Source organism: Fulvivirga ulvae, from assembly GCF_021389975.1.
In the GTDB taxonomy this organism is placed as follows: domain Bacteria; phylum Bacteroidota; class Bacteroidia; order Cytophagales; family Cyclobacteriaceae; genus Fulvivirga; species Fulvivirga ulvae.
In genome coordinates this window covers 452,501-510,171 of sequence record NZ_CP089981.1, presented here as the reverse complement: position 1 = coordinate 510,171, position 57,671 = coordinate 452,501, and the positions used below count along the sequence as shown (strand labels likewise).

General features: G+C 40.5%; 55 protein-coding genes and 1 tRNA gene (2 of these 56 running past the window's edge). 24 read left to right on the top strand and 32 right to left on the bottom strand.

Features of this window, described 5'->3' with window-relative positions:
• The 4 genes from LVD17_RS02230 to LVD17_RS02215 all read right to left on the bottom strand — a co-directional run.
• On the bottom strand, window positions 1-1,262 hold the 5' portion of the coding sequence (locus LVD17_RS02230; RefSeq protein WP_233764489.1) for a TonB-dependent receptor plug domain-containing protein. It extends 814 nt beyond the left edge of the window; only the first 1,262 of its 2,076 coding nucleotides appear in the window; the start codon lies at window positions 1,260-1,262; its stop codon lies off the left edge, out of view.
• Window positions 1,263-1,570: 308 nt separating this feature from the next.
• Window positions 1,571-2,371 (bottom strand): DUF4197 domain-containing protein, encoded by an 801-nt coding sequence (locus LVD17_RS02225; protein ID WP_233764488.1) that lies wholly within the window; start codon window positions 2,369-2,371, stop codon window positions 1,571-1,573.
• Window positions 2,372-2,489: 118 nt separating this feature from the next.
• Window positions 2,490-3,548, bottom strand: a complete 1,059-nt coding sequence (locus LVD17_RS02220; protein WP_233764486.1) for an endo alpha-1,4 polygalactosaminidase — start codon at window positions 3,546-3,548, stop codon at window positions 2,490-2,492.
• A 115-nt stretch (window positions 3,549-3,663) separates the two neighbouring features.
• The gene (locus LVD17_RS02215) at window positions 3,664-6,357 is read right to left on the bottom strand and encodes a fibronectin type III domain-containing protein (RefSeq protein WP_233764485.1); all 2,694 of its coding nucleotides are present in this window, start codon (window positions 6,355-6,357) and stop codon (window positions 3,664-3,666) included.
• A 257-nt stretch (window positions 6,358-6,614) separates the two neighbouring features.
• On the opposite strand from LVD17_RS02215, the gene LVD17_RS02210 reads away from it, so the two are divergent.
• From LVD17_RS02210 to LVD17_RS02200, 3 genes are all read left to right on the top strand, one after another.
• Window positions 6,615-7,496 (top strand): hypothetical protein, encoded by an 882-nt coding sequence (locus LVD17_RS02210; RefSeq protein WP_233764484.1) that lies wholly within the window; start codon window positions 6,615-6,617, stop codon window positions 7,494-7,496.
• Between the two features lie 309 nt (window positions 7,497-7,805).
• On the top strand, window positions 7,806-9,788 hold the full coding sequence (locus LVD17_RS02205) for a sensor histidine kinase (protein ID WP_233764483.1): 1,983 nt from the start codon (window positions 7,806-7,808) through the stop codon (window positions 9,786-9,788).
• A 7-nt stretch (window positions 9,789-9,795) separates the two neighbouring features.
• On the top strand, window positions 9,796-10,251 hold the full coding sequence (locus tag LVD17_RS02200; RefSeq protein WP_233764482.1) for a response regulator: 456 nt from the start codon (window positions 9,796-9,798) through the stop codon (window positions 10,249-10,251).
• 11 nt (window positions 10,252-10,262) lie between these two features.
• Here LVD17_RS02200 and LVD17_RS02195 read toward each other — a convergent pair whose 3' ends face one another.
• Together LVD17_RS02195 and LVD17_RS02190 are read right to left on the bottom strand one after the other, a co-directional pair.
• Window positions 10,263-10,850, bottom strand: coding sequence for a DinB family protein (locus tag LVD17_RS02195; protein WP_233764481.1), 588 nt, complete (start codon window positions 10,848-10,850; stop codon window positions 10,263-10,265).
• A gap of 108 nt (window positions 10,851-10,958) precedes the next feature.
• Complete coding sequence (locus tag LVD17_RS02190) at window positions 10,959-11,792, bottom strand: hypothetical protein (protein WP_233764480.1); 834 nt, start codon at window positions 11,790-11,792, stop codon at window positions 10,959-10,961.
• A gap of 211 nt (window positions 11,793-12,003) precedes the next feature.
• Here LVD17_RS02190 and map point away from each other — a divergent pair, with 211 nt between their 5' ends.
• On the top strand, window positions 12,004-12,768 hold the full coding sequence (map, locus tag LVD17_RS02185) for a type I methionyl aminopeptidase (protein ID WP_233764479.1): 765 nt from the start codon (window positions 12,004-12,006) through the stop codon (window positions 12,766-12,768).
• Window positions 12,769-12,827: 59 nt separating this feature from the next.
• Here map and LVD17_RS02180 read toward each other — a convergent pair whose 3' ends face one another.
• From LVD17_RS02180 to LVD17_RS02160, 5 genes are all read right to left on the bottom strand, one after another.
• Window positions 12,828-13,358, bottom strand: a complete 531-nt coding sequence (locus LVD17_RS02180) for an NADPH-dependent FMN reductase (RefSeq protein ID WP_233764478.1) — start codon at window positions 13,356-13,358, stop codon at window positions 12,828-12,830.
• 2 nt (window positions 13,359-13,360) lie between these two features.
• A complete protein-coding gene (locus LVD17_RS02175; protein ID WP_233764476.1) occupies window positions 13,361-14,098 on the bottom strand; it encodes a head GIN domain-containing protein in 738 nt (245 codons plus the stop codon).
• Entirely contained in the window at window positions 14,095-15,201 is a 1,107-nt protein-coding gene (locus LVD17_RS02170) for an acyloxyacyl hydrolase (protein WP_233764474.1), read from the bottom strand. The genes LVD17_RS02175 and LVD17_RS02170 overlap by 4 nt, the downstream gene beginning before the upstream one ends.
• 96 nt (window positions 15,202-15,297) lie before the next feature.
• The gene (kdsB, locus tag LVD17_RS02165; protein WP_233764472.1) at window positions 15,298-16,032 is read right to left on the bottom strand and encodes a 3-deoxy-manno-octulosonate cytidylyltransferase; all 735 of its coding nucleotides are present in this window, start codon (window positions 16,030-16,032) and stop codon (window positions 15,298-15,300) included.
• Window positions 16,029-17,411 carry an NfeD family protein gene (locus LVD17_RS02160; RefSeq protein WP_233764470.1) on the bottom strand — a complete coding sequence of 461 codons (1,383 nt, stop codon included), beginning with the start codon at window positions 17,409-17,411 and terminating at the stop codon, window positions 16,029-16,031. Before LVD17_RS02160 ends, kdsB begins: the two co-directional genes overlap by 4 nt.
• 22 nt (window positions 17,412-17,433) lie before the next feature.
• Here LVD17_RS02160 and LVD17_RS02155 point away from each other — a divergent pair, with 22 nt between their 5' ends.
• From LVD17_RS02155 to LVD17_RS02145, 3 genes are read left to right on the top strand one after another with little or no spacing between them, the layout of a single operon-like run.
• Window positions 17,434-18,237 carry a DUF4905 domain-containing protein gene (locus tag LVD17_RS02155; protein ID WP_233764468.1) on the top strand — a complete coding sequence of 268 codons (804 nt, stop codon included), beginning with the start codon at window positions 17,434-17,436 and terminating at the stop codon, window positions 18,235-18,237.
• 54 nt (window positions 18,238-18,291) lie between these two features.
• The gene (locus LVD17_RS02150; RefSeq protein WP_233764467.1) at window positions 18,292-19,449 is read left to right on the top strand and encodes a LysM peptidoglycan-binding domain-containing protein; all 1,158 of its coding nucleotides are present in this window, start codon (window positions 18,292-18,294) and stop codon (window positions 19,447-19,449) included.
• 3 nt (window positions 19,450-19,452) lie between these two features.
• On the top strand, window positions 19,453-20,226 hold the full coding sequence (locus LVD17_RS02145) for a TIGR02757 family protein (protein WP_233764466.1): 774 nt from the start codon (window positions 19,453-19,455) through the stop codon (window positions 20,224-20,226).
• Between the two features lie 43 nt (window positions 20,227-20,269).
• On the opposite strand, the gene pyrE is transcribed toward LVD17_RS02145, so the two are convergent.
• A complete protein-coding gene (pyrE, locus tag LVD17_RS02140) occupies window positions 20,270-20,908 on the bottom strand; it encodes an orotate phosphoribosyltransferase (RefSeq protein ID WP_233764465.1) in 639 nt (212 codons plus the stop codon).
• A 105-nt stretch (window positions 20,909-21,013) separates the two neighbouring features.
• Between pyrE and LVD17_RS02135 the strand changes: the two genes are divergently transcribed.
• A complete protein-coding gene (locus LVD17_RS02135; protein ID WP_233764464.1) occupies window positions 21,014-21,763 on the top strand; it encodes an NUDIX hydrolase in 750 nt (249 codons plus the stop codon).
• Here LVD17_RS02135 and coaD read toward each other — a convergent pair.
• The 4 genes from coaD to LVD17_RS02115 all read right to left on the bottom strand — a co-directional run bounded on the left by coaD (window position 21,760) and on the right by LVD17_RS02115 (window position 24,496).
• Entirely contained in the window at window positions 21,760-22,215 is a 456-nt protein-coding gene (gene coaD, locus LVD17_RS02130; RefSeq protein ID WP_233764463.1) for a pantetheine-phosphate adenylyltransferase, read from the bottom strand. The two genes, LVD17_RS02135 and coaD, sit on opposite strands and share 4 nt — an antisense overlap.
• A gap of 15 nt (window positions 22,216-22,230) precedes the next feature.
• Window positions 22,231-23,118, bottom strand: coding sequence for a DUF3822 family protein (locus LVD17_RS02125; protein ID WP_233764462.1), 888 nt, complete (start codon window positions 23,116-23,118; stop codon window positions 22,231-22,233).
• 4 nt (window positions 23,119-23,122) lie between these two features.
• Window positions 23,123-23,932 (bottom strand): hypothetical protein, encoded by an 810-nt coding sequence (locus LVD17_RS02120; RefSeq protein WP_233764461.1) that lies wholly within the window; start codon window positions 23,930-23,932, stop codon window positions 23,123-23,125.
• 78 nt (window positions 23,933-24,010) lie between these two features.
• A complete protein-coding gene (locus tag LVD17_RS02115; RefSeq protein WP_233764460.1) occupies window positions 24,011-24,496 on the bottom strand; it encodes an NUDIX domain-containing protein in 486 nt (161 codons plus the stop codon).
• A gap of 83 nt (window positions 24,497-24,579) precedes the next feature.
• On the opposite strand from LVD17_RS02115, the gene LVD17_RS02110 reads away from it, so the two are divergent.
• From LVD17_RS02110 to LVD17_RS02100, 3 genes are all read left to right on the top strand, one after another.
• Window positions 24,580-25,026: a PaaI family thioesterase gene (locus LVD17_RS02110; protein ID WP_233764459.1), complete on the top strand. Its 447-nt coding sequence runs from the start codon at window positions 24,580-24,582 to the stop codon at window positions 25,024-25,026.
• Window positions 25,026-26,432 (top strand): ATP-dependent DNA helicase, encoded by a 1,407-nt coding sequence (locus LVD17_RS02105; protein WP_233764458.1) that lies wholly within the window; start codon window positions 25,026-25,028, stop codon window positions 26,430-26,432. Before LVD17_RS02110 ends, LVD17_RS02105 begins: the two co-directional genes overlap by 1 nt.
• A 73-nt stretch (window positions 26,433-26,505) precedes the next feature.
• Window positions 26,506-26,931, top strand: coding sequence for a DUF1573 domain-containing protein (locus LVD17_RS02100; RefSeq protein ID WP_233764457.1), 426 nt, complete (start codon window positions 26,506-26,508; stop codon window positions 26,929-26,931).
• Window positions 26,932-27,010: 79 nt separating this feature from the next.
• Here the strand turns inward: LVD17_RS02100 and LVD17_RS02095 are convergent, their stop codons facing one another.
• From LVD17_RS02095 to LVD17_RS02085, 3 genes are all read right to left on the bottom strand, one after another.
• Window positions 27,011-27,568 carry a DUF4136 domain-containing protein gene (locus LVD17_RS02095; protein WP_233764456.1) on the bottom strand — a complete coding sequence of 186 codons (558 nt, stop codon included), beginning with the start codon at window positions 27,566-27,568 and terminating at the stop codon, window positions 27,011-27,013.
• Between the two features lie 179 nt (window positions 27,569-27,747).
• Window positions 27,748-28,122: a DUF423 domain-containing protein gene (locus LVD17_RS02090; RefSeq protein WP_233764455.1), complete on the bottom strand. Its 375-nt coding sequence runs from the start codon at window positions 28,120-28,122 to the stop codon at window positions 27,748-27,750.
• The gene (locus tag LVD17_RS02085) at window positions 28,123-28,797 is read right to left on the bottom strand and encodes a YggS family pyridoxal phosphate-dependent enzyme (protein ID WP_233764453.1); all 675 of its coding nucleotides are present in this window, start codon (window positions 28,795-28,797) and stop codon (window positions 28,123-28,125) included.
• 65 nt (window positions 28,798-28,862) lie between these two features.
• Between LVD17_RS02085 and LVD17_RS02080 the strand changes: the two genes are divergently transcribed.
• A complete protein-coding gene (locus LVD17_RS02080) occupies window positions 28,863-30,410 on the top strand; it encodes a GH3 family acyl-acid amido synthetase (protein ID WP_233764451.1) in 1,548 nt (515 codons plus the stop codon).
• Window positions 30,410-31,018 carry a LysE family translocator gene (locus LVD17_RS02075; protein WP_233764450.1) on the top strand — a complete coding sequence of 203 codons (609 nt, stop codon included), beginning with the start codon at window positions 30,410-30,412 and terminating at the stop codon, window positions 31,016-31,018. The genes LVD17_RS02080 and LVD17_RS02075 overlap by 1 nt, the downstream gene beginning before the upstream one ends.
• A 62-nt stretch (window positions 31,019-31,080) precedes the next feature.
• Here the strand turns inward: LVD17_RS02075 and LVD17_RS02070 are convergent, their stop codons facing one another.
• Genes LVD17_RS02070 through LVD17_RS02060 form a run of 3 tightly spaced genes read right to left on the bottom strand, consistent with a single transcriptional unit; the run spans window position 31,081 to window position 33,908 of the window.
• Window positions 31,081-32,133, bottom strand: a complete 1,053-nt coding sequence (locus tag LVD17_RS02070) for a vWA domain-containing protein (protein WP_233764449.1) — start codon at window positions 32,131-32,133, stop codon at window positions 31,081-31,083.
• A complete protein-coding gene (locus LVD17_RS02065; RefSeq protein ID WP_233764448.1) occupies window positions 32,126-33,037 on the bottom strand; it encodes a hypothetical protein in 912 nt (303 codons plus the stop codon). Before LVD17_RS02065 ends, LVD17_RS02070 begins: the two co-directional genes overlap by 8 nt.
• Window positions 33,030-33,908 carry a DUF58 domain-containing protein gene (locus LVD17_RS02060; protein ID WP_233764447.1) on the bottom strand — a complete coding sequence of 293 codons (879 nt, stop codon included), beginning with the start codon at window positions 33,906-33,908 and terminating at the stop codon, window positions 33,030-33,032. The genes LVD17_RS02065 and LVD17_RS02060 overlap by 8 nt, the downstream gene beginning before the upstream one ends.
• A 226-nt stretch (window positions 33,909-34,134) precedes the next feature.
• Between LVD17_RS02060 and LVD17_RS02055 the strand changes: the two genes are divergently transcribed.
• Together LVD17_RS02055 and LVD17_RS02050 are read left to right on the top strand one after the other, a co-directional pair.
• The gene (locus LVD17_RS02055; RefSeq protein WP_233764446.1) at window positions 34,135-34,557 is read left to right on the top strand and encodes a DUF4296 domain-containing protein; all 423 of its coding nucleotides are present in this window, start codon (window positions 34,135-34,137) and stop codon (window positions 34,555-34,557) included.
• Window positions 34,557-36,944, top strand: a complete 2,388-nt coding sequence (locus LVD17_RS02050; RefSeq protein WP_233764445.1) for an endonuclease MutS2 — start codon at window positions 34,557-34,559, stop codon at window positions 36,942-36,944. The genes LVD17_RS02055 and LVD17_RS02050 overlap by 1 nt, the downstream gene beginning before the upstream one ends.
• Before the next feature lie 79 nt (window positions 36,945-37,023).
• On the opposite strand, the gene LVD17_RS02045 is transcribed toward LVD17_RS02050, so the two are convergent.
• The 6 genes from LVD17_RS02045 to LVD17_RS02020 form a co-directional block, all read right to left on the bottom strand.
• Window positions 37,024-37,479, bottom strand: a complete 456-nt coding sequence (locus LVD17_RS02045) for a hypothetical protein (protein ID WP_233764444.1) — start codon at window positions 37,477-37,479, stop codon at window positions 37,024-37,026.
• 147 nt (window positions 37,480-37,626) lie between these two features.
• The gene (locus LVD17_RS02040; protein ID WP_233764443.1) at window positions 37,627-38,253 is read right to left on the bottom strand and encodes an ABC transporter ATP-binding protein; all 627 of its coding nucleotides are present in this window, start codon (window positions 38,251-38,253) and stop codon (window positions 37,627-37,629) included.
• A 17-nt stretch (window positions 38,254-38,270) separates the two neighbouring features.
• The gene (lpxA, locus tag LVD17_RS02035) at window positions 38,271-39,050 is read right to left on the bottom strand and encodes an acyl-ACP--UDP-N-acetylglucosamine O-acyltransferase (RefSeq protein WP_233764442.1); all 780 of its coding nucleotides are present in this window, start codon (window positions 39,048-39,050) and stop codon (window positions 38,271-38,273) included.
• The gene (locus tag LVD17_RS02030) at window positions 39,047-40,441 is read right to left on the bottom strand and encodes a bifunctional UDP-3-O-[3-hydroxymyristoyl] N-acetylglucosamine deacetylase/3-hydroxyacyl-ACP dehydratase (protein WP_233764440.1); all 1,395 of its coding nucleotides are present in this window, start codon (window positions 40,439-40,441) and stop codon (window positions 39,047-39,049) included. Before LVD17_RS02030 ends, lpxA begins: the two co-directional genes overlap by 4 nt.
• The gene (gene lpxD / locus LVD17_RS02025) at window positions 40,441-41,499 is read right to left on the bottom strand and encodes a UDP-3-O-(3-hydroxymyristoyl)glucosamine N-acyltransferase (RefSeq protein ID WP_233764439.1); all 1,059 of its coding nucleotides are present in this window, start codon (window positions 41,497-41,499) and stop codon (window positions 40,441-40,443) included. Before lpxD ends, LVD17_RS02030 begins: the two co-directional genes overlap by 1 nt.
• A gap of 33 nt (window positions 41,500-41,532) precedes the next feature.
• Window positions 41,533-42,762, bottom strand: coding sequence for an HD domain-containing protein (locus LVD17_RS02020; protein WP_233764438.1), 1,230 nt, complete (start codon window positions 42,760-42,762; stop codon window positions 41,533-41,535).
• A 181-nt stretch (window positions 42,763-42,943) separates the two neighbouring features.
• Here LVD17_RS02020 and porX point away from each other — a divergent pair, with 181 nt between their 5' ends.
• The 5 genes from porX to LVD17_RS01995 all read left to right on the top strand — a co-directional run bounded on the left by porX (window position 42,944) and on the right by LVD17_RS01995 (window position 50,361).
• Window positions 42,944-44,509 carry a T9SS response regulator signal transducer PorX gene (porX, locus tag LVD17_RS02015; protein ID WP_233764437.1) on the top strand — a complete coding sequence of 522 codons (1,566 nt, stop codon included), beginning with the start codon at window positions 42,944-42,946 and terminating at the stop codon, window positions 44,507-44,509.
• Window positions 44,499-44,945, top strand: a complete 447-nt coding sequence (gene tsaE, locus LVD17_RS02010) for a tRNA (adenosine(37)-N6)-threonylcarbamoyltransferase complex ATPase subunit type 1 TsaE (protein ID WP_233764436.1) — start codon at window positions 44,499-44,501, stop codon at window positions 44,943-44,945. Before porX ends, tsaE begins: the two co-directional genes overlap by 11 nt.
• A complete protein-coding gene (locus LVD17_RS02005) occupies window positions 44,938-46,164 on the top strand; it encodes an alanine dehydrogenase (RefSeq protein ID WP_233764435.1) in 1,227 nt (408 codons plus the stop codon). Before tsaE ends, LVD17_RS02005 begins: the two co-directional genes overlap by 8 nt.
• 234 nt (window positions 46,165-46,398) lie before the next feature.
• The gene (locus tag LVD17_RS02000; RefSeq protein ID WP_233764434.1) at window positions 46,399-48,117 is read left to right on the top strand and encodes an eCIS core domain-containing protein; all 1,719 of its coding nucleotides are present in this window, start codon (window positions 46,399-46,401) and stop codon (window positions 48,115-48,117) included.
• A 357-nt stretch (window positions 48,118-48,474) separates the two neighbouring features.
• Complete coding sequence (locus LVD17_RS01995) at window positions 48,475-50,361, top strand: eCIS core domain-containing protein (protein WP_233764432.1); 1,887 nt, start codon at window positions 48,475-48,477, stop codon at window positions 50,359-50,361.
• Between the two features lie 280 nt (window positions 50,362-50,641).
• Here the strand turns inward: LVD17_RS01995 and clpX are convergent, their stop codons facing one another.
• The 4 genes from clpX to LVD17_RS01975 form a co-directional block, all read right to left on the bottom strand.
• Entirely contained in the window at window positions 50,642-51,877 is a 1,236-nt protein-coding gene (gene clpX, locus LVD17_RS01990; protein ID WP_233764430.1) for an ATP-dependent Clp protease ATP-binding subunit ClpX, read from the bottom strand.
• Between the two features lie 4 nt (window positions 51,878-51,881).
• On the bottom strand, window positions 51,882-52,553 hold the full coding sequence (locus LVD17_RS01985; protein WP_305039603.1) for a ClpP family protease: 672 nt from the start codon (window positions 52,551-52,553) through the stop codon (window positions 51,882-51,884).
• 132 nt (window positions 52,554-52,685) lie between these two features.
• Window positions 52,686-54,020: a trigger factor gene (tig, locus tag LVD17_RS01980; protein WP_233764429.1), complete on the bottom strand. Its 1,335-nt coding sequence runs from the start codon at window positions 54,018-54,020 to the stop codon at window positions 52,686-52,688.
• An 86-nt stretch (window positions 54,021-54,106) separates the two neighbouring features.
• Window positions 54,107-54,188 (bottom strand) — tRNA-Leu (locus LVD17_RS01975).
• A gap of 95 nt (window positions 54,189-54,283) precedes the next feature.
• On the opposite strand from LVD17_RS01975, the gene LVD17_RS01970 reads away from it, so the two are divergent.
• From LVD17_RS01970 to LVD17_RS01955, 4 genes are all read left to right on the top strand, one after another.
• Complete coding sequence (locus LVD17_RS01970) at window positions 54,284-56,497, top strand: RelA/SpoT family protein (protein WP_233767913.1); 2,214 nt, start codon at window positions 54,284-54,286, stop codon at window positions 56,495-56,497.
• Window positions 56,498-56,569: 72 nt separating this feature from the next.
• Window positions 56,570-57,043 (top strand): Fur family transcriptional regulator, encoded by a 474-nt coding sequence (locus LVD17_RS01965; RefSeq protein ID WP_233764427.1) that lies wholly within the window; start codon window positions 56,570-56,572, stop codon window positions 57,041-57,043.
• On the top strand, window positions 57,040-57,384 hold the full coding sequence (locus LVD17_RS01960) for an STAS domain-containing protein (RefSeq protein WP_233764426.1): 345 nt from the start codon (window positions 57,040-57,042) through the stop codon (window positions 57,382-57,384). The genes LVD17_RS01965 and LVD17_RS01960 overlap by 4 nt, the downstream gene beginning before the upstream one ends.
• A gap of 5 nt (window positions 57,385-57,389) precedes the next feature.
• On the top strand, window positions 57,390-57,671 hold the start of the coding sequence (locus LVD17_RS01955; protein WP_233764424.1) for an adenylosuccinate synthase. It continues 1,008 nt past the right edge of the window; the window shows 282 of its 1,290 coding nt (coding positions 1-282); its start codon is at window positions 57,390-57,392; the stop codon falls past the right edge of the window.

Here is a 57,671-nt window from a genome sequence, read left to right as displayed (position 1 = left end):
AGAAGGTTATCAGTGAGGTTGTGTTTCCATTGTGTAAAGCCAGAGTATATGATCTCCTCTCCTTCCTCCATCAAAGGTGTGGCCGTATCTAAAAAGGTATCCAAAATGCCGGTGCCATTAGCAGATGTGGCCAGAAAACTGTCATATACATTCATCCAATCTACCTGAGTGCCTATCAGTACGTTCCCTTTTGGGTAGTGAAATGTAAATTGAGCTATACCGCCAAGGTCACGGTCCCACCAGGCTACTACCGAATTGACACGGTTAACGGGCGATGCTATCAGGTGTCCTAAAACCTTTGTGTTATCACCATAAAGATCAAGTTTAAAATCTACCGATTTGGAGAAAGTACTGGTGTAGCCCACTTTTACACGCCTCATTTCCTGTCCCAGGCCGGGCTCTTCGCCAAAGATGTCGTCAAAATCATTCTTGTTATATATTTCACCGGTGCCGCCACCATCGGTGAAAGGCTGCTGTATTTTTCCCTTGGTCGTATTAAAGAAAATGTCGAATTTACCCATGGTTGCCTGAATGCCGATATCATAATCACCCTGCACGGCACCGAGATATGCCACACCATCTTCTGTTGTAGCTGAGCTATAGTCATCAGCCGCATTAATATCTCTTTTTTCACCTTCGGCAGAATAATGATAGCCCCAGGCCAGGATATCCTTATCCACGCCGAGCCCGGTACCGGCAGCAGCAGATATGTATTGCTGCCCATGGTTTCCACTGGCAACCTTTACCTGGGTGCCATCCAGCTCCGACCCTTTGATCGTGATAATGTTTACTACTGCTGTAAGTGAAACGTTACCGTATATAGAAGAGCCGGGACCTCTCACAACCTCAATTTGCTTGACCTTGTCCAGGCTTATGCTGTAATCGGGGTTGGACATAGAGTATGCCCGAGAGTTTAACCTGTGTCCGTTTACCATAAAAAGTATTTTTTGCTGAGCAGAGGCGTATATGCCGCGCATGCTGACATTCATTTCATTGTGGTCTTCTACGGCGGTGAAGCCTGGTACATAGGTAGTTAATACTTCTTTGATATTTCGTGCTCCTATGGCGTCTATCATTTCACGGGTAACCACCGTCATAGGCACCGGTGTTTTAAGCATCGATTCTGACTGTAAGGAGGCGGTGGTAACTTCAATATTCATAAGCTCCTCCAAAGTCATATTAAAGTATGCACTGTCAATGTCCTGAGCAGTTACACATAGTGTAACCAGCATACTTAAGGTAAGTAAGTAGATTTTTTTCATTATATGGGATGTGTTTTAGGGATAAGGAAGATGTCCTTTAAAAAAATATAATTGCTAAAAGTTAAAAAATATTTTAACCCGAAACTTATAATAATGAAAGTTCAGAAACAAGAATTAACCGGTAATTTTCTTTTTGGGTGTTTTTGTATAAATTATGTTATATAATGGAATTTTTGGAAATATTTGATTGATGAGGCTTGGTATTTTAAGGTGATCATTTAGAGGTAGTTACGTGGGAAGTGGTGATGATCCGAAGATAAAAAAAGCGTACTTTTTATGGTACGCTTTTACTAGTTTACAATATTTTTTTATCCCTGAGCTTCGGGGCTTCCAAAGACCTTTTCAATTATACTGCTTCCCCAGGCGAACGGGTCTTGCCGGATCTTGGTCTCTTCGTTACCAATCAGATAAAACAAACCATCTATGGCCTTTTCTGTAGCGTAGCCATCAATAGTTTCGGGAAGCGATGTATTGATAAAATCGCTCACCTTAACTGTACCCAGCCCGGTATTGTACTCATAATTTAAAAAGCCTACGATGCTCGTGTATATGGCATTGGCCTCAGTCTGGTCAAGTGCACTCTTCACATCTGGCTGGAAAGCATTGAACAATGCCTGATTGGTCTTGCTATAGAAGTAATGTGTTGCAGAGGTATCAGAACCCTGAAGTATGCCCAAAGCGTCATCAAAGCTCATACTTACAATGGCATCACCAAAAATTGGCAGAGCCTTATCAGCGGCTTTTTCAGCACCGCGATTCATAGCTACTATAAGCTCTTCAAAAGGATCACTGTTAATGTCAGGGTTAAGGGCTACATATGCATTCAGAATAGTGCTATAAGGCACACTGGTAAAACCTAAATTAATAGATCCGGTTTGAATAGTATTCTGTAGAGATTTAACTTCGGGAGGAAGCAGAATCTTAATGATTTCGTTCTTTAAATATCCATCTACAGAAGATGCCGTGGTTACGGAGTTGTCAAGCCCAACATTCAGAGCCTCTTTTAAGCCTGCGACAATCTCTCCGTTTGTGAGTCCGTTGTCTAGCTCGTCACATGAAATGAAGAAAAAGAAAGATGAAAAAATGAAGATTTTTAAAAAATGTCTCATACAGATAGAAATTTAAATAACGCGTCTCTAGTTAGTTTTAATTCTGCAAAACAAAAACCATACCCATCATTTAATGAAGGTATGATTTTACATTCAGGTACCTCTTTATGCAGTTTAATCACGTCGAAGTAACCTGTGTTTTTCCTGAACTTACTTTCTGACTTTTAATGTATCGCGTGTTTAGTATGCCAATATTTTCGAAATATTCAAAGGCATCAATTATATCCAGGTAAACACCGTCAAAATTGGAATCTAATATCTTTTTTAGATATGAGCCGTCATTTCCGTAGATTATACTCTGCCATTCGGGCTCCCAGTATCTCACTTTATAATTCCCTGCCCAATCAGGGTTTTCGGCATCCATCCAGTCAGGCTTGTTGGTGTTCCATTCACTGTTCCAGTAGTATCGATAGTTTTCTGCTTCGCCAATAGACATATAAGCAATCACCAGCCTCTTCCCTCCATTGGCTTTGCTTCTTAGCTGTTCAACTTCTGAAGCACTAAAAACCGAACCATCTGTAAAGAATAGATCCATGATCAGTAAATCGTAGTTTGTTGATGTCACTGCTTCAATAAATGCTGTTTTCGAAGTGAATTCGCCGGGGTTTATGAGATAAAGAAAATTTTTGGCTTCGCCTAATATGGTGATTATTTCGGCATTTTCACCATGAATTGAAATAGGATAGGAGGGTATATTGTCTAACTCGCGCTGGTCTGCAGCAAACGAAATATAGCCATGACTTTCGTTCTGAGTATAAGAGTCATCCATATGAGCCTCGGTAGAGCAATAGTCCGTGGTAAGTATTGTATTGCCTGCATTTTTTGATACATCAAGCAAACCCATCAGGTATATACTCTCAACTGATGGTGTTGCTTCATCATCATTATCATAACCGTAAAACATGTCTTCCTGTCCGTTGCCATCTATGGCTGTTAAATAATCACTGTCAGGGCTTCCGTCTTCTTCGCCGTTATCAGTAACGAGTTCAATGCCATTTTGGGGGATGACGAGAAAATCCGGATGCAGGGCTTTTGAATATTGGCTTATGCCTATTACATAATCACGCATTTCCTGTCGGTAGTCAATGTTTAGTGGTGATGGCGGCGCCTGTAGGTCTTCATCATGACAGGCAGCACATGTTATGATTAAAAGAGGCAGAAAGAACTGGTTTTTCATTTTAACTTTTACTGCCTAACGTGGTCTACGGTGGTAATGGTATGTAAATAGCGTTTGAAATTTCTTTAAGGAAGATTAAGAGCCACCATGCTGCGTATATGGTGGCTCTTTTGGGTTAATACTTTATAATTCTGACCTGCTTTACTATTGATGAAGGAGTTATAACCTTTAGAAGGTAAGCTCCGGCTGGTAATGCTTCCAGGTTAAACCTGTTGGATTGATTGCTGATCAAAGCATTGGCCATTACTCTTTCACCTTTGAGGGAATAAATCTCCATAACAATCTTTTCTTCTTCAACACCTCTTAAGTCAATAGTCAATAAGTCGGTTATCGGATTAGGAAATACAGGTATGTCACGATCTTGCAATGGGCTGACTTGTGTGCTCTCATTGTCTGTAGCCGTATGATCAGAAGCAACGCGGGCATTTGTGGCCTCACTGGTATATTCGATTACCAGCAGTGGAGCCTGGGCTGAGGAACCGTTGTAGCTCTCTGCCACCCTTCTTCCTGATCCGGCTAATATCAGAGACAGTGCATTGCCAGGGTTCCAGCCACTCCTGTTGACTATTTCCTGAATGATTTGTGAGATGTCCGAAGTCCTCTGGTCTGTGCCGGAAGCTCCTGTTGAGTTCCATGCCGGTGGATTCCAACTTATTGCAGCAGAAGTCACAGGCCGGTTAGAAATATTAAATGATCCTGAGGTAAAGGCACCCGAGTGATCGGTGGCTTCTCCATAAATTGTTTTTGAACCGCTGGTATTTGCCGTTTCATCTACTGTAAACTGAACATAGGCTTTTTCAATAGTAGCCCCCTGCGGAATAGTGACATTCGTAAAACGGAGGCCAATCCTTTGATTACCAGCCGACATATGGCTGTCATATACCAGCTCCAGGTCTGAGCTATTGAGATACATAGAGCCTGAAGATGATTCTTCGGCGTCATCATTGCCGTTGCTAATGCCTTTTGCAAAGGTAAGTACCTCAGGTGAAGATGGATCTCCTGAGCCGTCGGTGCTGTAGGTTACATAGATAGCCGGAGCACTGGCAGAGCTTCCGTCGTATGCTTCAGCTGTACGTTCCCCCGTACCGGTGATGACAAGGGCCAGAGCGCTGCTTTGAGACCAGCCGTTTCTGTTTACCAGCTCCTGCACAATATTTTTCAGATCAGGAGTTTTTTGAGATGAGCCTGCCTGCCCTACACTGCTCCAGGCTGATGGTGACCAATTTACCGACTCCGAAGTGGTGGGTCTTGAAGAAACGTTATAGCTTGATGTCGAAAAAGCCGGAGCGTTATCCGTATCATGCGCTTTAATAGTCAGGTTAGAGCTGCCACTGTTGGTCTCGTCTACTGTGAATTGCACATGGGCACTGAGAATAGTTGCTCCCTGGGGAATGCTAAGTCCCTGAAATCTCAAGCCAATAGATTGATTGCCTCTGCTTCCATCGTATACCAGCTCAATATCCGAACTGTTCATGTACATGCTGCCATTTTGGTGTTCCTCCACGTCATCGTTGGTGCTGTTAACTCTCGAGCTCACGGTTACTTCACCTCCATCAGGATTACTGTCGTTAGTGATTGTTACCACAGCCCCATTGCTTGGATTCCAAATATCGAGGTTGGCAGGTGGTGTAAAAATATTGTTGTCACTTACCTGGCCAACCTGGTTTGCATTGTCCACTTTGATCGTACGAACCTCTATTTTGGCTTGGTCTACAAACACCCATTTGAATTGGTTGAAGCTGGCACTGTTTCTTGTCCATGATTTATTGTCATTGTTGGTTCTCAATGGTGCACCCCAACAGCCTTCACCTGTGTACACTGTGCCTCCTGTATCGTCACGTATAAAGCCCTCATCGCTTCCGCTGCCACTCGACGGTTTTACGGGCCAGGTGGTTTTAACGGTATGCGCATCGCACTCTACCACCAGCTTTACTTTGTTGTTGTAAAACAGGTCTGCCCAGTTGGCATACTGGTTATTGCCTTCAGCTTTGGATGAAACATGAGGCCTCATAGGCTTATGGTACTGGGCCATTTTCCAGGTTATATTTGAATTGGCGGCAAGGTCGTTTTGCAGCCATGTAGTCTGATTACCGGAGATAGATATTTCAGTATTGAGGGTGTAAGTTCTTATCAGGTTACCTCCAAAAGTGATGGCATAGTATACTTCTGAACTTGGTGTATCAAAGAGGTTATAGATCATGTCGTTTGAGCTTTCATGATTGCCTCTTGTGGCTACGATGGGGATCATCCTGCCATCTGAGCCGATAGTATACTGCCAGTCATCAAACCATTCCCTCCATTCACTGTCTGTGCCATTGGCAGTCATATCACCACCAAAAAGTACAGCATGAGGCCTTAATTTTGCTACCAGCTTATTAGCATTGATTCTTGGCGTTCTGTTGTTCCTTGAGTCTCCTCCTGCTATAAATGAAAGTCGCTGATTTGGGTCATCGGGGGCAGTTTTAAACCAAAAACGTTGGCTTGTCCCCTGACTATCCCTGATCACAAAGTAATACGCTGTGTTAGGGTCAAGTCCTGTAAGTCTCACAAACTGACTGTTCATGCCCCGGTAAGATACCTGGCGGCTGGGGGAACTGCTGAACGGGTAGTTTGTCCAGCTTGTACCATGGTCTGTTTTTCCATAATAGACAACAGGATTAGATCCCGATACCTGGTTCCAGCCAATAACCACAGAGGTAGCCGGATTGTCCCGAATAGTAAGGCGATACTTATCAGTATTAGCCCATAGGTGTGTACTGAGTAAGAGCAGTACCACCGAGATCAAAATTTTAGATTTGAATTTGGTCATAGTTGATTGAGGTTTGGTTTTTAAGTTGACCCAAGAACGCACTTAGATGTAACTCGATCTTTATTGCGGTTTTACTATATGATTAACCTGTCTGATGGTGCCAAATAACCAAATCGCTGAGAATTAATAGTTTGTATTTTCATGGAAGTTAGGTGCTGTGAGGCAGGTAACGAAACGCAAACAAAACAGTAATCTCAATTTAACAGGAGGCTGTTCATCTTTTCCTACTTTCACCCCCAACCTAAAACCTTCTAAAGATGAATGGCAGACCCTATCAGCTAACTCAGGTCATAAAACTATTCCAGTGGATCTGTTTTATGATTTTTATAAGCCGCGCATATCAGCACTTATTTTGGGATGCACCATTTAGAACCTTGTTATGGGATGAAAGCTTATTGAAAGGTTTTATAGAGTTCATCATGCCAATTTCCTGGGTTGATTATGTGACAAGCCCGGCAACAGATACGGTAATTCAGGACTTGATCAGGCTGAATGGACTCTTTTATCTTTTATGTGCGGTTATCAGTGTGTTTTTACATAAGCTGAAACCGGCCTGGGGGTATGTAATTCTGGCAGGAGCTTTTTCATTGATCTTTCTAGCTTTTTTATATACTAAAGAGAAGTTTTTTAACATCGGTCAGTTTTTCGAGTATTCTATCCAGTTTTCAACCCCAATACTGCTGTTTGTTCTTGTTTTTCGGGAGGTCAGGCTTGCTCATTTTATTACAGCTACCAAGGTAATTGTAGCACTCACTTTCATCTGTCATGGCTTATATGCCATAGGTTACTATCCACGACCAGGATCATTTGTAGACATGACGATTAATACACTGTATGTTAGTGAAGCTGTAGCACACAGCCTCCTGTTTATAGCCGGCCTCTTAGACTTTATAGTTGCAGTACTTATTTTTATTCCTTTGTGTGCCAGACCTGCATTGTACTATATGGTTGTCTGGGGTTTCCTTACCGCCACGGCTCGTCTCACAGCCAATGTTTATGCCGACTTCTTTTGGTCTTCTCTTCATCAATGGTGGTTTGAATTTACTGTACGCTTACCACATGCCATGCTTCCTCTGGCAGCAATTATCCTGATAACAATTTACACCAGGGAACGTTATCAAATGACTTTTAAGACATAAATACTTGCCAGAAGGAGATGGTTATGTTCGGATAGATAAAGTCTTTGATTTCTAGTTTGTTATGTGATCAACATTAGCAACATGTGTAATAAAATTTGTTTTTTGGTATTATGAAATTTACTTTCTTATACTAAAATTTTATAATTTTAGATAATGAGGGGAATCTGCCAGTGTAGATCAGAATGGCTCTGGTGAGATTTTTCGAGTATTTCCCTAATAAAGTTTAACGGCCTTTGTAATTATGATTGCTACAATTCATGGAAGGTAAATAAGTTTAAATTAAAATGTTCGGGCTAAGCGTATCTTGAAATGAAATCAATTACCTCCTTTAAAGACAGGTTTTCTTTTACTTCATCGGGAGAACCCTTTCTTTATGGAGCCCTAAAAACCACCGCCACTTATTGTATTCTGACGGTTTTGGCTATTGGTTTGCTGGTGTTGTTTGGATGGCAGTTCGACATTGAACTTATTAAAAGGCCAATCCCGGAGCTGGCAGCTATGAATCCACTTACCGCCACAAACTTTGTCATGCTTACTACGGCTTCCTTATTTATTACACGGAGGTATCCGATTCCTGGCTATTGGCTTGGCTTCACAGTTTTCATTGTTTCACTGCTATTTTTAATTGGTTACCTTTTTAACTTTTCGTTTCAGATAGACCATGTTTTGTTTTTCGATAAGATCAGAGCAGACGATTATTACAATTTGCCAAGCAGAATGGCTCCGAATACAGCTATTAATTTCATCCTGGGGAGCATTATTATATTCCTGGCCAGGCGTAAAGGGAAAGCGGTGTATATATTTCAGGCCCTGGCTTTATTGATGTCCTTAATAGCACTTTTTTCTATTTTTGGATACATGTATAAAGTGAAAGAATTCTATGGCATTTTGGCTTATGTACCTATGTCAATTCATACGGCCATATGCTTTTTTATGTTTGGCTTGTCAGTATTGTTCTTTTACAATGACCGGGGTTTCATGAGGGAGATAACCAGTCCCTTTGCAGGAGGGGTTATTAGCAGGATCTTAATACCGCTAGGTATAATTATTCCAGGATTTTTAGGTTATGTCCGTTTATATCTGGATTGGAAGTATTCTTTTTCTGTAGAGTTTGGAGCTGCAATATTAGTTGTAGCTCTTATTGTTATATTGGTTTTCCTTATATGGTTTGAAGCATTTTCGCTGAATGAAAAGGATAGGTGGAGAAGGGAAGCCGAATATGAAGTAAGATTAACAAATGTACTTCTGGAGTCTAGTATAGAAAGTCATAAAGATGTGCTTATATTTTCAATTGATAAAAATTTCAGATATCTGACATTCAATAGTGCCTTTACAGAAGCTACACATAAGGCATACGGTACAACTGTACGGAGAGGAGAATCAATGCTGGATTCTATTACTGTAGAGGAAGATAAGGAAAAAGCTCGAAAAAGTTGTGAAATTGCCATGAATGGTGACAGCCTTACGGTGGTAGATACCTATGGTGAATTAGAGCGTAACTATTTTGAAACTCGTTACAACCCAATAAGGAATGAAGATGGCGAAGTGGTTGGAGTCACTGTACTATCGTCTGATATAACCGATCGAAAAAAGTATGAGGAGGAGATTAATAATCTGAATAAAGAGCTGGAGTCATTTTCATATTCAGTAGCTCATGACCTTAGGGCACCGTTAAGAATAATAGATGGATATGTACAGATCTTAACTGAAGATTGTGATAAGGACTTGGATCAGGAAGGGTTACGTCTGCTAAAAGTGATATCAGGCAATGCAAAAAAAATGGGGCAACTGATAGATGATTTGCTTAACTTTTCCAAATTAGGAAGACTACCAGTGGCTAAATCGCTTGTTGATGTAGAGAAATTGATCAGCAGGGTATTAGATGAGCAGTTACGGATTGCTAACAGAAATAACATTAAAATTAACCTGGGAACGTTGGAAAACCTGCGTTGTGACGAAATGCTCATGCAACATGTTTTTACGAATCTTATCTCAAATGCAATAAAGTACACGGGAAAAAAAGAAAATGCTACAATTGAAATTGACTCATCCAGAAATCTGGAAACCGTTACATATAGGATCAAAGATAATGGTGCAGGCTTTGATGCTCAATATGCTGATAAACTGTTTGGAGTGTTTCAGCGTCTTCATAAAGAAAGTGACTTTGAAGGCACTGGTGTAGGCCTGGCTATTGTACAAAGAATTATTGCGAAACATGGAGGTAAGATATGGGCAGAGGCCGTAATTGATGAAGGGGCAACTTTCTATTTTAGCTTGCCACTCAATAAATAGATGTATTATGAAGTTAAATGAAGTTGAAATATTACTAATTGAAGACAATCCTTACGAGGCAGAACTTGCAATCAGAAATTTAAAGAAATATAATCTTGGCAATAAGCTATATCATATAGATGATGGAGCCGAAGCACTTGAATATATTTTCTCTGGAAACAAGGAAGATGGAGTATCTGAGCAGCAAATTTTCAACCCCAAAGTTATTCTGCTTGATTTGAAATTACCTAAAGTGAGCGGTCAGGAGATTTTGAGAGAAATAAGAGCCAATGACTTAACAAGCACTATTCCAGTAGTAGTGCTTACATCATCCAGTGAAGAATCAGATATTAAAGAATGCTACAAACTCGGGGCTAACAGTTATATAGTTAAGCCGGTGAGCTTTGATAGCTTTTCCAAGGCTATGAAGGATTTGAGCATGTATTGGCTATTATTGAATAAAAGGCCTGTCAATACCCTTTGAGAGTTCAAGCTTTATTTTCTGAGTCTTCCGTTTAAAAGACTTACATAGGAGTTAAATGGATTACCAGATAGTCTGCGGAAAGAAACAATCTGACCACAATGCCAAAGCGCATCCGAAATGGGCCCATTAATAAGGTTCCAGAAAGGGAGCTCCGTTCCGTTACCAAACTTTATAGCATAACCCTCCAGGTCTTTATCAGAGCTATTTCTTATTACTTCACTCGCTTTTCGTAAATTAGAGAGTGTCAGGAGTCTTTTCTGGGCAAAAGACAGGTCGGAAGGAGGGTATTGAGATTCTTTATTAATGGCATTGACTACCAGGTAAGACATCTCAAAAATATGATCAACTGTTTCAGAAACCGTACGTGCATCATCTCCAGGTTTGAATTGCAGATCTTCCGGCCGGAGGCCATCAGTAGCCCAATAAAACCTGAACCCTAAACCGTCTACCATACGGGAAGCCACACTACCGGCAGTATAGCTTCGCGGATAATCCGGTATTTGACTGTAGTATGTGGAATCGCTGATATCACTGCTCTGTGCCAGCAATGGTGTAACGATAAAGAGATACATGATCAGAGTAACTATTGTTTTAAGCATACACTTCAGATTAGCAGCCGCAAAAAGTATTATTTAAAAATACTTCGTTTTGTTTTGCCTTGGAAGTAATGTTACACAGGAGGTGATTAGAGATGTTTAATTACCTCGCTATTTTAGCAGGATACCAACCTTAATCCTTCCTGTTACCGCCACTGGAAAATTGCTGTCTCCTAAAATGAAGCCATAATGGTAGCTTCGGAAATCATCGTATTCGTAATCATCGTCAGATGTTTTTTGGTTGCTAAATCCATAGCCTATGCCAATAGAGTAGTCAATCAAAAAGAAGTTGTCGTACACTATTTGCTTTCCCAGGTTGATGACCAACGCACCGGCCACTATATCCTGATCGGTGTCGCTATAGTATGGAGAGCCGTGGCTGTTAATTTTATTGCGATAGATAGAAAGTAATATCTGAGGCTTTACATAGCTGCCCTTAAGGATATGGGAATACTTCATTCTTTGTGAGTAGAAATCAGGAGTTTTTAAGAATTTATATCCGGAAGAGAAAAACACACCGGTGCTTTTAGAGTAATCATCTACATTAAAGCCAGCACCAATAATACCCAGCCCTGTCTCAAAACTTCTGCCTGGCCGTATGCTTTTTTCATACGAAAATGCCAGGTGCTCTGCAAGAGGGGAAATAAAATGAAATTTCAACGCATGCTTTTTGTCTTCCGTATATGCATTGGGATCAGTTAGCGGGTCTTTAAACTCTATTTCTCGGCCGCTGCTTAGAAGCACTTTATCTACATCAGCTACCGAAATGGTAATGATCGGCGAGTCTTCCAGTTCTGCCTCAGAGAGCCGGTATTTGATTTCATTAATACCAATTTCAGTGATCTTACAATCAATGACCGTCTTGTCCTTTTTGTAGATCTTATCCTGGGCCTGAACAAAACCGGCAACGAACAGTAGTATCAGTGATAAAAGCGTTGATCTCATGAGGTAGGGTTTAATTTGTTTGAAATATACGAATTGAAAATATAATAAATCAATAAAATATCTTAAAATTTCAATAGTCTGGTGATGTTTCATCAAATGATGTGCCTCTTTACTAAGAGATAATATGAGAACTTTGCTGCCTGACTTTTTTATTATCTTTTTTACCTTACGTTTGTTGTATTACAATAGCACTAACCAAAACTGAAGCACTATGTCAATAACATGTGAAAATGAGCTGCTGGGCATGAGGAAGATCAGCGAAGTGGTGGGTTTGACTCTTAAAGAAATGAGAGACTATGCCAAACCGGGAATGACTACGAAGCACCTGGATGAATTTGGAGGAGATATACTGAAAGGTTATGGTGCGGCTTCTGCCCCCAGGCTCACTTACGGCTTTCCGGGCTGGACCTGCATCAGTGTCAACAACGAAATAGCCCATGGTATACCTTCCGCTAAAACCATAATCAAAGAAGGAGATCTGGTCAATATTGACGTCTCTGCTGAGCTGAATGGTTTTTGGGCTGACAACGGAGGCTCATTTGTGTTAGGTGAAGATATACATGGACATCAGGGACTTGTAAATGCATCTAAGGAGATTCTTCATAAAGCTATACATAGCATTAGGGGCGGAGTACGTATATCTGAGGTAGGAAAGCTTATAGAAACAGAAGCCAGAAAAGCGGGGTACAGAGTGATAAAAAATCTTACAGGGCATGGTGTGGGCAGGAGTCTGCATGAAGAGCCTGCGGAAATAGCTAACTGCTATGACCCTTATAACAAAAAAAGGTTCAGAAAAAACTCCGTAGTAGCGGTAGAAACATTTATCTCCACGGCTTCAACTATAGCAAATACGCAGCATGACGGCTGGACTTTAATGGGCAACAGGGGTGGCTATGTGGCACAACATGAACAGACAATAATAATTACCGGTGACAAACCGGAAATACTCACTGCCTGCAATGGTATCTGGGATTAGTCCGGAAAGCCGCCGGGAAAGGACTGTTTGTTCCCGGCAGTCAGAAGGATGATTTTTTACTAGAATTCCAGTAGCTTTTTGGCCTGGTCCTGTAGCAAAGTCATATAGAGCTCGTTGATTATAGTACCTTCTTTAAAGTGCTGCTCAATGTGAGACAATTTTGGTTTCAGAGCCAAAACATGCATGCCGCAATAGTGGAAGATATCGGTGAGGTGACTGAGTGCAAGCCCTGCGCCCTGAATCCCAGAGGAAAGGCCAACAAGAGCACACTTCTTGTCCCGGAAACTGTCAGGAAATTTTAAACCGTCAATAAAAGTTTTTAGTACTCCGGGAAACGAACCGTTGTACTCCGGGATAATGAATACAAATTTCTTGTTCTCAGCCATTAATTCACGAAAATGATTAAAGGCCTCATTTTTTCCTGCGTTATTATACAAAGCAGAAAAAGCAAAGTCGTGAGGGAGCTCGGTTAGGTCTATGAGCTCAGTTTCGATATTAAACCCAATCAGGATTTCCTGATAGATCTGCGCAATCTGATAGGATACTGAATCGACACGGTTTGTGCCACATACAATTACTATTTTCTCCATTTTTATTCGGTTTCATCAATCAGCTCTCCCAGGTTTTCAAGACTGACGCTGATGGTTGTTGGTTTTGTTTTAACATAAATAAGATCACCTGATGAAATGATCCTTCCCTTAAGCTCATCAGTAGTATGTACTATGATGTCGTTGGTACCCCGGTGAAAAATATTCGCATGGGCCACTTGCAAGTCACCCCCTTCAAACCGGCCATCACCAGAAGCAAACATTACTCTCAGATTCTCTACGGTGCCGGACAGATAAAAGTTTGTAATATCATTGCTAACTACTTCCAGAGATGTAGCATCCAGTTCGAGATTAAAATCTCCGCTCTCATCTTCACTGATCAGACTTAAACCCGGAAAGCTAAGTGTTCCGTCCGAACTAATCAAACCACTGCCCGCTAATCTGATCTGCGTAATATTGGGATGAGTGATTTTGACCACCGGAAAGTCGTAAGAGCGCACCCAGTTACATGAATTATCATTACGGATTAGCAACTTGCCGTCTGCTACTTCATAATAAATATCACTGATAAGATTTTTTCCGGCAGTTATGGTCACGAGTTGCTCACTTCCCTGTTTCAGTACTACATTGAGGTCTGCACCTACCTCCAAAGCGCTGAACGAATCCACATCCAAAACGACCTCCGTGTTATCCCCCGCTTTCTTAAGACAGTCCGGGGCATTCTGCGAGTCGCAGCTGTATGCCAGTATGGTGACTAATATGATTATATATCTGTATTTCATTTTACCCTCCAACCTATGGCAAATTCCGCTGCCTCTGCCTTTGCTCCATGCGATTTTACAACCAGAGAACTGTAAATTTTATCATTAAAATATTTCCTTACCCCCAGTCTCAGATATACTTTACCATAGTAATCATACTCATCATGGATATAATAACCTGCCTGCGAAATTAAGGATACATCACTTACAAAAAGTTCATGGCTTAGAGCAACCCCAATTCGGTTCCAATCGGGTAACTCTTTACCTTCCAGCCTATAGTCATATTTAATATCATTTTTCATCGAAAGTGAGGCAAACCACTCAAGGGCTACACCTAAAGCACTCTTGTGGTTAAGCCGTTTGTCAACTAATCCGCTAACCACCCAGAAAGGACGTGCGCCGGTACCTATTTTTGAGTACTCATGCATTCCGCCCGATAGCGTAAGGGTATAGCCGAATCCTGACTTGCTTACTGGCTCCTCTTCCTGGTAAATGTACTCTGTTGGCTCATAATTAATCAGATAAGATAAGCCTAAATTGGCACTTATGACATTAATGCCGGAATTGGGCTTTTTTATGGAGCCATTAGAAAAGTGGGTAAAGGCAAGGTATGTATTCATAAATAACCTTTCGTTCAGCTCCCTTTGATATTCAGCCTGAAACAGTATGCCAAAGTTTAGATCAGTGCTCAATACATTATTCTTATTGTTGCTCTCTTTGTCGTACTTGTTGGTGTTATAGCCCAGCCCCAGCCCGATTTTATACTTAAACTGACTTCTAGCCTGTTTATTGTTTTTGAAATAGAAGCTGAAATGAGGAATTAACCCGAATGATTTTCCTAAACGCTCATTATTATAGTCAAGGTAAATAAAGGTGAGTCCCGCATCCGGGAAGTTATAGCGCTGTTGCCAGGCCTCTGCTCCGTAGCTTTTCTGGTCAAAGGTAACCCGGAAGCCAACCGGATGGTCAGTGATCAGGTGACCAATCTGCCGCTTGTGCTTAAATATAAATCCGTTGAAATAATCAACACTAATAACCTTATTGACATCGTTGCGAAACTGTCCAAACCCCAAAATGGGGAAAGCAAGACAAAATATAAATATGATTCCTCTGAAATGTAGCATTAGAATTAATCGACAATCCATCCCGGAATACTATTGAAAATAATACCCTTAATTCAATGGTTTGTATTGGAGTGCGAAAATAGGCTAATTCATTGGTTAGTAAAAATTTTTAAGCTTTTCAAGGTCTTCGGGAGTATCCACACCTACTGAGGCATACTCAGTTTCCGCTACTTTGATCACATATCCATTTTCAATCCAGCGTAACTGCTCAAGTGCTTCAGCCTGCTCCAGCCCTGAAACAGGTAAGTTCGTGATCTGCTTCAGAATGTCACTTCTATACGCATAAATGCCAATATGCTTAAAATACTTCCTTTCCTGTAACCAGTTTTCAATTTTCACATTACGGTTATAGGGCAGTGTGGCACGGCTAAAGTAGATGGCCTCATTGTTATGATTAAAAATAGCCTTGACCACATTGGGATTAAACAATTCTTCCTGATCTTCAATTTGTTTGACCAGTGTACCCAGCTGGGTTTGTCCATCGAGAAGGCTCGCAAGCAGATCAATCTGTGCCGGATTGATGAAGGGCTCATCTCCCTGGATGTTGATCACATAATCGTAATCTTTCCCTAAATATGTGAGGGCTTCATAACAGCGGTCAGTGCCACTTTGATGAGCTTCACTGGTCATGCAGGCTTTGCCGCCAAAGCCAGACACCTCCTCCATAATAGCCTCATGGTCGGTAGCTATTACCACATTACTCAATGAAACAGATTTAGAGGCTTGCTCATACACCCTTCTGACCATACTTTTGCCTCCGATATTGGCCAAAGCTTTAGCCGGAAACCTGGTGGATCCATACCTGGCGGGGATTATTCCCAAAATATTCATTCCTGATTATCTAGTTTAACTTTTAAAGATGTTCCCTCATCACTCAAAACTACAATCTTTGCATCTCTTTCTATATAATCACCCCGGGTATAGGCATCATATATCTCTCCGGCAATCTGTACTTTGCCACTAGGTCTCAGCACTGTATAGGCAGTACCTTTCATGCCTACCATGGATTCCGTTTTGAAGTTTGAAGTATATCCCTGGTCCCGGCCCATGGTATCAGTAAGAGCTACCCTTGAGAAAACTTTTGTATTAGTAAGCCTTACACCACCGATAAAAAGCAGTACCATACTACCCAACATACCTGCCAAAGCCGCACCTATAGCTATAAGCAGTTCATTAAAACCTACAAAAGAGAAGTCAAAAGCGTCATTGTTAAGCATGACCAAAACCAGGGAGCCAACGGTTATGACAATACCGGAAATGCCGGCGATGCCAAAGCCCGGGATGACAAAAATCTCCAGAACTATAAGTACAATACCCACAAAGAAAGCAATGATTTCCCAGTTTTCGGCAAGGCCTGTAAGGTAGTACGGTACAAAATAAAGAACCAGTGCCACTGCCGCAGCCGCAATAGGAAAACCTACGCCGGGCGTCTGTAGTTCAAACCAAATACCACCTATAATAACAAGTATTAAAATACCACTTACAAAAGGATTAAGAAAAACAGATATTACCTTTTCAGTACCACTAAGCTGGTACTCTACAGTTTCATAATTACTTACACCGTTCTTTTCGAGAATTTCTTCTATAGAAGTCACTTTGCCTTCACAGAAGCCATACCTGATGGCTTCAGAAGTTGAAAAGGTGATCACCTGACCGGCTTTAGTGACACTGTCAATTTCAATCGACTGGTCAACCATGGCTTCTGCTATTTTTGGGTCACGGCCCCTTTCCTCGGCAATAGACCGCATGGTGCTTCGCATGTATGACTGGTATTTATCCGGGGCAGCTGTACCATCGGCAGTCACTACGGTGGCTGCACCTATATTGGCACCCGGAGCCATGTATATGCTGTCACAGGCCAGAGAAATTAAGGCACCCGCAGACGCTGCGTCTTTATTAATATACACCCAGATGGGCTTTTCAAAATCGAGTATCCGCTCTACTATATCTTTGGCATCGGTGACAGCCCCGCCATAGGTGTCCATTTCAATGATTACATAATCAGCCTCAATGTCCCCGGCATGATTAAGGGCCAGCTCCACATACCGGTTCATACGCGGGTCAATTTCGGCATCTATATTCATCACCATCACCTTTTTTTCAGGTGCTTGTGCATAGGCGGCAAGACCCATGCAAAAAATAAGAAAGAAAAGAATACTAAACTTCTGAATGATCACTTTGTTGCGCTTATTTATGATGTAATTTTGCATAAATTAACAAATAAAAAGGTTGGTGGGAAAGCTCAATTTAAACTTTTCATATTCATTTAACGGCAAAATCTGGAATATAATTTCACATCAGGAGAAGGAACTGCTGCTTCTGGAAGTCCGGGAAGATGACAAGTTTCAGGTACACTATAATCTTCTGGATGCGGATTCCGGACAATTTATTGCGGAACGCCTGACTTTTGAGGAAAGCTGGTGGATAGGGGCGTCATCATTGCTCAGCGATGTTATTTTATTTTATACTTTTCCTGACCAGGAAAATCCCGACGTAAAAAATGTTTTTGCCTACGATTTTAATCATAAGAAAATCTTATGGAAAAAGGAACAGCAGAACATCATTGAGGCAGTTGGTGACTGCGTTTGGCTAATGGATACAGGTAATGACAAAATATCATGTTTTAATATCCGTACAGGAGAAGTTCTTAAGAATAGTAACAGCAATGATGTTTTGAATAATGATCCTGGGCGTACCGAAAATAAAATGCTTGAAAAGCCGTTTAACTATCGCGAAGGAAGCGAATATTTTAATACAGTGAGCCAGTTTTTAACTGCCGGCGCCAACCTGCATATTGTAAGAAGCGTGGATTACTATGAAGACGATCAAATGATAGTCATGTCTTATTACTATCCCAATAAAAACAATAAACTGGCTAATGATTTGCTTGTTGTTGATCATGAAGGTGATCATTTACTTCAGGTAAGATTAGGGGACGATCTTGACGGAATTAGTGATGATACCTTCTTCATTTATAACAACAAGCTTATCTTTGTAAAGGATAACGTGGATTTTTTAATATATCAGTTAAACTGAAGCCACAGTACTATCTTATAGTGTAGCACGTGATCGTAAAACAAATCTAAGGACATGAAATTTTTCTTATCAGCATTAATTTTTATAAGCTCTCTTCAGGTAGCCGCATCAACAATACCGGCCGATTCGGTAGGACTGGAGACAAAAGGAGGAAAAACATATATCCTTCACAGAGTTGAAGAAAAAGAGACTTTATATTCACTGTCACGGCGATACAACGTTCCCATTAACCAGATTGTTGAGAACAACCCTCCTTCAGAGTATGGTTTGGAGATAGGCCAGATCATCAGGGTGCCTCTTTTGGAGAGAAAGCCTAAGAAGAGGGACAAAACTGAAGTCACCCAGGTTAAAGACAATGGTGTGGGCAACTATAACAACCCGCAGAAAACCGGTGAGGCTGAGAAGGTACATGTAGTGAAACCAAAGGAAACCATGTTTTCCATATCACGAATGTACAGTGTAAGTATTGAAGACATCAGAAAATGGAATAACATCGATGGAAATATACTTGATATTGGACAGAAGCTAATTATCAGAAATAATTTAGGAACACGTACTGCCGGTGATAATATGGTAGTTAAACCGGAGAAGCAAGGAGATACTCATATAGTGCGCTCCGGGGAAACTTTGTACTCAATTTCAAAATCCTTTAATGTAACGGTTGATGACCTGAAAGGCTGGAATGATCTGATTGATAATGACATCAGCATTGGACAGGAGCTATTTGTTTCCAGACCTGCAGTAACAATCCCTGCAAATAATAAAGCTCTGGTGCTTCAGGAGCCCGTGTCTAAAGAGGCTGTTGGAGCTGATATTGGAGATAAACCTGAAACGACAGCGATACCGACCAATGGTAATGATAAGGATAGTAACAAGGAGAATACTAAGGTTGATGTTACCACTCCTGTAAATAGTGGTCCTGAGAAATCAACCGGTACTTTTGCTGAGGTTTCCGAGTCAGGTCTGGCTGAGCTTATTGAAGGTTCGGAAAATACAAGGAAGTACCTTGCATTGCACCGGACAGCGAAGATAGGAACTATTATGAAGGTTCGGAATGAAATGAACGATCAGGAAGTGTTTGTCAGGGTACTTGGACGCCTGCCCGACACCGGAGTTAATCAGAATGTGTTGATTAAAATCTCCAAATCTGCCTATGACAGGCTCGGTGCCATTGATGCCAAGTTCAGAGTATCCGTTTCATATATACCCTAAGCCTTGAATTTTAGCGAGCTTAAAGCATTTCTTGATCAAAAGGCAGAAGAGTATAACAATCCCGGATTTATCATCCATGATCCGGTTTCCATCCCTCACCTTTTTACCAGGAAACAGGATATAGAAATAGCGGGTTTCTGGGCTGCTATTTTGGCCTGGGGCCAGCGGGTTACCATCATCAATAAATGTAAAGAACTCTTCGATTTGATGGATAACGCCCCTTATGAATTTATTGTCGGCCATCAGGACTCAGATCTCAAAAGGTTTCTCAAATTCAGGCACCGTACTTTTAACGCAACAGACACGCTTTACTTTATAGAATTTTTCAAGTGGTATTATTTACGGCACGACAGTCTGGAAAGTGCATTTTTACAAGGGTTGTCAGCTGATGAAACTAATGTCGGACAGGGGCTTGTTAACTTTCATCATTTATTCTTTAGCCTTCAGGATTATCCGCATCGTACGCGGAAACACATAGCCACCCCGGAACGCAAATCCGCCTGTAAGAGAATCAATATGTTTTTGCGATGGATGGTACGCAAAGATGACCGTGGTGTTGATTTTGGTTTATGGAATAGAATAAATCCCGCTCAACTTATTTGTCCCTGTGACCTGCATGTGGACCGTGTAGCCCGTAAGCTTGGTTTGATTAAAAGAAAACAAACGGATTGGCAGACAGCAGTAGAGTTAACGGGCCGGCTAAAGGAATTTGATCCGAAAGATCCTGTAAAATATGATTTCGCCCTTTTCGGACTTGGAGTTGAGGAAAAATTCTGACAAGGACCTGACTTAAGTTCCCAGGTCCTTTGTACATGTGTGTTTAATTTATTTTCCAATTAGCCGGATCTTGCCTCCACGCTTCCAAGGAGGCTACCTGGTCTTTTTTGATATAGTCACGTTTCAGAGCCTCTTCTAACAACAGGTTGTAGTTGCTTAAACATACCAGGGGTATTCCTGCATCTTTGAAGTTTTTGTCGGCAAGGTCGAAGCCATAAGTAAATATAGCGGCCATGCCCAATACTTTGATGCCGTTAGCTCTAAGCGCTTCGGCAGCCTTTAGAGAGCTTCCGCCGGTAGATACCAGGTCTTCTATCACTACTACCTTTTGTCCCGGGGTGGCTTTTCCTTCAATTAGGTTTTCCATGCCATGCCCCTTAGGTTTGGACCGCACGTATAAAAATGGCAGTCCCATGGCTTCAGCTACAAGTGCTCCCTGAGGGATGCCCGCAGTGGCCACGCCTGCAATAGCTTCTACTCCGCTGAAGTCAGCTTTAATAGCTTCCACTAAAGCACTTTTTATAAAAGTACGGATGTCAGGGTATGATAGGGAAAGGCGGTTGTCGCAATAAATGGGAGATCTCCAACCAGAACTCCATGTAAAAGGATTATCAAGGTTTAGCTTTATCGCTTCAATGTCTAATAATTTTCCCGCTATGGTGTGGCCAAGGCTAGTCTTCATGGATAATATCTTTTCGTTGCGAATTTATGGATTAAAAAAGTTAAATTCTATTGGCGCGCTGCCAAATATTTTATTCATTTGTGAGACAAATTTGACTTTTTTTGGATGAACCTTTTCATCAATGATATCCCGGTTACTATTGTAAGAGCAACTGAGCGGCCGGATAAACGGGAATTCAACTATATATTAAATGCGGAGAATGAGCCTATTACTCAGGCAAAACTCTTGCATAGGGTTTGGATAAAGCATGCTAAGCGTGAAGAAGTAGATCACATCTTTGATCTTCTTGACACCACCATCATACCAGGATTAATCTCGCTTACCCTCACGGTAGATGACTATGAGGATATGAGAAAATTTCTTAAAAAGAAATTCAAAATCATAAAGGCTGCAGGAGGTATCGTAAGAAAAGGCGATAAACTACTGATGATATACCGTCTTAAAAAATGGGACCTTCCCAAAGGAAAGCTGGATAAGGGTGAAGATAACTATATGGCAGCGAAGCGGGAGGTAGAGGAGGAGTGCCATGTGAAAATAAGTATGGGTGAGAAAATATGCACCACATGGCATACCTATACCATGAAGAGGAAAAAAATACTGAAAAAAACTGTGTGGTACGCTATGGATATTGTGAAGGACTCAAAGATGAAGCCCCAGGTGGAGGAGGATATAGAAGAGGTAAGATGGATGACCCGCAAGGAAGTATTTCATGCCCTTCAAGACTCCTATAAATCAATAGCGTTTGTATTTGACAGGTTTTTCAAAAAAGAAAAGGTACAGATGGAGAAAGAGCTGGCCCAAAAGGAACAAACCGAAAGTCAGCAAGCTGAAAATGAGCAAAACTCGGCTGGTTAAATCTCGTAAGGAAGAAAGTCGCTCACATCTCCACCATAGCGGTGCACTTCTCTGATAATAGATGAGTTGATGGCTGCCAGCTCTGGCGAAGTAATTAGAAATACAGATTCAAGGTCCTTGTTCAGGTGCTTGTTTACTTGTGAGATGCTGTTTTCATACTCGAAATCTGTAGTATTTCTCAGGCCTCTGAGAAGGTATTTCGCACCATGTTTTTTTGCCCATTCGGCGGTTAGTTCATTATAGATAATAACCTTAATATTGTCAAAATCTGTGAATGTACCATCGATAAGCGAGGCTATTCTTTCAACATCAAAATAGCGGTTGCTCTTTTTACTGTTATGGCCGATGGCTATAATTATTTCATCAAACAGCTTAAGGCCACGGATAACAATATCTTCATGCCCTTTGGTAAATGGGTCGAACGAGCCTGGGAAAACGGCTATTTTTTTCATAAGAAGTGGTTTATACTAATCACAGAGGTGAATACTATAGAGATCAAAGAAATGGTGGTCCTGAACTTCATCAAAAATGTATCCGTAGTTCAAATAGTCAGGGCGGTCGCCAAATGATATATTTTTGATGAATTTATAAAATTCGTTATAATGAGGAGATTGCTTTCCTATATATCCCCAAAGTATAACGTCACTGGTTTTCTGGTTTTTGTTCAACCCTTTCATCACCAGCATGATATATTTGATGTAATCATTGAATTGCTTGATGCTGAACTGGTTGTAGTATTCCAGCTTATTGTTCTTTAAAGTAACGATATGTAGTTTAAACCGGTCTATGTATAGATACATGGTGTTTTTCTTGTTCGTTTTTTCGAAGTTGATAACACCCTCTATAAGCGCACTTGACTGGTGAATAAAGCCGACCTCGGCATTGGGGTATAGGCTGCTGAGCCAGTTGTAAAGTTCTTTACGAATAGCAAAAACGCAGATTGCGTCAGATTTTATGTGTTTGTAGTAGAGTATCTCTTCCTGCTCTGGGTCTATTGTAGAGTTGAGCCTGAGGTAATCGTGGAGAGCTTCTTTTACAAAGAGCGCTGAAGGAACCAGAGAGAACTTATTGCTTTTTAAGCTAATTCTTACAGTCTTCCAGAAGCCTGCCATCAAAAGATGGTGTTCTTCAAAAAGTGTAGCTAGTAGTTCCTTCAGTGCATTATATGATTTTACGCTTGCCAGTATATAATCTTCAAGGAGAAGACACCGGTTGTTGGTAGAGTCGACAACAGCTATTTGTAAATCCCTGATCCCAATCTGGATCATAAGATTATACTGATGAAGTTTGTCTATGTCAAACTTCTCATCTTTTATCTTCTTGATTAACTTATAGCTGATTGTTGCTGTATCCAATGTTTTATTCCCAGTTTCCTGAAGTTGTTACATCTGTTTTAGAACCAAATCTCAGAGGTTTTCTGTTTTTGGCATCGGCATCTTCTTTCCTTGTAGGGTCAAAGGGCTTAGGGTTAACCACTTCAATAACATCTACAAGAGCTCCGCTTTTATCTACCTCGGCGGCGTAAATATCGAATTTCACATCCTCGTATCCGGGTACGTAGGCTAATCTGTCAATATCAACATTAGGGTCAAATTTCGTTTCCTCCAACGTCATTAGCAGATCTCCCTTAGTTACCTGTTGCCCTTCAAATAAACTTTCCTGTCTTGTGACAGTTCCGTTTCTTCTGAATTTGTGCGTTACATCTTTGCCATTCTGGTTAAGAACATATGCCTGGTTGCCTTGCTTAACTTCTTTACCAATTGCTACAAGATATTTTTGAAAAATGCCATCATTTGCAGCATTAACGTTATGGGTGGCCTTGAAAATCCTCTCTTTCGCAGAGATGATTCCCAGTGTATCGAATGTTACTATAGAGCTGTCGGCACCGTAGCTTAATGTTACTACTCTTTCTTTTCTCTGAATGATGGGGTATCTGCCATTTTTGACAAAGTTGATTAGTTTATTCCAATCGCTGGTATAGTTGCCATGCACTTCCAGGTATACTGTTTCGGCTTCGCGGATAAGTTTTAATTTTTCAATAACAGCGGCTTCACGGTCGGCTATTAACTGCTTCTCGTCAATTTCCGACTTAACACTGTCTACCAAATAATAACCTAACGCAAGGCTCGCAATTAGTAGGACTATAGAGATAATTTTGGTAACATTCATTTCTTACGTATTTTTTGATTGCAATAATAAAGATTTTGTGATGTAATACATAATTAATCAAAGTGCTATTTTATGCAATTATTGGCAAAATTTAAAATAGCCTCTCATATTTAATAACGATTCCTGACTCTCGACGGAATGTAACGTATTATGTAAGATTTCATTTCCCATAACCGCTAATTTCGGAAAAGGCACAAACTCTACCTTTTTTATAATTTGATTTCTGGTATTGAGCTCAGGGTCAATCCCTTGGATTAATCTTCCGTCCAGAATATCAACCCTGAAAAAGAGCTCCATGGCATGGAGTGGTGGCTTCAGAAACTCGTTGATGAAAAGAAATTCCCGGACATCGACTTCAAGTCCGGTCTCTTCCATAAACTCCCTTTTAAGAGCCACTTCTGCTGTTTCTCCCGGTTCTACTCCTCCTCCCGGAGGTATCCAAAGTGCTTCCTCTTCGTTAAGTCCGCTATGCTTTACCAGTAACAGGTCATTGTTTTTTATGCAAATACCACAAACCCTCACCCTCACTTTGTTTCCATAGGTATTTTTAATCTCCTCGTTCATTAATTGAAATTACTACTAATTGCCGAAAATTATAAAGGTACAGGCGATATCTTATATTTGTGGCAAAACATAACTTCCTGAGAATGATCAAAACGCTTAATCCGGAATATAAAAGCCGAGTGGAAACTTACCTTCAAAAGCAGCACTTTATGAAGCATATTGACTTTACCCTTGATATTATTGAAGAGGGCCGTACCGAAGGCTGGCTGGATATAGAAGAGATACATAAGCAACAAAAGGGGTTTGTACATGGCGGTGTAATAGCCACACTGGCTGATATAACTGCCGGTTTTGCAGCCTATACACTCGTACCTGAAGATCACCATGTAGTAACCGGGGAGATAAAAGTCTCTTACTTCAATCCGGGTGTAGGCCAAAAGTTACATGCTAAAGGATGGGTAATTAAACAGGGACGGAAAATGAATTTTTGTGAGGCGGAAGTATGGTGCATTAACGGAGAAACCAAGACGATGATAGCCAAAGCCACAACAACCATGGTCACTATTTTTCCTGAAGACATACCCAGCTAATGCCCAGGCCGTCCCAGATACTGCTCAATAAATTCCCGTTTATCCCTACTTCGGGGCAGGAGTCACTCTTTCTTTCTATGGATGATTTTCTTGGAGAGAAGGACGAAAAATCTGTTTTCATCATAAAAGGGTATGCTGGTACAGGTAAGACTACGCTGATCAGTACGTTAGTGACTACACTGCCACTTTTTAATATGAAGTTCGTATTGCTGGCACCAACAGGCAGGGCCGCCAAAGTAATGTCGTCGTATTCGAAGAGAATGGCATTTACGGTACATAAGAAGATTTATAAGCAGGTAGGTGAGCAAGGGGAGGGGCCGGCATTTAAGAGGCAGACCAACTATGCTAAAGATACAATATTTATCGTTGATGAGGCCTCTATGATCAATGAAGACAGAAGCTTTGGAGGAACCGGCCTGTTAACTGACCTTTTTCAGTATGTATTCTCCGACCTTTCCAACAAACTGATACTGGTAGGTGATGATGCCCAGCTACCTCCGGTAGGTCAGGAGCTTAGCCCAGCACTTGATAAAGGTTATCTGGAGGCCAGTTTTCATGCTTCAGTTCGCCAAATAACCCTGACAGAAGTAATGAGACAGGAAGTCGATTCCGGCATATTATTCAATGCAACAAAGCTAAGAAATGAGTTAGCCTCAAAAGAGGCTCCTGTTATTGGCTTTGAAACCAAAGGCCACAGGGATATTTTCCGGATGACCGGTGAGAAGATGGAGGAGGGATTGAGATATGCTTACGATAATTATGGCATAGAAAATACGATTATAATATGCAGATCGAACAGACTTGCCAATAATTATAATCAGTATATCCGCTCGCGTATCCATTTTTATGAATCAGAGCTGGAGGCCGGGGAGTTCCTGATGATTGTCAGAAATAATTATTTGCATGCACCAGATGATATAGCGGGTAATTTTTTGGCAAACGGTGACTTTGTTGAGGTAATGAAGATCATATCAACAGAAGAGATGCATGGATTTCGCTTTGCCACATTGCAGTTGAGAATGGTTGATTACCCTTCGGAAAATGCTTTTGATGCCAAGGTCATCCTCGATACTTTGTATACCGAAACGCCGGCACTGTCTGAAGAGCAAAACAGGCAATTATATGAATCGGTCATGTTGGACTACCAGGATATGGATTCATCCAAAGCGAGAAAGGAAGCTATCAAAAAAGACCCATACCTAAACGCTTTGCAGGTTAAATTTGCTTATGCCCTGACCTGTCATAAATCTCAGGGCGGGCAGTGGAATGCTGTGTTTGTTGATCAGGGTTACCTTAAAGATGATAACATAGATAAAGAATACATCCGATGGCTTTACACAGCAGCAACGAGAGCGACAGATCAGCTTTTTTTGGTGAACTTTAATAAGAAAATGTTCGTATCATAAATATGAAAAACGTGCAGGATTATTGTTTGTCAGCCTTTAAACTTATATTTGCAATACATTAAATCAATATTTTATGAAAACTCTTTTGGTATCTATTTTCGGTATATTTGTGATTTTCAATGCGTTAGCACAAGAGTCGGCAACCAAGGAAAATGCAAATGGCCCTGTAATGACTTTTGAAGAAACGAAGTTTGATTTTGGCGACATTCATCAGGGAGATAAAGTAGAGCATGTGTTTACCTTTGAGAATACTGGTAATGAGCCACTAATCATCACCAATGTTCAGGTAACATGTGGATGTACTGCATCTGACTGGCCAAGAGATCCTATAGCTCCCGGACAGGAGTCAAGTATGACCATTAAGTTTAACAGTACAGGAAAGCTAGGTATGCAGAATAAGGTAATAACTATTATTAGCAATGCTACCAATCCAAATAACAGATTGACCATTACTACTAATGTATTACCTCAGAAGGAAGGGGATACCGGTAGTAATTGATATGGAATAGAATAAAGAAAAAGACACTTTAAACAACGTTTAAAGTGTCTTTTTTCTGTTTCAAATTTAACTCTATAAATTACTTTCCGGCTTTGTACTCAAATCTGTTGAATATTTGCTCGACAGCATCTTTAATCTTTACAGGATCTCTGTCAAACATATCATCGTCATCTATAATGCCGGAGGCATAACCTTGCCATACAATAGTCCCTTTCTCTTTGTCCAGCATTTGAATGAGCAGGGTGCCTTCTTTTAAATTATAGGTCCTGAAATCTTCCTCTTCCCTTACTTCGTCATTGCCAAGAACCTCTTCATGGCCGGTATAGCCTTGAAATTGGGTGGGTTTTTCAAAAACCTTAAAATTTATAAGAAGGTCAGGGTTAGCGCCGGCCATATCATATCCACGTACATCGAGTTCATATTTGATAGCATCCCTTATAGCACTTTTTAGTGCAACATCATTGAGGAAGTCCTCAGCACTGGCACTTTTGGCGCTCGACGTCCATCCGAAAGTTTCATATTTTTCGAAGCTTGTATCTAATCTTTCATCCATTGCTACCAGATCCTGACTATAAGATGGAGACAGGGATATGGTCGCAATACATAAAGTGGTCAATAGTATTTTTAAATGTCTCATTTTACTTGTTGGTTTAGATGAATAAATTTCACCTTAAACCAGTGAGAATACTATGCCAGTACCCGTAGTACAAGTTAATACCTGCACATGGTGATTACGGGTTGCCTAAGGGGTGGAAGTATATCCACATACTATGGATATGCAGGTACATTGATATTGGAATAGATGCCTCATAGTGCTTAAAAAGTTTTCTTTGCGCCCATAGCCATAAAGATCCAGCCTAAAATGAACATAACACCTCCTATAGGTGTAATGGCTCCCAGCACGGTAAGGTTAGTCAGGCAAAGTATATACAATGATCCGCTGAAAACGAGTATACCCAAAACCATGCAAAAGGTGGCATATTTAAATTGCTTATTTGGATATTTTAACATCAATATTCCAAGACCAAAGATAGCCAGAGTGTGGTAGAACTGATATTTCACGGCTGTTTCGAAGGTTTCTACCCTGCCATTGTCTATCAATAATGGTTTTAGTCCATGGGCTCCGAAAGCGCCTATAGCTACTGACAGTGCTCCTAATATTCCTGCTAATATTAATATGTTTCTATTCATTTAAGCGTAATTTCTCTCTCCAAATATGGCACTGCCCACCCTTACCAAAGTGCTGCCTTCTTCCAGGGCAATTTCATAGTCTCCGCTCATGCCCATAGAAAGTTCCTTTATAGAAACATTGTCAGCCGTTTCCATCTCAGCCACCTGATCGAATATATTCTTCAAAGCCCTGAATTCTCTGCGTACCTGATCCTGATTTTCTGTAAAAGTTGCCATGCCCATCACACCTACGATACGGATATTTTTCAGGGCTTCAAGCTCTTTTGAGATAAGCATTTCTTTTAGTTCTTCTTCTGACAGGCCAAACTTGGTATCTTCTTCAGCAATATGGACCTGTAACAGGCAATTTATAGTACGTTCATACTTATGAGCCTGCTTATTGATCTCCATCAGCAGGCGCAGGCTGTCTACCGAGTGGATCAGGGCCACAAAGGGAGCTATATACTTTACTTTATTTCTTTGCAAATGGCCTATCATATGCCATTCTATATCTTTAGGCAGGATCTCATATTTTTCTGAGAGCTCCTGGACTTTATTTTCACCAAATATGCGGAGGCCTTCTTCATAGGCTTTTTTTATTATATCAGCAGGTTTAGTTTTGCTGACGGCCACTAATCGGGCTGGCTTTCCTGATAAAAAATCCTGAATTTTCTTAATATTGTTTTTGATATCCATTTTATAATTTTAATATCGGGTCAATATTTGTGTGTAACAAAGTAAGAAATTTTAACTGAGAGCATATGCCTATTTTAGGTACTTTATTGAAGAAGGGGATAAGGATAAGGGAAAGTTTGGAGCAGGAATATTCCAACCCTTTCGATATACAAAAACAAGAATTAAAGAAACTACTGATTACTGCGAGTCAGACTGCTTTCGGGAAACACTATTCTTTCGGAGGTATTCTCAATGCCTATAAAAAGGATGATCAAAAAGCCTTTTTTCGGTTGTTTAAGGAACAGATTCCCATCCATAACTATAATAAAATATATAAGGATTGGTGGCACATTTCGAAGCAGGGAAAGAGAAATGTATGCTGGCCTGGGAATGTTAAGTATTTTGCATTAAGCTCAGGCACTTCTGAGGCATCTTCAAAGTATCTGCCTATAACCAAGGATATGAAGCGTGCTATCCAGAAAACGAGCATCAGGCAAATACTTTCTTTGAGTAAATATGACTTGCCCTCCAACTTTTTTCAGGGAGGCATACTGATGTTAGGAGGCAGTACTCAACTCAACAACAGAGGAAGCTATTTTGAAGGCGACCTAAGTGGTATACAGGCAGCACAGTTGCCCTTTTGGTTCCAGCATTTTTATAAACCGGGAAAAAGAATAGCCAAAACTAAAGACTGGGATGAAAAGCTGAATGAAATTGCAAAAAAGGCCAGGGAATGGAATATCAGCATAATAGTAGGTGTGCCAGCCTGGATCCAGATATTGATGGAGAAGATACTTGAATATCATCAGGTTTCCAATATTCATGAAATATGGCCTGACCTGATGGTATATGTTCATGGTGGTGTTTCCTTCGATCCTTATAGGAAGGGGTTTCAAAAACTACTGGGCAAGGAGATCTACTATATAGAAACTTACCTTGCGTCCGAAGGCTTCATCGCCTTCCAGTCGAAGCCAAATCATCGCTCAATGCGATTGGTACTGAACAATGGTATTTTTTACGAATTTGTGCCTTTCGATGATAAAAACTTTGATGAAAATGGAGATATCCTGGAAAATGCTGAAACCCTGATGATTGATGAAGTAGAGGAGGGGAAAGAGTATGCGCTTTTGCTCTCTTCATGTGCCGGGGCCTGGAGGTATATTATTGGCGATGTGGTGAAATTTACGTCAAAAGAAGATTCCGAAATAATTATCACCGGACGTACCAAGCACTTCCTGAGCCTGTGTGGCGAGCATATGTCTGTTGATAATATGAACAAAGCTATTGAGATGGTAGGGGACGATCTGAATATTGCCATACCGGAATTTACCGTGGCAGGCGTTCCGCATAACACCCTCTTTGCGCATCACTGGTACATTGGGACCGATGGTAACGTAGATCCGGCGCTGATACGTAAAAAACTGGATAAATACTTGAAAGAGCTTAATGACGATTATGCTGTGGAGCGTAGTGCAGCACTGAAGGAGGTATTTGTTGATGTACTTCCGATTAGTGCTTTTTATAAGTGGATGGAATCCAAGGGTAAGGTAGGCGGACAAAATAAGTTTCCAAGAGTGATGAAGAGTGCTCAGTATGAAGATTGGAAAAACTTCATCAAGCATCTGTCTGAGTAATGGTTGTTGTTAATGGATTAATATTCGGTCTTGTGCTGGCCATCCTGATTGGTCCGGTGTTTTTTACGTTACTCCAAACCAGCATAGAAAAGGGTTTCGATAAGGCTATACTCGTTGCAATAGGTATATTCTTTAGTGATCTGGTATATATTAGTCTGGCATATTTTGGCCTTTCAAAGGTTATTAAAAACTCGGAGTACAACGAGTGGATAGGTTATGTCGGAGGTGTTATTCTTATTGTATTTGGAATAGTATCTCTGTTTAAGTCCAGGAGAAAGACAGCAGTTGTCCACCGTTCTGTCTCAGCCAAAGGGTTCTTCAGGTATATTTTTAAAGGGTTCATTATTAATGGCATAAGCCCGTTTGTACTACTCTTTTGGCTGGGAGCCATGAGTATGGCTACCATAGAGTATGGCTATTCTGACGAAACACTCATTGTTTTTTTTGGCATTATTATGATCATCGTTTTTATTACCGATGTGCTTAAAGCTTACCTCGCCGGCAAGCTGCGCGCATTGATCACGCCAAGGCTTTTCACAATCCTCAATGTAGCTGTAGGCCTTGCCTTAATTGCCTTCGGAATCAGGATGTTTGTTTATAACTGGTAAGAATCAGGATAATTTATGGTATTAAGCCTGGCAGAGCGAGCCTTCGCCTTGGGAGTGTTGTCCTAATCCTGTAATACATTTGAGATGAAAGTAGACTTCAACAGCAACCATAGTAAAAAGATACAAACTGCCCAATTCAGATAGTTAATATAAAAGTCAGTAGTGTCTTTATACCTCGTTTCTTTGATTTCCGCCTTTTCATACTGATCGATGATCTTAAATACTTTTTCAAGGGCTTCATTATCAGAAACCCGAAAAAACTGACCTTCACCGATATCGGCAATTTCCCTAAGTGTTGTTTCGTCCAGGGTATTATCTACCATTCTTGGCCTGCCAAAAAAATCTTTGCCATAAGGTACCTTCCCTTCCTTACCGATGGCGATGGTGTAAATCTTAATATCGTAGGCAGAAGCCAGTTTTGCGGCGGTTATGGGGTCAATATTGCCAGCGGTGTTGTCCCCGTCACTAAGCAGTATTATTACCTTGGATTTTGATTCGGATTCCCGCATACGGTTTGTAGCTACAGCTAGTGCACTGCCAATTGCAGTGCCGCGATTATCAATCATTTCAAAGTGAACATCTTCAATAGAAGACTTTAACAGGTCGTAGTCAGTTGTTAAAGGAGAAAGGGAATATGCATCTCCTGAAAATATTACAATGCCGATCCTGTCCTGAAAGCGGCCATTAATAAAGTCCATCGCCTTTTCCTTGGCAGACTCCAGCCTGTTAGGTTTAAAGTCCTGTATCTGCATGGATTGCGATATGTCTATCACCAGCATAATATCAATACCTTCGGTCCATTGCACTGTTTTTTCATTTGTTTTCTGAGGCCTGGCCAGGGCCACTATCACAAGGGCCGTAAGGAGTATCAGCAGTATGTCAGGAATAAGTCTTACCAGGTTGGTTGGATTTGATTTTATCTGGCTTTTAGTCAGTGCAATCGGAAGCTTTTGATTCAGGTAATATCGGAGTATCCATCTTCCTGCAATAAATAAAGGGATCAGTATTAAAGTATATAGAAAAATCTTATGCTCCCAGGTGAAGTTTTTGAAAATACCGGGAGAAAACCATTCAAGGCTATACCAGGGATTCTGAAAATTGGTTTGCTCATCCATGCTTTACCTCCTCTACTTTAGCCATAAATTTCTCCTGAGAGTATTTTTTAAGCGCAGTGTATTGCATCATAATCTCACCGTTTACCCCTAAGTTTCCATAAATGACCCTGTCCAGGGCTTTCAATGACTCTGCTATATTTTCAGGTTTATAAAACTGAATAATTTCTTTTGTTGTCAACTGAGTATACGGCTTTGACTCAAGTTTTTCGAGGTACCTTTTCCATAGCAGCAATACTTTTTCTGCCTTATTTTTTTCTGTCTCTTTATCATCTAGTACCAGTGCGTCGTACTTTTCTATAAATTTCTCATGTATCCTTTTCAGCCTTCTGAGCTTGAAATGCTTCCTTAATCTGCCTCCAAATATCACGAAGAAAAGAATAACAAGAATAATCAGAATGGCTGCTCCGATAATGAAATAAGGGTAGTTGAAGTGGGTCCGTACGCTTTTGTATGTGGTATTTTCCTTTAAGGGCATAGCCTCTACAGCTACAGAGTCCGGGATTTCCGCAACCAACTGTTGCAGAATAACGGCATCCGTTTCAGGATAAACCGCAGTGCTGTCCTTTCCATGAAGTACAAATACAGGCAGCTTAAGTTGCTGTACACTATCTATTTCGAAAGAAGTGAGGTAATACACGGCGCTGTCATAGCTATGTGTACTGTCTGATTGCGTCGGGAAATACCGCTTATGGTCTAACTCATAAGGGGCATAATTATACAGAGAGTCCGGGAACACAATGTCCATACCTCTGGGATATTTGACTGAAAGAGAATACCCTATCGGTACTCCGATTTTAATACTATCACTTAAAAACTGCCCCTGCGGTTTAATTTGCTGAGCCTTAGCATTGAATGCAACAAAAAATAAAACCGGTAGAAGGCCTCTTACTATTCCTTTATACACTCTTTAAAGTTTTATTTCTTATTTTAAATAGTTTCAGAAGTTTAGGAACATAGTCTTCTTCCGTATCAATCGTCACAAAGTTGATTTGATGACGCTTTGCGAATTTAGTGAGATACTCCTCATTCTCAGCATAGTTTTCTTTAATTCTTGACCTGAAATTGCCAAAGGAAGTATTGACCCATATCGTTTCTTTACTCTCCTTTTCATAGATGGGAATTATGCCCAGCTTTGGAAGCTTTGTCTCCCGCTTATCTGTAATCCTCACCATAACAAGGTCATGTTTTTTTGCCAGTCCTTTGAGGTTGTGGTGGTAACCCTCATCGATGAAATCAGAAATAAATACGATCACACTTCGACGTTTGATGGTGTTGAGCGTGAACAGGATAGCTTTGCTGAGATCAGTCTGTTGAGATTGGGGCTTAAGGTGTACAAGGGTATGTACAATCTCATAGGCAAGCTGAGGCCCCTTTCTTGGTTTTATATATTTCTCCTTCCGGTCAGAAAAGCATATTAAGCCTACTTTGCTGCCCTCTTTTGCTGCAGAGAGGGAGAGTACACCGCAGATTTCTTTTCCAATATCCATCTTTTGCCTTCCCTTGCTTCCTATCTCCTGAGATCCGCTTACATCCAGGATAAAAAAGATGGTTTGTTCTTTCTCTTCCTTAAAGGTTTTTACAAAAGTACCATGGCCTTTTGCGCTTACGTTCCAGTCAATTGTACGGATATCATCCCCATATTGGTATGATCTCACATCGTCAAATTCCAGACCCGACCCTTTAAAAATTGAATGAAAGTCCCCTTGCATCTGGCTGTTAATAGCCTTTCTGATTTGTATTTCGTATTTTCGTAGCTTTTTTAAGAGATCCTTCATTGGCTCAATTTTGGCTATAAAATTATAACAAAGTTGATGAATATTCCTTTCATGAAAAAATGATTTCCTTGACAGGAATATTTACCTTATTAATGGATGATCGAATACTTCAAAAGTATAACCCCGATAATAATATGCACGTAAAACCTGCATTGTAATATTAAAATTTTAAAAACAGAAGCTTTTTGTATTGAATAATACATGATGCCCTTATAAAATGGCTCCAATGAAAACGAAAATATTGATAATATGTTATGTCCTGCTAGTGGTAGCATGTTCAAAAGAAGATAAGGTACCAAAAGACCTCTTGCCCAAAGAGAAAATGATACCTCTGCTGATCGATATCTACATCGGAGAAAGCAGGGTGAATAATCTGAGGTTAAGCAGAGACTCTTCCATGGCAATATTTAAAGTGTATGAAGGCGAACTTTTTAACCAGCATCAGGTAACCGACTCAGCTTATCACCGTAGTATGACTTACTATTATAATCACCCCAGGCAACTGGAAGAGATTTACAGCATTTTGCTGGACAGCCTCAACCTACGCGAGCAGCGATTGAAGGAGCAGAGAGAAAAAGAAGAGGTCCGTGATGAGAGAGGCGGGAAAGAGAAAGAAGAGAAAAAAGATACGAAGGAAGAAGGAAAATAATGCTTTACCCAAAAGATATAGAGGCCAAGCTAGGCTTTGATAAAATAAGACTGTTATTAAAGGAAAAATGCCTCTCCAACCTGGGGGCAGGTATTGTTGACAAGATAGCCCTGGGCAATAACCCGGACCACATCAGAAAGCTGCTCTTGCAAACAGAGGAGTTTATGAAGATACTGGTGGCGAGCGAACCATTTCCCTCAAATTATTTTCTTGATGTTTCATCGGCCCTTGAGAGATCTAAAACCGAAGGAATGTTTCTTTTGGAAGAGGAGTTTCTGAACATCAACAGGTCGTTGCAGACGATCCTGTCTTGCGACCGGTTTTTGCGTAAGCGTTCGCAGGAGTTTCCACAGCTACATATGCTCACCGGTATGGTGCAGTTTGATGAAAGTATATGCAAAAAAATCAGTGAAAAGATTGATGAAAATGGCTATGTGAAGGATTCGGCAAGTGAGAAGCTGGCTGAAGTGAGACAACAACTGAAGTCTAAGCATGCCCAGGTCAGGAGGACACTCAATAGTATTTATAAAAATGCTGTTAAAGACGGCTATGTGCCGGAAGGAGCTTCCATGACTATCAGGGATGGGAGAATGGTAATACCTATTATTGCTGAATATAAAAGAAGGATAAAAGGTTTTGTGCACGACGAGTCATCGACAGGACAAACAGTTTTTTTGGAACCTGCGGAGGTGTTGGAGGGGAACAATGAAATAAGAGAACTTGAAAGTGCCGAAAAGCGGGAAGTTATTCGAATTCTGACTGCGCTTACCGACCTTTTGCGGGAGAACCTTGAAGATATCAGAAAGGCATATCAATTCTTATCTTTGATCGACTTCATTAGGGCAAAGGCACGCTTAGCTATTGAGATGCAGGCCCTGATGCCGGAGGTTAACAATGACAGGAACATGAAATGGAGAAAGGCGCGGCACCCGTTATTGTTCCTTGCCTATGAAAAAACAGGTCGAAAAGTAGTGCCTTTGGATATCGGTTTGGAAGACGGGCAAAGGGTGATCATCATTTCAGGGCCAAATGCAGGAGGTAAATCTGTTTGTCTTAAAACAGTTGGATTAATCCAGTATATGTTACAAAGTGGCTTACTGGTGCCGTTAGGTGAAGGGTCAGTGGCAGGAATATTTGAAAACATTTTTATAGACATAGGGGATGAGCAGTCCATTGAAAATGACCTGAGTACTTATAGCTCCCACCTGACCAATATGAGGTTCTTTTTGAAGCATACGGATAGAAAGACACTTTGCCTCATAGATGAATTTGGTACAGGTACTGACCCCCATTTTGGAGGAGCTATAGCCGAAGCTATACTTGACAAACTTGTAGAGGAACAAAGTAATGGTGTTATTACTACACACTATAGCAATATAAAGCACTATGCAGGTCAGAAGGAAGGCGTAGCGAATGGTGCTATGAAGTTTGATATGCAAAACCTGGAGCCATTATATGAACTTGAAATTGGTAAACCCGGTAGCTCCTTTTCATTGGAGATTGCTAAGAAAATAGGTTTACCGCCCCAGATCATTGAATATGCCAGAGGTGTGGCCGGAAGCAAATCCATGAATGTGGACGACCTTATCCTTAAGCTGGAGCGACAAGAACAGGAAATTATTCGTAGGGAAAGGGAAGCACGGGAGACAGAGCAGTTTGTTAAGAATCTCAAAAACAAGTATGACCAGCTTTATAATCAGTTAGAAAATCGGAAAAAGGAAATTATTGATTCTGCAAAGAAAGAGGCCGCTCAAATATTATCAAGTACCAACAAGGAGATAGAGAAAACAATAAGGCATATCCGTGAAAATAAAGCGGAGAAAAAAGAAACTAAAAGGGTAAGAGAAAGATTAGGTCAGTTGAAGGAACGGGTGAGTCCGGAGGAAATTATTGAAGAGCACATGAAGCTTAAGGTAATTCCCGGAAAGGTAGAAGTAGGAGACCATGTGAGAATTACTGATAAGGATGTAGTGGGTGAAGTACTTGATATCAGGGGTAAAGATGCAGAGGTGTTGGTGGGCGACCTGAAGACTATGGTTAAGATCAAACGGCTGGAGAAAATTTCGAAGGGTATGGCAAAGCAGGCTAAGAAAAATCCGGCAAGGAGCTCATCAGGAATGAACCTGAACCAGAAGCTTGCTGAGTTCAGCTCTACGTTAGATGTAAGAGGGAAACGGGCTGAAGAGGTTTTGGGGCTTGTTGACAAGTTTATTGATGATGCCCTACTTTTCAATATGCCGGAGATCAGGATACTACATGGTAAGGGCAATGGTGTGTTACGTGACCTGATCAGGAACTACTTGAAGGATTCGGGATTAGTGGCCTCAATTAATGATGAACATGTGGAAAGAGGTGGGGCAGGTATTAGCGTAATTGAGTTAAAATAGTATCCGGAGTATGGATCAATCATAAAAAAGCGACCTTTGAATTTCAAAGGTCGCTTTTTTATGATTATAAAGTTCTTTCTTACTGTTTTGAGAAAGTAAATGTCCAGCTTCCGTTTACACTGTTAGTTCTTGTGTTGTCAAAACCATTACCGCTATAAGTAAATGATACGGTTAGTGTTGATCCGTCAGCAGCTATAGAGTATGTAGCAGCTATATTAGCATCTGAAGGGTTAATAACTATACTGCTTTTTACATTAGTACCAAAAACAAAATCTGAGGCTTCAGGCATTGGGAGCAGATCAGGTCCACCTGCTGTTGAGTAGGTTAATTCCTTATTGATGGTAAGGGTAAAACCGTCATAGTCTTGCCTGTCTTGAACACCGTCATTAACAGTAGTGGCAACCCAAGTTCCCGCTAATGCTTCTAATTGTTGCTCCTCTTCCGAAAGTCCTGGATCATCATCTTTTTTACAACCTATTGTTGTTAATACCACTAGCAGAATAACTGCACTAAATAAGTAGGTTAGATTTTTCATTAATACTAAGTTTACAATACTAAAATTATGAGTTTGAAAGATAAAAATTTTTTATTTTGTTATTCAAACATCCGGCTAAAATAATGAATATTTTGATAATATTATTCCAATTTTGGATAAATATATACAGGTAAAGAATGGTAACCCCTAATACTTATATTTCAGCATATCAATGTATTGCATACAAAATTCCTCGTATTCATATTCTTGATTTGATGCAATAAGAATAGTGGCATTAGTCTTCCTTAATTGTCTCATCCTTTCCTGGTACCAGTCAGTACCCTGCCTATCCAGGTTCGAAGTCGGTTCATCAAGCAATACAAGGTCACTTTCGGTGTAAAAGGAAAGTGCAAGTTTTAGCCTCTGCTTCATACCGGATGAAAAATTTTTGATGTATTTATTTCTTGCGCCCAATAAAAGGCAGCTTTCCATGATCTTGTCAATGGTAAAGCCCTCTCTCATCTTTCTGAATTTGAAGTGAAAATCAAGATGTTCTTTAAGGGTAAACTCCTCAATAAGCTCCATGTAAGGTGTTGCAATAGAAATATGCTGAAATACCTCTTCCTGAGCTATCAGTCCGCCTTGGCCCTTATATATTATATTACCTGCGGAAGGCAGGTGATATCCTGATATAATTTGTAATAATGTGGACTTTCCACTGCCGTTTGAACCTGTCAGCGCGTAGCTTTCCCCGGTTTTCAGTTCGTAGCTAAGTCCCTTGAATATCCACTCTTTATTATATCTCTTTGCCAGATTTTGAAGGGATACATCCATACGGGACCTGATTAGCTTTAATAAGAATAACCTTTCATTACGCCGCGATCGGAGCTTCTTATAAAGTTAATGATTTCGTCACGTTCTTTTGAAGGTGCAAGCTCCAGTTCTACCAGATCAAGAGCCTTGGAGTTATTTAAACCTTTAAGGAAAACGTATCTGTATATCTCCTGAATTTCATTTATTTTTTCGGAAGAAAAACCTCTGCGTCTCAGGCCAATTGAATTGATACCGCAGTACGTAAGTGGTTCTCTTGCCGCTTTGGTGTATGGAGGTACATCTTTTCTTACTAATGATCCACCAGAAAGCATGGTGTGAGCGCCCACTTTAACAAACTGATGGATGGCGCTTGAGCCCCCTATAATAGCGTAGTCATTCACAGTGACATGCCCTGCAATTTGTACCGCATTGGCAATAATGCAGTTGTTGCCAATGATGCAGTCATGGGCCACGTGAACGTAAGCCATGAGCAGGCAATTACTGCCTATTTCAGTTTTGTCTCTGTCATCGGTACCCCGGCTGATTGTTACATATTCCCGGATGACCGTATTGTCGCCAATGAAAGTTTCTGTTTCCTCACCCTTGTATTTGAGATCCTGCGGTACAGCTGAGATTGAGGCTCCGGGAAAAATCTTAACATTCTTTCCAATTCGGGCACCTTCAAATATGGTCACATTCGGCCCAATCCATGTCCCCTCATCTATAGTTACATTCTTATGGATGGTAGAAAATGGTTCAATAACTACATTTCTGGCAATTTTAGCCTGAGGATGAATATATGCTAATGGTTGGTTCATGAGTCTTTCCTTACTATGCTGGCGGTCATCGTTCCTTCACATACCAGCGTGTTTCCTACAAATGCCCTTCCGGTCATTTTTGCTATTCCCCTTTTAATCGGTGCCAGCAGATCACACTTTATTACCAGCGTGTCTCCGGGGAGCACCATTTTTCTAAATCTGAAGTTCTCTATTCCCAGGAAGTAAGTCCAGTAATTTTCAGGGTCGGGAACTGTGTTAAGAACCAGGATACCGCCTATCTGAGCCATAGCTTCTACCTGTAAAACTCCAGGCATGACAGGGTTGCCAGGGAAGTGTCCCATGAAAAAGTGCTCGTTCAAGGTTACATTTTTAACTCCGGATACGCTTTCCTCATCTAAATGTATGATTTTATCTATGAGTAGAAAAGGGTATCTGTGGGGCAGTATGTTTGATATCTGATTGATATCTAATACAGGAGGTAAACTCGGGTTATACTTTGGAGCATTTTGTTTGGCAGAAGTCTCCATTGCCCGTTTTAATTTTTTTGCAAATGCCACATTGGCCGCATGACCTGGGCGTGCAGCAAGTATCTGGGCTTTTATAGGCTTACCCGCAAGAGCAAGATCGCCCATCACATCAAGTAACTTGTGTCTTGCAGGCTCGTTGCGGTACCTTAATTCAACATTGTTGAGTATACCCTCTTTTTTAACTTCTACTTTTGGTTTGTTAAAAAGAGAAGCGAGGCTTTCGAGTTCCTCTTCCTTTACCACACGATCAACAACAACTATGGCGTTATTCAAATCACCACCTTTTATCAGGTTGTGTTTATGTAGCATTTCCAGTTCATGCAGGAAGCAGAAAGTCCTGCAGGAGGCTATTTCTTTTTCAAACTGACTGATATCGGTTAGCGAAGCATGTTGGCTTCCCAGTACGGGGGAGTTATAATCAATCATAACTGTTACCCTGTAGTCATCAAGTGGAAGAGCCGCTATTTCGACATCTCTTGCAGGTTCTCTGTAAAATATGCTGTCCTGAACCTCATAAAAATCCCGAAGGGCATTTTGCTCTTCTGTGCCTGCTTCATTAAGAATATCAACAAACTGTTTTGAACTACCATCCATAATAGGAGGTTCGGGGCCATCAAGCTGGATAAGTACGTTATCAATTTGAAGGCCTACCAAAGCGGCTAAGGTATGTTCAACTGTGCTTATCCGTGCACCACTTTGCTCTATAGTAGTTCCCCTTGAGAGATCTACCACATTATCAACGTCTGCGTCTACCACCGGCTGACCTTCGAGGTCAATCCTCTGAAACTTTATACCATGTCCCGGTTTAGCCGGAAGAAAGGTCATATTTGTTTCCACGCCGGTATGCAAACCCACTCCGGAAAGTGTCACGGATTTTTTTATAGTGTGTTGTTTGATATTCATTACTGCTTTTCCTGAAATGTCGGCAAATTTAGTACTTTTTCTTCAAGTTGCTTCAATTTGGCATTTAAATCGGGGAGATTTTTAAATGCAGCATACGAGCGGTAGAAATCTTTCACATCAAAGGCGGGGCTGCCCATGAGTTTGGCATTCTCTTCCTTAATTGATTTTCCCAGGCCTGCCTTGGCGCCAATAGAGGTTTTATTAGCCAGTACAATATGACCGGCGATCCCAACCTGTCCGGCGATAACACAATTTTCACCAATGATGGTAGAGCCGCTTACGCCGGATTGTGCTGCAATCACCGTGTTCTTGCCAATTTCAACATTATGGGCGATCTGAATAAGATTATCCAGTTTGACCCCACTGTGGATTCTCGTGGAGTCTCCATGGAAAGTAGCACAATCTATAACCGTATTAGCCCCGATATCTACATTGTCGCCTACTATTACATTGCCCATTTGAGGGATGGTTTTGTATGTACCATCGTCCTGGGGGGCAAAGCCGAAGCCATCACTTCCTATTACCACACCCGAGTGCAATACACAGTTGTTGCCAATGATTGTATTGGCATAAAGTTTTACTCCTGAATTTACTATAGTATTATCCCCGACAGTTACATTGTCCCCGATGTAAGCATGTGGGTATATTTTCACATTATTGCCGATTTTTACATTGTTGCCAATGTATGAAAAGGCACCGCGATAAACATCTTCGCCAATTTGACTGTCTTTGCCTATATAACAGGGCTCTTCGATACCTGATTTTTGAAAGCTGATAAATTTGTGGTACTCTTCAAGAAGTACTGTAAATGATGAGTACGGGTCGTCAACAAGAATTAAAGTAGTATCGACCGGTTTCCTGGGGTCAAAATCTTTATCTACTATTACAGCACTCGCACGGGTGCTATAGAGGTGGTTCTCGTATTTAAGGTTAGAGAGAAATGATATCTGGCCTTTTTTTGCTTCCTGAATCTTGGCCAGCATATTAATCTTCAATTCTCCATCACCTTTTACTTCACCACCTAAAAGTGATGCTATTTGATTAACGGTAAATTCCATTAAAACTGCGCAGAATGGGTTCAATTTATATTTTCACAAAGATACATTTTTGGGGCAGCATAGATAGTATTTTTTAACAATTTTGCTGATAGCCTTGATATTAGGTAAATCCACGGCTTCCGCAATGTCTATTACTTTCCCTTTTTTTGTTAAGATATTGATAGACTGTCCTTCGGCTATGTATGCTTTATTTGTTACTTCACCATAAGCAAAAAAGTAACGCGCATCTGCCCGCACAATGTTATAACTCTCGGCAATTTTATTTCGCAGGATTTTGAGCTCGTTTTTGCTTAGGGGGTCATTGCTAAGTTTTATCTTATATAGCTGACGGTTAAGTAGCTGGGTGCTTAAAGAGCTTAGGATCTTGTCGCTATGGTGCTGCCATACTTTTATAGCGCCCCATATGTCATAGTCATCAAGCATGCCATAGGTGGCGATGAGCGTGTCGTTTTGCTGAAAATCCTCCAGAGTCTTTTGGTCTGTCAGAAATACTTTTAGCGCCTCACTGGCGAAGATCTCGTGGCCGCCAAGGGAGAGGTCCTTGGCTCTTATAATCAGGTTGACAAGCATTTTTTCTGCACTTACAGAAGCCTTATGGAGATAAACCTGCCAATACATAAGGCGCCTTGCGTTGAGGAAGTTCTCGATGCTGTATAATCCCTTTTCCTCAATCACGATCTGGTCATCCACAACGTTAAGCATGCTGATGATCCTGTCCAGTCCTATAGCGCCTTCAGAAACGCCGGTAAAAAAGCTGTCACGCTTTAAGTAATCAAGCCGGTCCATGTCCAGCTGGCTGGATACCAGTTGATGCAGGAACCGTTTTTTATAGGTATTTTGAAATATTTTTAAACTCAACTCAAGTTTGTTATTAAATTTGGAATTGAGATACTTCATTAGTAAATAGGACAGGCTTTCATGCCTTATTCCCTGAAGAAGGCTAAACTCAAGAGCATGGGAAAAAGGACCATGGCCAATATCGTGAAGTAAAATGGCTATCTGAGCAGCCTCATATTCATCATCGGAGATGTCTATACCTTTACTTCGCAGATTATCCAGTGCGCGTGTCATAAGGTGCATGGCGCCTATGGCATGGTGAAAGCGCGTGTGTAGGGCACCCGGATAAATCAGGTCAGTAAGGCCCAACTGTTTGATCCGCCTTAGTCTTTGAAAAACCGGATGCTCGATGATATCGAAAATCAGGTCGCTTTTTATATTGATGAAGCCATATACGGGATCGTTGAAAATTTTTCTTTTGTTCAATCTATTCTGCGATTATTCCGTTACGAGTTAAAAGAAATTATTGCTTTTCGGCACCTGCTTCCAGGCCGGGGTCAAAAATAGGCAATAGGAAATTATAGATTCATTAAAATAAAGAAAAACAAGAGGAGTTGTTAACAAGTTAAGTTAATGTTCAAGAACTAATTATCAGGAGAAAACAAGTATGCAGAGATACAACATTTTATGGGCAGATGACGAAATAGACCTTCTTAAGCCGCATATTCTTTTTTTAGAAAACAAAGGGTATGACATTACCCCTGTAAATAGTGGAGCGGATGCTCTGGAGCTATGTGAGGAAAAGCACTTTGATGTGGTTTTTCTTGATGAGAATATGCCTGGAATGTCAGGATTAGAAACACTGACCCAGATTAAATCTTTGCGCCCCAACTTACCCGTGGTGATGATCACTAAAAGTGAAGAGGAACTGATCATGGAGGAAGCCATCGGAGCCAAAATAGCCGATTACCTGATCAAGCCGCTTAACCCGAGCCAGATATTGCTGTCGGTGAAAAAGATCCTTGAAAATAAGAGGCTGATTACCGAAAAAACAAACCTGTCCTACCAGCAGGAATTCCGCAACATCAGCATGGCTTTTAACGAAGACCTCAGCCACAGAGAGTGGGCAGAGATATACAAGAAGCTAACATATTGGGAACTAGAGATTGATGATACGGAGAATAAAAGTATGGCCGAGGTGCTTAATATGCAAAAGGATGAGGCCAATAATCAATTTGCAAGATTTGTGAATGAAAACTATGAAGATTGGCTGAACGATGCCAACGCTGAAAAACCTTTGCTTTCCCATCAGTTGATGAAAAAGAAAGTTTTTCCGCATTTAGGGCAGGGTAAGCCGGTTTTCTTTTTGGTGGTTGACAATCTCAGGTATGATCAGTGGAAAGTTATTGAACCCGCTGTACAGGAGCTCTTTACTATAGAGGAAGAAGATACTTATTATTCGATACTTCCAACTACTACAGCATACTCCCGCAATGCTATCTTTTCGGGTATGTTACCCCTGGAAATGTCACAAAAGCATAAGGACCTATGGGTTGGTGAAGATGAGGAAGAAGGGAAAAACAATCATGAGGACCAATTCCTTGAAAAGCAGATCAGAAGAAATAACCTCAATATTAAATTCAGTTACACCAAAATCAAACAGATCACTGAAGGCAAACAGCTTGTAGACAATGTACGCAATCTGATGAATAATGATCTGAACGTGATCGTTTACAATTTTGTAGACATGCTGTCGCATGCACGCACTGATATGGTAATGATCCGCGAGCTGGCCCCTGATGAGTCTGCCTACAGATCCATTACCAGGTCATGGATAGAACATTCACCTCTAATAGAAGCGCTGAGGTTAATAGCCGAAGCCGGAGGTAAGCTCATCATTACCACTGACCATGGTACAATTCGCGTAAAGCGTCCTTTTAAAATAGTAGGTGACAGAAATACTAACACTAATCTCAGGTATAAACAGGGTAAAAACCTGGGGTATGACAATGCCGATAAAATAATGGAAGCCTTTAAGCCCGAGCGTCTTCATTTGCCAAAGATTAATGTTTCTTCAACCTATGTATTTGCTACAGAGGATCAATTTTTTGCCTATCCCAATAACTATAACTATTATGTAAATTATTACAAGGATACTTTTCAGCATGGTGGAGTGTCAATGGAGGAAATGATTATTCCAATAATTTCATTAAATTCGAAATATGGTAGATAGTACTTTGCCACGACTTCAGTTGAAATGTGATGGTTTGGAACAGTTGAGCGAAGTGGCCAGGCGCATTATTTCTTTTGGAGAAGGCTATAGTGTATGGCTCTTTGAAGGACAGATGGGAGCGGGGAAAACCACCCTGATAAAAGCAATTTGTGAAGCTTTTAAAGTTGAAGATAATGTTAATAGTCCTACGTTCTCCATTGTAAACGAATATCAGAATGAAAAAGGAGAAGTGTTTTATCATTTTGATTTCTATAGAATAAAGGATGAAGAAGAAGCAATGGACATTGGTGCCGAAGAGTATTTCTACTCAGGCGATCAGTGTTTTGTGGAGTGGCCTTCCAAGGTTGAAGGTTTACTTCCTGATAGAATATTGAAAATTGAAATTACTATTATAGATCCCGTAAAGCGATTAATAGATTTGGCCAGGTATGACTAAGAAAGAAAAATCAGGCTTCGCGCAGTTAGCACAAGAGTCCAGCCTATACCCACAGGAAAAATTAATGCCGGTAAAAAGAAGTAAATATTCTTTTTTTATTGGTCTTCCCAATGAAATATCACTCCAGGAAAAGCGAATTACCCTTACGCCTGATTCAGTAGCGTTATTGGTAAATAACGGACATGAGGTTTGGGTGGAGACCAAGGCTGGAGAAGGTTCGAAATTTTCTGATAAAGAATATAGCGAGGCGGGTGCAAAGATTGTTTACTCGGCAGAAGAGGTATACAAAGCCAATATTATTTTAAAGATAGAACCCCCTACGCTGGAGGAAATAGATATGATGAAGCCCAGGCAGGGTTTGATCTCGGCCGTTCAAATGGGGAGCCAGACGCCTGATTATTTCAAAGCATTGAATAAAAAGAATATCACGGCCCTTGCCTTTGAATTTATAGAGGATAAGGTCGGAGGCTTTCCTATTATAAGGGCAATGAGTGAAATAGCAGGGAATACCGTGATGTCTATTGCCGCAGAGTATTTAAGCAGCTCAAATGGCGGAAAAGGTGTAATCGTAGGAGGGATTACCGGTGTGCCGCCTACAAAGGTGGTGATCATAGGGGCAGGTACCGTGGCGGAGTATGCGGCACGCGCAGCAATAGGTCTGGGAGCCGAAGTACAGGTTTTTGATAACCATATTTATAAGCTCAGAAGAATAAAACATACCCTGGGCCAACAGATATACACTTCCACGATTGATACAGTTACACTTGCGGAATGCTTGAAAAATGCTGATATAGTAATTGGTGCACTGAGGGTGGAAAAAGGTCGTGCGCGTTATGTGGTAACCGAAGAAATGGTCGCAGATATGAAAGCAGACTCAGTTATTATCGACCTTTCCATAGATCAGGGAGGGTGTGTAGAAACTTCAGAACTAACCAATCTTAAGCAACCAATTTTCAGAAAGTATGACGTTATCCATTATTGCGTGGCCAATATTGCCTCGAGGGTTGCATATACTGCTACCACGGCACTGAGCAATATATTTACACCTACAATTTTAAGGGCAGCAGAAGAGGGTGGTATCGAGGAGATGATCTTTGCTCATAAGTGGTTTATGAATGGCGTTTATACCTATAAAGGAAGCCTTACCAACGAGCCTATTGCCAGAAAGTTCGGCTTGAAACACAAGGATTTGAGTTTGTTGATGGCGGCCAGGTTTTAAGAAGAATAAAAATTAATTCATCTATAATGGGAAGTATTTTGAAAATAATTTGCTTCGATAGTGTGATTAAAACTGAATGTGCAATCCCTTTTTTACCTGATTAATAAAGTGTTAGTCTGAATTTAGTCTAGTTGTCGTTATTTAATAAGAATTTGGCGGTTAGAAAAAGGCAACCAAACCTGACGGTCTGATCGTTGAGGGCATATGTAATATTTGTCCAAAACCAACTATAAGATGAATGATCAACTAACGGGCTCAAAAGGTGGGAATTCATCAGTAAACAGGTTGAACCAAAATAGCAGTAGTCTTGATTTCAAATTTGGAAGTAATCTTGATGTGAAAAACCAGTTTACTGATAACGTAAATCCGGTCACCCATTTGGCCACCCGGCAGAACTCCTCCCAAAATCAATCTTCAAAAACAACAAACAATACCGGACTTCCTGATACTTTGAAATCAGGAGTTGAGGGTTTGTCCGGGCATTCAATGGATGACGTAAAGGTGCATTACAACTCCAGTAAGCCTGCTCAGCTTCAGGCCTTAGCTTATGCTCAGGGTACGGACATCCATGTAGGACCGGGACAGGAGCAGCATCTTCCCCATGAAGCATGGCATGTGGTACAGCAGAAGCAAGGGAGGGTGCGGGCCAATAAACAGCTCAAAGGAAAGGGTGTCGGTATTAACGATGACAGCAATCTGGAAAGGGAGGCGGATGTTATGGGAGCTAAAGCGTTACAATCAGAAGGCAAAGGATCAGCAACGCAGCTAAAATCTGCCAATCCTACGAATAATGTGGTACAGGGAAAGTTTGGTTTTGAATTGGAGCTGACCATAGCAGTAGAAGCCAAACAAGGCAGTAAGTATCAAGATCCGAAATTAGCTAATGGTAATATACACTTGGGAGAAACTGAAAATATGGCATTGCATGTAGACCATCAGGAAAGTAAGGCGGTAATAGGTGATGGGGTAGTGGATAATAGCATGTATGATACAGGTGGAGCCCCAATTATTGAGGTCGTTACAAAACCGCTGGACGAATTCGGAGATAACATTGATAGTGAAATTGGTACCCTGGCGACTGATCTGAATAACTTACAAAGCGGGTTGATGGCGGCCAGGGGGCAGAGAAAGCCACTTAAGGATATAATGCCGCAGGCTAAAGATAAATTGGTAGTTGGAGGGAAAAAAAAGGGAAGGCAAAATACCAACTCTTACACCCATGCTACGTACGGTGTTAAGCTTTCTCAGGTGCCACAAGTTTTTACTAATCATGCTGAGGAAATGCTGCGACAAAGAGGTGATAATTCGCAAGCGGCGGAACGTGCGGGCAATTTGACCAAGGCTGTTGCGGCGGCAACAGAAGTGTCTGACTGGATATTTAATGAGTATAAAGATAAGACTTCCGGATTATTTAGGTGGAAGAAGCTAAATATCTGGGATATACACACTCAGGAAGATATGGATAATATTAAAGGTGTTCTAACCCTGCTGGCAAATTATATGATTACTTACACTCGGGTTAAAGGTAAACTAATGAAAAACCACGTTGGGGTATTCTTTTACAAGTCTAACCTCTCGAAACTGATTAGTGGACTTTCTGAGAAACAAAGGAACCTTTTGAATAAAAAAAATGATGGTATTGCGAAAAAGCTTATAGAAAAATGTGTGGAACAGCGCAAAGATACGCTAGATAGCAACGTAGACTGGAAGGGATGGGTTAAAGAGGTAATTAAAGGGAAAAATGACAGGATATTGAATAAAGCCAAAAATGGATACAGCCCCGAACTGGGACCTGATGACCTGGGGCCGGGAAGTAATAAAGAGAAAGGCGTAGTCATGGAAAACCGATACATTGCTGAACTATTACAAGGATACGGCAAAAAAATACCCCCTAACAATTGGCGTGACATGATCATGTCGGTGAAGGATTATCTGAAAAATTATAATGGGTAATTCGTAGGTTAACGACTAGTATAAAATGAAATAACATAAAATATATATAACCAGCTGGTACTCCGATTGATATGCCATTACTTCTGAATGATCAAGATTTTTGTGATGTAATTTGTTTGGTAATTTCTTATCTTAAGATTGACTTCATCGGTTTCTAGTAGGCTTTAATTGATCCGTATTTGACAGTAAGGCGGCATATAGTGGTTATTTCAGGATCTAATATTTTCGGTTTTGGTAAGTGACTAAGACGATTAATTAGAAGGGGCGGAATTGGAGCTGAAAACTAAGGTTACGGTTTTCGGTGGGTAAAGACAAGCAAACCAGATGATTTTAGTCATTGTCCAAAACAGCTATGATATGAATGATCAACTAACAGGTTCAAAAGATGGTAAGTCTTCTGTAAATAGGTTGAACCAAAACAGCAGCAGTCTTGACTCCAGATTCGGAGGCCGCTTTAATACACAAAGTAAGTTTGTTGATAACGTAAACCCAGTTTCTCAGTTTGCCGCTCAGCAGACTTTTTCTCATAATCAGTCAAGTGAGAATAATGGTGCTATCAACCAACCCTCCAAAGCCGAGAACGAAACGGGGCTACCAGACAATCTGAAGTCAGGCATTGAGGGACTCTCAGGATATTCATTGGATGATGTAAAAGTGCATTATAATTCTTCCAAGCCAGCACAAATGCAGGCTCATGCATATGCGCAAGGTACAGATATCCATGTTGGGCCTGGGCAAGAGCAACACCTTCCCCATGAGGCCTGGCATGTGGTGCAGCAAAAGCAGGGGAGAGTGAAGCCCACCATGCAGATGAAAAGCGGCTTAATAATCAATAATGATGAAGGTTTGGAAAAAGAAGCTGACGAGATGGGGGATAGAAGTCTGCAATTAAAGTCTGCAAATGCTTCGCCACCTTCAGATGTAACATCCGGAATTTTTGCTAGCATTAGTCATGGCGTTGCGCAGATGAAATGGGTAGATAGTGGCGATCCTGTGTTGACATGGGACCAGCTTATTGATGGGGTGCAGTGGTTTTACATTAAAGAATCCGGAAAAATGTACTATAAAATAGTAAAGCCTGACGCAATTAAACTGGGCAACATTGATGATTATGAGGCCCTTGAGAATCAGGAAAGAGATTATCAATTCTGGAAAGAAAACAGTGTGGTAAGTTTTGATATCACTGAACATCTTGATTCCAGTGTAATTACTCCAGAAGAGGTAGAGGAGTATGAACAGAAGGAGACCACGGGTATGGAAGCTCTGGATAAGGGTGAATATTTAGGTGCGGCCAAGGAGTTGGAAAATGAATGGGGGCAAAAAGATACAAACCAGCGAGCGATGAAGATTATGGAAGCGGTCAACGCTGCATTGACTCAGGTAGGTGTGCCTCCAATTACATATACCTTGAAGAGAAAAGATGAAGACTCCTATGGGCAGTTTAGTGAAAAGGAGTGGAGTATGGAGCTTAATGAGCTTATGTTTGAAAAAGAAGCCATAGATAGAGATACCATGGCTCAGATTGCTGATACTGTATTTCACGAAGCACGTCATGGAGAGCAATTCTTTCGTATAGCCCGCATGTTGGCGGCATTCGGGCTTAACAAACAAGAGATACTAGCGAAGATGGTGATGAACGGGGAGCATGTGAATCAAAACATTGTGCAAATAGCACTAACTAAGCCCATGGCACTTCCAAAGGATGGTTTAACAACCGAGCTTTTAGAGACTATGCATTGGTACGAAAGTTTATATGGTAAGAAATCTAAGTTGAGGGTGCACACTATCCGAACCATGAAAGAAATGAAGCTCCTATGTTTTCAGTTAAATGCGCAGTTTTCTATAATTAAAAATGAAATGCAAGGCCTGAAATTTGATATGAGTATGTTGCCCATGGATAAAGAGATGGAGCAGGAGGAGGTCAAGGAAAAATATAGGCCTGTAAAGAAGAAATTTGATGAAATGGGGGATGTGGAGAGTGAGGAGAGAACACAATTGAAATTGCAAAAAGAGAGGTTGGAGCAGGATTACAGAGATATCTTGGTCAAGTATAAGCAACTTGCTAGTCAAATATTTGAAAAGCAGAAGATCAACGTAGAACAGCAAAAAATAACTAAACAAAAAATGGATGAGGCTTTTCAGGCATTTGAGAAATGGCACGATCTCTATGAAAAGCTACCGGAGGAGCTGGATGCCTGGAGAGTGGGCGGTAGTATTCAAGAGGGTTATAAATTACTTCTTTAGATGATGCTTAGTGAATTCAGGTATATGACGGATACTATAGCCAAAATCGATAGAATAGTTGAATCTGAGCCACATGAAAAAGCAATTATTTGTGTGAATGGCCAAACTCTAACAATCCGTACAAATAGGCACTGTCCAAAAAAAGGTGTTAGTTAAGTAGTGGTTAGACAAATTATGCCCCTTTTTTCATATAAAATTAAGAACTGATTAAGAATAATTCCCCAATCCCGGATAGGATAAAAGGCCATCTTAAGATGGCCTTTTATCTTTTATCTTTTAGCTACGCCACTTTAAGTTTACTATATTTTGACTTACTGAACTTCTCTTCAGCGTAGGACCTGTTTATAATTAGCTTATCTACTTTGTCGTCAGATGGCAATTCAAACATTGCATCGTTAACAATAGCTTCGCATATCGACCTTAAACCTCTTGCTCCGAGCTTGTAGTCGAGAGCTTTTTCTACTATAAAATCGAGCGCACCATCCTTAAACTCAATGGTAATATCCTCCATTTCAAATAACTTTTTATACTGCTTGATAAGTGCATTTTTTGGCTCAGTCAGTATCTTTCTCAAAGCTTCTTTATCCAATGGATTAAGATATGTTAGCACCGGCATCCTGCCAATCAGCTCCGGGATCAAACCAAAGCTTTTAAGATCCTGGGCAGTTACATACTGAAGCAGGTTATCATTTTCCACATCCAGGGGTTTAATTGCATCTTCCGCGGAAGCAAAGCCCATTGGTCGTGTATTGATTCTCTTGGCAATATTTCTTGAAATACCATCAAAAGCACCACCACAGATAAAAAGTATATTTTCTGTATTTACAGAAATCATTTTTTGATCCGGATGTTTTCTTCCGCCTTGAGGAGGAACATTTACCGTAGTCCCTTCTAAGAGCTTCAGGAGGGCCTGTTGCACACCCTCTCCACTTACGTCCCTTGTAATGGATGGATTGTCAGATTTCCTTGCAATTTTATCAAGCTCATCGATGTATACTATTCCTCTTTCAGCGGCTTCTGTATCATAGTCTGCTGCCTGAAGCAGCCTGGTTAGTATACTCTCTACATCTTCACCAACATAACCGGCTTCGGTAAGCACTGTAGCGTCAGCTATGCAAAAAGGTACCTGAAGAATTTTGGCAAGGGTTCGTGCCAGATACGTCTTTCCTGTTCCTGTTTCACCAACCATGATGATATTTGATTTTTCAATAGTAATATCATCGTCAGACTTCTTCTGCATCAGTCTTTTATAATGGTTGTATACGGCCACTGAGATCACCTTTTTGGCTTCGTCTTGCCCGATAACAAATTCGTCAAGGAACTTCTTCATCTCCTTTGGCTTCACCAGATTAAAGCTAGGTGCGCCATCTCCACTCGTGTTTGATTTTTTCTCTTCCGAAAGGATTTGATTCGCCTGGGTAATACATTTATCACAAATGTGCGCATGTATCCCTGATATCATTAGATCTACATCCTTTTTATTCCTTCCACAAAAAGAGCAAGTTACTTCTGCCATTATATTATTTTTTTCTGATCAGGACCTCGTCAATCAGACCATAGTCTTTGGCCTCCTGGGCTCTCATCCAATAGTCTCTATCCGAATCCTGTTCTATTTTTTCATATTTTTGACTGGTATGTTTAGCAAGAATTTCATACAGATCTTTTCTTAATTCCTGCATCTGCTTTAAGGTAATCTCCATATCCCTGGATTGCCCTTGCATTCCGCCACTAGGCTGGTGTATCATGATTCTTGAGTGAGGCAAAGCAGCCCTCTTACCTTTATCTCCGGAAGCCATTAGTACAGCTGCCATAGAAGCAGCCATACCGGTACAGATAGTTGCGACCTCTGGATTAACATATTGCATAGTGTCATAGATGCCCAAACCGGCATATACGGAACCTCCCGGACTATTAATATACATAATAATATCCTTTTTAGGGTCACTTGACTCCAGGAAAAGTAACTGGGCAGTAATAATGTTGGCGATTTGATCATCAACACCCATTCCCAGGAATATAATTCGATCGGAAATTAATCTGGTAAACACATCAATAGCCCGGAAATTTCCAGGTCGTTCTTCTATGACATACTGGGTCATGTTTTGAATTGCTTTTGAGTAGTCGTCAAAAGTGGTACCGCTGATACCTTGATCTTTTACTGCAAATTTTCGGAATTCTTCTTTATTTATCATTTCAGTAAATTTTCTTATTCTTTTAAGTATTACTTTACACTCAATTATAACAAGAAATTGCAAGAATTGTCTACTAATACAAAAAAAAGCCCAAGTAACCCAGGGCTTTCATTTAACTATCAAAAACTTAGATTAGTTCGCTACAATTTTCTTAAACTCCTCCACATCAACAGTCTTACTGTTGAGTGTAATTTGTTCTTTGATGAACTGGAGAATTTTCTCATCTCTCACCTCTCCAAATACTCGCATATAGTTTTGGCCGTTTTCGCCTTTTAGATAGTTGTCAGCGAAAGAATCAAGATGATCTTTTAACTGTTCTGCAGCGCCCGAACCTCCTAATTGCTGAAGGATCATTGACTTTGCTTTATCTACTACCTCGGCATTCTCAACTTTGATCTCATTGTCTTCAGCAACTTTGCTTTTTATTAGATCCCATTTTAGAGATTTCACATATTCATCAAACTCCCTGTCAACATCTTCTTTGGTAACTTTTCCTTCATTAGACCTTAAAAGCCAATCTTTAAGAAACGCTTCAGGAATCTCAATCTTGGTTTTGTCAACCAAATGATCTTTTATGCTTTGGTCAAGGTAGTACTCGGTTTCTCTTTTGTAATTTCCCTCTACGGTTTCTTTTACCTTCTGAGTAAACTCTTCTTCATTCTTAACTACATCTTTTCCGAATACCTTGTCAAAAAGTTCCTGATTCAACTCGGCAGGTATAGAGCGGTTGATATTTTTAACAGTTAACTGGAACTTGCCCTTTATCTCTTTGGCTTTGTCATGTCCCACATCTAGTAGGTGAGCGATGGTATGATGATCCTTAACTGTTTTTTCTATATCAAACTCTACAACTTCACCTGGCTTTACACCCGTAAACATTTTATGTGCTTTTTTGTCAAGATCCTCCCAACTAAGAAGCCCTTCGTTTGAAAGATCTCCATCGATTTGCCTGATTTCTCCGTAGAATGCATCTCCAGCTTCGCTTATATCAGGATTAGAAGTTGTGCCAAATTGTTTTTTTACGTTATCAATCGTTTCATTTAGAGTCTTCTTATCAATCTCTATCGTGTATGAGTTAACTTTCTGCTTTTTAGATAGATCATAAGAAAATTTATCCACCATACCGATGGCATAGTTAAACTCAAAATCTTTTTGATTGTCCCAATCAATTTTTGCAGCTTCTTCCATGTTGGGGAGAGGCTCACCAATAAGCTGGATATCTTCTTTCTTTATATAATCAGAAAGAGATCTGGAAAGAATGTTATTAATTTCTTCCACGACAATGGACTTGCCATACATTTTCTTCACCAAACCCGGAGGAACTTTACCAGGTCGAAAGCCTTTAATGTTCGCTTTTTTAGCGTACTCCTTTACTTTTTCTTCTACATTAGGTTGATAATCACTTTCCTTTAATGTAACTTTAATAGAGGCTTCCGTTGAGCTTTTTTTGTCTAATGTGATATCCAAAGCTGTTAATTTTAATAGTGAATAATAAATAAAAACCCTCAATCACGAATTTATAAACTTATCGGGACCGAGGGTTGTTTTTTTAGTGCGGATGGAGGGACTCGAACCCCCATGCCCGGAGGCGCTAGATCCTAAGTCTAGTGCGTCTACCAATTTCGCCACATCCGCTTATTGTAAAATGGAGTGCAAATGTAAAAATTATTTTTTATACTGCAAATGTTTTTCAGGAGATTTTAAAAATTTATTTGAGCGAGATTTTTTATATGATTGCAATTGATGTTGAGGAAGAAAATAAGGAGATAGTTCGAAAATACAGACAGTTATTAAGGCGAGCTAAACCATTTCTAAAAGAAGGTGATTCCAGGTTGATCAGAAAGGCATTTAATACATCCATGGAAGCACATCACGGGATGAGGCGCAAGTCAGGGGAACCTTATATATTTCATCCGTTGGCTGTAGCTAAAATTTGTGTGGATGAAATTGGGTTAGGCACCACTTCAATAGTAGCAGCCCTCCTTCATGATGTCGTTGAAGATACTGAATGGACTATTCAGGACATTGAACGTGATTTTGGGAAGAAAATTTCCCGTATTATCGATGGGTTAACCAAGATATCAGGGGTATTTGAACATGGGAGTTCGCAGCAGGCAGAAAACTTTCGAAAAATGTTGCTGACCCTTTCTGAGGACGTTAGGGTCATTTTGGTTAAGCTGGCAGACAGACTGCACAATATGCGCACATTGGACAGTATGCCCGTGAATAAGCAATATAAAATTGCATCTGAAACTATATTCTTGTATGCCCCATTGGCTCATAGACTGGGCTTATATGCCATCAAATCAGAGATGGAGGATTTATATTTGCGCTATACAGAAAATGAGGTTTATGCAGAGATAGTTAAGAAAGTTGACATTACCAGGGATGTTCGGAACAGGTTCATTAAGAGTTTTATTCGCCCACTGCAAAAAGAGCTTAATGAGCATGGATTTGAATACGTGATAAAGGGACGACCAAAGTCTATCTACTCCATCTGGAATAAAATGAAGAAGCAGAATATCCCGGTAGAAGAGGTATATGATCTGTTTGCTATCAGAATAATTGTGGATACTTCCCTGGAAAATGAGAAGGCTATGTGCTGGTTGGTCTATTCCATTGTAACCGACTATTATAAGCCAAACCCTGATCGACTACGGGATTGGATCAGCACTCCAAAAGCCAATGGCTATGAATCTCTCCATACTACCGTTATGGCCAAAAACGGCCAGTGGGTAGAGGTGCAGATACGCTCAAAACGCATGGATGAAATTGCTGAGAAGGGATACGCAGCGCACTGGAAATATAAGGACAACGTTAACAACAGCGAGTCGGGATTAGAGCAATGGATTGGCAAAGTCAGAGATATGCTCGAACAAAATGATTCCAGCGCCTTGGAATTTGTTGATGATTTCAGGGGGAATCTTTTTAACGAAGAGGTCTTTGTTTTTACACCAAAGGGAGATTTGAAAACACTTCCACATGGGGCTACAGCCCTTGACTTTGCATTTGATATTCACACTGAAATAGGAGCAAGATGCATAGGGGCCAAGGTCAATCAGAAACTGGTGCCAATTAATTATACCCTAAAAAATGGGGATCAGGTGGAGATATTGACATCCGGCAAACAAAAACCGAATGAAGACTGGTTGCGCTTTGTAGTGTCATCAAAGGCTAAGGCTAAAATTAAGGATGAACTTAAGGAAGGCAAAAAGTTTATTGCTGAAGAGGGTAAGGAAATAGCCCTCAGAAAACTTAAACAATTAAAGATAGAGCCTAATAATGAAACCTTTGACCGACTTAGAGCTTACTTTAATGTAAATACCCAGTTCGATTTATTCTTTAAAGTAGGTCAGGGTATAATTGATACTAAAGACTTAAAAGGCTTTAAAGACTTTAAGCCTGCAACTCCAATTAAGAATAGGCCTGCCACTAATATTTCCGATGCTAAGAGCTTTGAAAAGGAAATAGTAAAGTTGAAATCTAACGACATACTCCTTATTGGCGAAGACATGGATGTGGTCGATTACAAATTATCAAAGTGCTGTAACCCTATCCCTGGAGATAATGTTTTTGGGTACGTTACTGTTAATGAAGGCATCAAAGTCCACAGGACCACCTGCCCTAACGCTCCTGAGTTATTATCAAATCATGGACACCGTGTGGTTAAAGCAAAATGGGCATCTCAGCATGCGGCATCTTTCCTGTCTGGCTTGAAAATTATAGGAACGGATCGGGTCGGGCTTATTAATGATGTCACTTCAATTATTTCCGATGAATTGAAGGTGAACATGAGGTCAATGTCTATTGATACAGATTCAGGAATATTTGAAGGGGAAATCATGCTCTATGTTAATGATACCAGACATCTTGATTTATTGATTACAAAGCTTGAAAAGGTAGAAGGTGTTGTCAAAGTTTCGCGCTTTGATTACAATGAATAACCTAATCAATGGGCGGACTCTTTTTTGTTGAAAGAAATTATATATTTGCATTCCCATAGAGTAATTCAATAAATGGCACTTAACGAGAAAGTTTACGAGGAAGTAAAGAAGATTTTCACTGCATACCTTGAGAATAAAGGGTTGAGAAAAACACCGGAGCGATACGCCATATTGGAAGAAATATATTCTCGCGATGGCCATTTTGATGTAGAGTCTCTTTACATCAGCATGAAAAATAAAAATTATCGGGTTAGCAGAGCTACAGTGTACAATACACTGGATTTACTTGTTGAATGTGATCTTGTAAGCAAACATCAATTTGGCCGGAACCTCGCGCAATATGAAAAATCATATGGATATAAACAGCACGACCATTTGATTTGCACGGAATGCCACAAGGTAGTGGAGTTTTGCGATCCGAGAATTCATAATATTCAGACCATGGTTGGGGAACTGTTAAATTTTGAAATTTTACATCACTCCCTGAATTTATATGGAATATGTGGGGATTGTCGTGTTAAACTACAAAACCAGAAATCAGAATGAAATTTAAGCATCAGTTAAAGAACGATGTGCTTATTTTGAGCATGCAAGGAGATTTGATTGGCGAAGATAGCGGTTTGGATTTAATCGCTATGGTGAACGATCAGACCCAACAAGGTATAAAACTATGTGTTATTGACATATCCGGTTTGCGGTACATTAACAGTAGTGGCATTGGGGTATTAATTACTATCCTCACCAAATTCAGAAATAAAGGAGGAGAAGTTTGTTTGTTGAACCCTTCTGAAAGTGTTCAGAAACTATTAATCATTACTAAATTAAATGCAATATTCAATATCACCGATACCGAAGAAGAAGCATTTGAAATATTGAAAAACGCCTGATTTTTATGCGAAGTAAAGTGGATGTTTTATTGGGGCTCCAATGGGGAGATGAAGGAAAGGGAAAAATAGTTGATTTCCTTGCTCCAAAATATAATGTTGTTGCCAGGTTTCAGGGAGGTCCTAATGCTGGTCATACTCTTGAATTTGATGGAATCAAACATGTGCTCCATCAGATACCATCAGGCATTTTTAGAAATGATATCATAAATATTATAGGGAATGGTGTAGTACTTGACCCTGTTATATTTAAGAAAGAGGTAGAGGCACTGGATAAATATAATCTCGAT

Bases quoted from the DNA above. Each gene is read 5' to 3' on its own strand.
- LVD17_RS02225 (WP_233764488.1), bottom strand. From the start codon at position 2,371: ATGAGACATTTTTTAAAAATCTTCATTTTTTCATCTTTCTTTTTCTTC.
- LVD17_RS02220 (WP_233764486.1), bottom strand. From the start codon at position 3,548: ATGAAAAACCAGTTCTTTCTGCCTCTTTTAATCATAACATGTGCTGCC.
- LVD17_RS02215 (WP_233764485.1), bottom strand. From the start codon at position 6,357: ATGACCAAATTCAAATCTAAAATTTTGATCTCGGTGGTACTGCTCTTA.
- LVD17_RS02210 (WP_233764484.1), top strand. From the start codon at position 6,615: ATGAATGGCAGACCCTATCAGCTAACTCAGGTCATAAAACTATTCCAG.
- LVD17_RS02205 (WP_233764483.1), top strand. From the start codon at position 7,806: ATGAAATCAATTACCTCCTTTAAAGACAGGTTTTCTTTTACTTCATCG.
- LVD17_RS02200 (WP_233764482.1), top strand. From the start codon at position 9,796: ATGAAGTTAAATGAAGTTGAAATATTACTAATTGAAGACAATCCTTAC.
- LVD17_RS02195 (WP_233764481.1), bottom strand. From the start codon at position 10,850: ATGCTTAAAACAATAGTTACTCTGATCATGTATCTCTTTATCGTTACA.
- LVD17_RS02190 (WP_233764480.1), bottom strand. From the start codon at position 11,792: ATGAGATCAACGCTTTTATCACTGATACTACTGTTCGTTGCCGGTTTT.
- map (WP_233764479.1), top strand. From the start codon at position 12,004: ATGTCAATAACATGTGAAAATGAGCTGCTGGGCATGAGGAAGATCAGC.
- LVD17_RS02180 (WP_233764478.1), bottom strand. From the start codon at position 13,358: ATGGAGAAAATAGTAATTGTATGTGGCACAAACCGTGTCGATTCAGTA.
- LVD17_RS02175 (WP_233764476.1), bottom strand. From the start codon at position 14,098: ATGAAATACAGATATATAATCATATTAGTCACCATACTGGCATACAGC.
- LVD17_RS02170 (WP_233764474.1), bottom strand. From the start codon at position 15,201: ATGCTACATTTCAGAGGAATCATATTTATATTTTGTCTTGCTTTCCCC.
- kdsB (WP_233764472.1), bottom strand. From the start codon at position 16,032: ATGAATATTTTGGGAATAATCCCCGCCAGGTATGGATCCACCAGGTTT.
- LVD17_RS02160 (WP_233764470.1), bottom strand. From the start codon at position 17,411: ATGCAAAATTACATCATAAATAAGCGCAACAAAGTGATCATTCAGAAG.
- LVD17_RS02150 (WP_233764467.1), top strand. From the start codon at position 18,292: ATGAAATTTTTCTTATCAGCATTAATTTTTATAAGCTCTCTTCAGGTA.
- pyrE (WP_233764465.1), bottom strand. From the start codon at position 20,908: ATGAAGACTAGCCTTGGCCACACCATAGCGGGAAAATTATTAGACATT.
- LVD17_RS02135 (WP_233764464.1), top strand. From the start codon at position 21,014: ATGAACCTTTTCATCAATGATATCCCGGTTACTATTGTAAGAGCAACT.
- coaD (WP_233764463.1), bottom strand. From the start codon at position 22,215: ATGAAAAAAATAGCCGTTTTCCCAGGCTCGTTCGACCCATTTACCAAA.
- LVD17_RS02120 (WP_233764461.1), bottom strand. From the start codon at position 23,932: ATGAATGTTACCAAAATTATCTCTATAGTCCTACTAATTGCGAGCCTT.
- LVD17_RS02115 (WP_233764460.1), bottom strand. From the start codon at position 24,496: ATGAACGAGGAGATTAAAAATACCTATGGAAACAAAGTGAGGGTGAGG.
- LVD17_RS02110 (WP_233764459.1), top strand. From the start codon at position 24,580: ATGATCAAAACGCTTAATCCGGAATATAAAAGCCGAGTGGAAACTTAC.
- LVD17_RS02105 (WP_233764458.1), top strand. From the start codon at position 25,026: ATGCCCAGGCCGTCCCAGATACTGCTCAATAAATTCCCGTTTATCCCT.
- LVD17_RS02100 (WP_233764457.1), top strand. From the start codon at position 26,506: ATGAAAACTCTTTTGGTATCTATTTTCGGTATATTTGTGATTTTCAAT.
- LVD17_RS02095 (WP_233764456.1), bottom strand. From the start codon at position 27,568: ATGAGACATTTAAAAATACTATTGACCACTTTATGTATTGCGACCATA.
- LVD17_RS02090 (WP_233764455.1), bottom strand. From the start codon at position 28,122: ATGAATAGAAACATATTAATATTAGCAGGAATATTAGGAGCACTGTCA.
- LVD17_RS02085 (WP_233764453.1), bottom strand. From the start codon at position 28,797: ATGGATATCAAAAACAATATTAAGAAAATTCAGGATTTTTTATCAGGA.
- LVD17_RS02080 (WP_233764451.1), top strand. From the start codon at position 28,863: ATGCCTATTTTAGGTACTTTATTGAAGAAGGGGATAAGGATAAGGGAA.
- LVD17_RS02075 (WP_233764450.1), top strand. From the start codon at position 30,410: ATGGTTGTTGTTAATGGATTAATATTCGGTCTTGTGCTGGCCATCCTG.
- LVD17_RS02070 (WP_233764449.1), bottom strand. From the start codon at position 32,133: ATGGATGAGCAAACCAATTTTCAGAATCCCTGGTATAGCCTTGAATGG.
- LVD17_RS02060 (WP_233764447.1), bottom strand. From the start codon at position 33,908: ATGAAGGATCTCTTAAAAAAGCTACGAAAATACGAAATACAAATCAGA.
- LVD17_RS02055 (WP_233764446.1), top strand. From the start codon at position 34,135: ATGAAAACGAAAATATTGATAATATGTTATGTCCTGCTAGTGGTAGCA.
- LVD17_RS02050 (WP_233764445.1), top strand. From the start codon at position 34,557: ATGCTTTACCCAAAAGATATAGAGGCCAAGCTAGGCTTTGATAAAATA.
- LVD17_RS02045 (WP_233764444.1), bottom strand. From the start codon at position 37,479: ATGAAAAATCTAACCTACTTATTTAGTGCAGTTATTCTGCTAGTGGTA.
- LVD17_RS02040 (WP_233764443.1), bottom strand. From the start codon at position 38,253: ATGGATGTATCCCTTCAAAATCTGGCAAAGAGATATAATAAAGAGTGG.
- lpxA (WP_233764442.1), bottom strand. From the start codon at position 39,050: ATGAACCAACCATTAGCATATATTCATCCTCAGGCTAAAATTGCCAGA.
- LVD17_RS02030 (WP_233764440.1), bottom strand. From the start codon at position 40,441: ATGAATATCAAACAACACACTATAAAAAAATCCGTGACACTTTCCGGA.
- lpxD (WP_233764439.1), bottom strand. From the start codon at position 41,499: ATGGAATTTACCGTTAATCAAATAGCATCACTTTTAGGTGGTGAAGTA.
- porX (WP_233764437.1), top strand. From the start codon at position 42,944: ATGCAGAGATACAACATTTTATGGGCAGATGACGAAATAGACCTTCTT.
- tsaE (WP_233764436.1), top strand. From the start codon at position 44,499: ATGGTAGATAGTACTTTGCCACGACTTCAGTTGAAATGTGATGGTTTG.
- LVD17_RS02005 (WP_233764435.1), top strand. From the start codon at position 44,938: ATGACTAAGAAAGAAAAATCAGGCTTCGCGCAGTTAGCACAAGAGTCC.
- LVD17_RS02000 (WP_233764434.1), top strand. From the start codon at position 46,399: ATGAATGATCAACTAACGGGCTCAAAAGGTGGGAATTCATCAGTAAAC.
- LVD17_RS01995 (WP_233764432.1), top strand. From the start codon at position 48,475: ATGAATGATCAACTAACAGGTTCAAAAGATGGTAAGTCTTCTGTAAAT.
- clpX (WP_233764430.1), bottom strand. From the start codon at position 51,877: ATGGCAGAAGTAACTTGCTCTTTTTGTGGAAGGAATAAAAAGGATGTA.
- LVD17_RS01985 (WP_305039603.1), bottom strand. From the start codon at position 52,553: ATGATAAATAAAGAAGAATTCCGAAAATTTGCAGTAAAAGATCAAGGT.
- LVD17_RS01970 (WP_233767913.1), top strand. From the start codon at position 54,284: ATGATTGCAATTGATGTTGAGGAAGAAAATAAGGAGATAGTTCGAAAA.
- LVD17_RS01965 (WP_233764427.1), top strand. From the start codon at position 56,570: ATGGCACTTAACGAGAAAGTTTACGAGGAAGTAAAGAAGATTTTCACT.
- LVD17_RS01960 (WP_233764426.1), top strand. From the start codon at position 57,040: ATGAAATTTAAGCATCAGTTAAAGAACGATGTGCTTATTTTGAGCATG.